Source organism: Capnocytophaga cynodegmi DSM 19736 (assembly GCF_000379185.1).
GTDB classification, from domain to species: Bacteria; Bacteroidota; Bacteroidia; order Flavobacteriales; family Flavobacteriaceae; genus Capnocytophaga; species Capnocytophaga cynodegmi.
Map to the genome: position 1 here is coordinate 1 of NZ_KB900714.1, position 46,802 is coordinate 46,802.

42 protein-coding genes are annotated in these 46,802 nt (G+C 32.0%); 14 read left to right on the forward strand and 28 right to left on the reverse strand.

Going from position 1 to position 46,802, the window contains the following annotated elements:
• Positions 1-88: 88 nt before the first annotated feature.
• From YW9_RS0105080 to YW9_RS0105090, 3 genes are all read right to left on the reverse strand, one after another.
• Positions 89-2,653 carry a phosphoenolpyruvate carboxylase gene (locus YW9_RS0105080; protein WP_018279110.1) on the reverse strand — a complete coding sequence of 855 codons (2,565 nt, stop codon included), beginning with the start codon at positions 2,651-2,653 and terminating at the stop codon, positions 89-91.
• Between the two features lie 84 nt (positions 2,654-2,737).
• On the reverse strand, positions 2,738-3,217 hold the full coding sequence (locus YW9_RS0105085; protein ID WP_018279111.1) for an Lrp/AsnC family transcriptional regulator: 480 nt from the start codon (positions 3,215-3,217) through the stop codon (positions 2,738-2,740).
• 88 nt (positions 3,218-3,305) lie between these two features.
• Positions 3,306-4,394 carry a M14 family zinc carboxypeptidase gene (locus YW9_RS0105090; RefSeq protein WP_026193831.1) on the reverse strand — a complete coding sequence of 363 codons (1,089 nt, stop codon included), beginning with the start codon at positions 4,392-4,394 and terminating at the stop codon, positions 3,306-3,308.
• Between the two features lie 123 nt (positions 4,395-4,517).
• On the opposite strand from YW9_RS0105090, the gene YW9_RS0105095 reads away from it, so the two are divergent.
• Entirely contained in the window at positions 4,518-4,940 is a 423-nt protein-coding gene (locus YW9_RS0105095; RefSeq protein WP_018279113.1) for a helix-turn-helix domain-containing protein, read from the forward strand.
• A 22-nt stretch (positions 4,941-4,962) separates the two neighbouring features.
• Here the strand turns inward: YW9_RS0105095 and corA are convergent, their stop codons facing one another.
• The 5 genes from corA to YW9_RS0105120 all read right to left on the reverse strand — a co-directional run bounded on the left by corA (position 4,963) and on the right by YW9_RS0105120 (position 9,932).
• A complete protein-coding gene (gene corA, locus YW9_RS0105100) occupies positions 4,963-6,048 on the reverse strand; it encodes a magnesium/cobalt transporter CorA (RefSeq protein ID WP_018279114.1) in 1,086 nt (361 codons plus the stop codon).
• A 486-nt stretch (positions 6,049-6,534) separates the two neighbouring features.
• On the reverse strand, positions 6,535-7,044 hold the full coding sequence (locus YW9_RS0105105) for a KdsC family phosphatase (RefSeq protein WP_018279115.1): 510 nt from the start codon (positions 7,042-7,044) through the stop codon (positions 6,535-6,537).
• A complete protein-coding gene (locus YW9_RS0105110; protein WP_018279116.1) occupies positions 7,025-7,804 on the reverse strand; it encodes a Rossmann-like and DUF2520 domain-containing protein in 780 nt (259 codons plus the stop codon). Before YW9_RS0105110 ends, YW9_RS0105105 begins: the two co-directional genes overlap by 20 nt.
• Positions 7,805-7,824: 20 nt before the next feature.
• Entirely contained in the window at positions 7,825-8,379 is a 555-nt protein-coding gene (locus YW9_RS0105115; RefSeq protein ID WP_026193832.1) for a hypothetical protein, read from the reverse strand.
• A gap of 29 nt (positions 8,380-8,408) precedes the next feature.
• Complete coding sequence (locus YW9_RS0105120) at positions 8,409-9,932, reverse strand: helicase HerA-like domain-containing protein (protein WP_018279118.1); 1,524 nt, start codon at positions 9,930-9,932, stop codon at positions 8,409-8,411.
• Between the two features lie 160 nt (positions 9,933-10,092).
• On the opposite strand from YW9_RS0105120, the gene YW9_RS0105125 reads away from it, so the two are divergent.
• From YW9_RS0105125 to YW9_RS0105135, 3 genes are read left to right on the forward strand one after another with little or no spacing between them, the layout of a single operon-like run.
• A complete protein-coding gene (locus YW9_RS0105125; RefSeq protein WP_018279119.1) occupies positions 10,093-10,323 on the forward strand; it encodes a hypothetical protein in 231 nt (76 codons plus the stop codon).
• A gap of 6 nt (positions 10,324-10,329) precedes the next feature.
• The gene (locus YW9_RS0105130) at positions 10,330-10,887 is read left to right on the forward strand and encodes a phosphatase PAP2 family protein (RefSeq protein ID WP_018279120.1); all 558 of its coding nucleotides are present in this window, start codon (positions 10,330-10,332) and stop codon (positions 10,885-10,887) included.
• A gap of 7 nt (positions 10,888-10,894) precedes the next feature.
• A complete protein-coding gene (locus tag YW9_RS0105135) occupies positions 10,895-11,572 on the forward strand; it encodes a TrmH family RNA methyltransferase (RefSeq protein ID WP_018279121.1) in 678 nt (225 codons plus the stop codon).
• A 57-nt stretch (positions 11,573-11,629) separates the two neighbouring features.
• Here YW9_RS0105135 and fbaA read toward each other — a convergent pair whose 3' ends face one another.
• Positions 11,630-12,697, reverse strand: coding sequence for a class II fructose-bisphosphate aldolase (fbaA, locus tag YW9_RS0105140; protein ID WP_018279122.1), 1,068 nt, complete (start codon positions 12,695-12,697; stop codon positions 11,630-11,632).
• 318 nt (positions 12,698-13,015) lie between these two features.
• Between fbaA and YW9_RS0105145 the strand changes: the two genes are divergently transcribed.
• A complete protein-coding gene (locus YW9_RS0105145) occupies positions 13,016-14,212 on the forward strand; it encodes a heparan-alpha-glucosaminide N-acetyltransferase domain-containing protein (protein ID WP_018279123.1) in 1,197 nt (398 codons plus the stop codon).
• Between the two features lie 31 nt (positions 14,213-14,243).
• Here the strand turns inward: YW9_RS0105145 and YW9_RS0105150 are convergent, their stop codons facing one another.
• Complete coding sequence (locus YW9_RS0105150; RefSeq protein ID WP_018279124.1) at positions 14,244-15,893, reverse strand: S41 family peptidase; 1,650 nt, start codon at positions 15,891-15,893, stop codon at positions 14,244-14,246.
• A 124-nt stretch (positions 15,894-16,017) separates the two neighbouring features.
• Positions 16,018-18,060 carry a protein-disulfide reductase DsbD family protein gene (locus YW9_RS0105155; protein ID WP_018279125.1) on the reverse strand — a complete coding sequence of 681 codons (2,043 nt, stop codon included), beginning with the start codon at positions 18,058-18,060 and terminating at the stop codon, positions 16,018-16,020.
• A gap of 159 nt (positions 18,061-18,219) precedes the next feature.
• On the opposite strand from YW9_RS0105155, the gene YW9_RS0105160 reads away from it, so the two are divergent.
• Genes YW9_RS0105160 through YW9_RS13845 form a run of 3 tightly spaced genes read left to right on the forward strand, consistent with a single transcriptional unit; the run spans position 18,220 to position 20,499 of the window.
• The gene (locus YW9_RS0105160; protein WP_018279126.1) at positions 18,220-19,092 is read left to right on the forward strand and encodes a PPK2 family polyphosphate kinase; all 873 of its coding nucleotides are present in this window, start codon (positions 18,220-18,222) and stop codon (positions 19,090-19,092) included.
• A 23-nt stretch (positions 19,093-19,115) separates the two neighbouring features.
• Positions 19,116-20,231, forward strand: coding sequence for a M20/M25/M40 family metallo-hydrolase (locus YW9_RS12570; protein WP_018279127.1), 1,116 nt, complete (start codon positions 19,116-19,118; stop codon positions 20,229-20,231).
• Positions 20,206-20,499 (forward strand): zinc-binding metallopeptidase family protein, encoded by a 294-nt coding sequence (locus YW9_RS13845; protein WP_018279128.1) that lies wholly within the window; start codon positions 20,206-20,208, stop codon positions 20,497-20,499. Before YW9_RS12570 ends, YW9_RS13845 begins: the two co-directional genes overlap by 26 nt.
• Position 20,500: 1 nt before the next feature.
• Here the strand turns inward: YW9_RS13845 and YW9_RS0105170 are convergent, their stop codons facing one another.
• From YW9_RS0105170 to YW9_RS0105195, 6 genes are all read right to left on the reverse strand, one after another.
• Positions 20,501-22,522 (reverse strand): ComEC/Rec2 family competence protein, encoded by a 2,022-nt coding sequence (locus YW9_RS0105170; protein ID WP_018279129.1) that lies wholly within the window; start codon positions 22,520-22,522, stop codon positions 20,501-20,503.
• A complete protein-coding gene (locus tag YW9_RS0105175) occupies positions 22,519-23,073 on the reverse strand; it encodes a C40 family peptidase (protein WP_231550854.1) in 555 nt (184 codons plus the stop codon). The genes YW9_RS0105170 and YW9_RS0105175 overlap by 4 nt, the downstream gene beginning before the upstream one ends.
• 180 nt (positions 23,074-23,253) lie before the next feature.
• Positions 23,254-25,776 carry an ATP-dependent Clp protease ATP-binding subunit gene (locus YW9_RS0105180; protein WP_018279131.1) on the reverse strand — a complete coding sequence of 841 codons (2,523 nt, stop codon included), beginning with the start codon at positions 25,774-25,776 and terminating at the stop codon, positions 23,254-23,256.
• A 240-nt stretch (positions 25,777-26,016) separates the two neighbouring features.
• On the reverse strand, positions 26,017-27,408 hold the full coding sequence (gene lpdA / locus YW9_RS0105185) for a dihydrolipoyl dehydrogenase (RefSeq protein WP_018279132.1): 1,392 nt from the start codon (positions 27,406-27,408) through the stop codon (positions 26,017-26,019).
• A 157-nt stretch (positions 27,409-27,565) separates the two neighbouring features.
• Positions 27,566-28,513, reverse strand: coding sequence for a glycosyltransferase family 2 protein (locus YW9_RS0105190; protein WP_018279133.1), 948 nt, complete (start codon positions 28,511-28,513; stop codon positions 27,566-27,568).
• 14 nt (positions 28,514-28,527) lie between these two features.
• Positions 28,528-28,809, reverse strand: a complete 282-nt coding sequence (locus tag YW9_RS0105195) for a GNAT family N-acetyltransferase (protein WP_026193833.1) — start codon at positions 28,807-28,809, stop codon at positions 28,528-28,530.
• 147 nt (positions 28,810-28,956) lie between these two features.
• Here YW9_RS0105195 and YW9_RS0105200 point away from each other — a divergent pair, with 147 nt between their 5' ends.
• From YW9_RS0105200 to YW9_RS0105210, 3 genes are all read left to right on the forward strand, one after another.
• Entirely contained in the window at positions 28,957-29,616 is a 660-nt protein-coding gene (locus YW9_RS0105200; protein WP_041997009.1) for an alpha/beta hydrolase, read from the forward strand.
• A 142-nt stretch (positions 29,617-29,758) separates the two neighbouring features.
• A complete protein-coding gene (locus tag YW9_RS0105205; RefSeq protein WP_018279136.1) occupies positions 29,759-30,472 on the forward strand; it encodes a DUF4369 domain-containing protein in 714 nt (237 codons plus the stop codon).
• Between the two features lie 13 nt (positions 30,473-30,485).
• Positions 30,486-31,169 (forward strand): SIR2 family NAD-dependent protein deacylase, encoded by a 684-nt coding sequence (locus tag YW9_RS0105210; protein ID WP_026193835.1) that lies wholly within the window; start codon positions 30,486-30,488, stop codon positions 31,167-31,169.
• Between the two features lie 7 nt (positions 31,170-31,176).
• Here YW9_RS0105210 and rlmH read toward each other — a convergent pair whose 3' ends face one another.
• From rlmH to ppk1, 5 genes are all read right to left on the reverse strand, one after another.
• Positions 31,177-31,650, reverse strand: a complete 474-nt coding sequence (gene rlmH, locus YW9_RS0105215) for a 23S rRNA (pseudouridine(1915)-N(3))-methyltransferase RlmH (protein ID WP_018279138.1) — start codon at positions 31,648-31,650, stop codon at positions 31,177-31,179.
• Positions 31,651-31,728: 78 nt separating this feature from the next.
• Complete coding sequence (locus tag YW9_RS0105220) at positions 31,729-33,141, reverse strand: S1C family serine protease (RefSeq protein WP_018279139.1); 1,413 nt, start codon at positions 33,139-33,141, stop codon at positions 31,729-31,731.
• 150 nt (positions 33,142-33,291) lie between these two features.
• Positions 33,292-33,993, reverse strand: coding sequence for an AAA family ATPase (locus YW9_RS0105225; RefSeq protein WP_018279140.1), 702 nt, complete (start codon positions 33,991-33,993; stop codon positions 33,292-33,294).
• A 32-nt stretch (positions 33,994-34,025) separates the two neighbouring features.
• Positions 34,026-34,844: a ZIP family metal transporter gene (locus tag YW9_RS0105230; protein ID WP_018279141.1), complete on the reverse strand. Its 819-nt coding sequence runs from the start codon at positions 34,842-34,844 to the stop codon at positions 34,026-34,028.
• A 108-nt stretch (positions 34,845-34,952) separates the two neighbouring features.
• Positions 34,953-37,043, reverse strand: coding sequence for a polyphosphate kinase 1 (ppk1, locus tag YW9_RS0105235; RefSeq protein WP_018279142.1), 2,091 nt, complete (start codon positions 37,041-37,043; stop codon positions 34,953-34,955).
• A gap of 395 nt (positions 37,044-37,438) precedes the next feature.
• On the opposite strand from ppk1, the gene rho reads away from it, so the two are divergent.
• Complete coding sequence (rho, locus tag YW9_RS0105240; RefSeq protein WP_018279143.1) at positions 37,439-39,169, forward strand: transcription termination factor Rho; 1,731 nt, start codon at positions 37,439-37,441, stop codon at positions 39,167-39,169.
• Between the two features lie 68 nt (positions 39,170-39,237).
• On the opposite strand, the gene YW9_RS0105245 is transcribed toward rho, so the two are convergent.
• The 6 genes from YW9_RS0105245 to YW9_RS0105275 form a co-directional block, all read right to left on the reverse strand.
• Positions 39,238-41,091: a DNA topoisomerase IV subunit B gene (locus YW9_RS0105245; protein WP_018279144.1), complete on the reverse strand. Its 1,854-nt coding sequence runs from the start codon at positions 41,089-41,091 to the stop codon at positions 39,238-39,240.
• A 48-nt stretch (positions 41,092-41,139) separates the two neighbouring features.
• A complete protein-coding gene (locus tag YW9_RS0105250; RefSeq protein WP_018279145.1) occupies positions 41,140-41,625 on the reverse strand; it encodes a DUF6495 family protein in 486 nt (161 codons plus the stop codon).
• A 98-nt stretch (positions 41,626-41,723) separates the two neighbouring features.
• Positions 41,724-41,948, reverse strand: coding sequence for a putative signal transducing protein (locus YW9_RS0105255; protein WP_018279146.1), 225 nt, complete (start codon positions 41,946-41,948; stop codon positions 41,724-41,726).
• Positions 41,949-41,969: 21 nt separating this feature from the next.
• Complete coding sequence (locus YW9_RS0105260) at positions 41,970-42,584, reverse strand: deoxynucleoside kinase (protein WP_018279147.1); 615 nt, start codon at positions 42,582-42,584, stop codon at positions 41,970-41,972.
• 29 nt (positions 42,585-42,613) lie between these two features.
• Complete coding sequence (locus YW9_RS0105265) at positions 42,614-43,132, reverse strand: Lrp/AsnC family transcriptional regulator (RefSeq protein WP_018279148.1); 519 nt, start codon at positions 43,130-43,132, stop codon at positions 42,614-42,616.
• Positions 43,133-43,266: 134 nt separating this feature from the next.
• Positions 43,267-44,346: a mannose-1-phosphate guanylyltransferase gene (locus tag YW9_RS0105275; protein ID WP_018279149.1), complete on the reverse strand. Its 1,080-nt coding sequence runs from the start codon at positions 44,344-44,346 to the stop codon at positions 43,267-43,269.
• 194 nt (positions 44,347-44,540) lie between these two features.
• Here YW9_RS0105275 and YW9_RS0105280 point away from each other — a divergent pair, with 194 nt between their 5' ends.
• Positions 44,541-45,374 (forward strand): SAM hydrolase/SAM-dependent halogenase family protein, encoded by an 834-nt coding sequence (locus tag YW9_RS0105280; RefSeq protein ID WP_026193837.1) that lies wholly within the window; start codon positions 44,541-44,543, stop codon positions 45,372-45,374.
• 33 nt (positions 45,375-45,407) lie between these two features.
• Positions 45,408-46,787, forward strand: a complete 1,380-nt coding sequence (gene glmM, locus YW9_RS0105285; protein ID WP_018279151.1) for a phosphoglucosamine mutase — start codon at positions 45,408-45,410, stop codon at positions 46,785-46,787.
• The last annotated feature ends 15 nt before the right edge of the window (positions 46,788-46,802 follow it).

Consider the following 46,802-nt stretch of genomic DNA (forward strand, 5'->3'; position numbering starts at 1 on the left):
AATATAAATTATGATACAAAAATAATATTTTATAAAAGAAAGATTTAACGGTTAAATTATTAAACCTTTCTTTATTTTTTTATTATTTTTATGCTGAATTTCGACTAGCATTAATGTTACCAAACATCGAACGCATTACCATTTTTTCATAAATATTTACTAATTCACTATCAAAAGTTTCGTTTTTAATTTTTTGTAATGCATATTGTTGAATTGTTAATAATGGTAAAACCATTTTTTCACGAATCTCTATAGATGCTTTTCCGCTTTGATGATTTTCCATTAATTCTGAATAACCTGTCAGTTTCAATAACATTTTTTTTGTCAGCTCAAATTCTTCATAAATTAACGTCCAAAATTCTCCAAATTCAGCATCATTTTGCATATATTGTGTTAATTTAAAATTTGATTTTGTCAAACTCATCATACTATTTTCAAGTAACGCTCTGAAAAATAATGAGTTCTTATACAAATAAATAGCTTTATCAAAATTTCCTTTTTCTTCAAGATATTTTAAAGCGGTTCCCACTCCGTAAAAACCTGGTACGTTTTGTTTTAACTGACTCCAACTTCCAACAAAAGGAATTGCTCTTAAATCACTGAAATTCAATCCTTCTGATTGTGAGCGCTTACTAGGACGACTTCCAATATTTGTTTTAGCATAATATTTTAACGTGCTAACTCGCTCTAAATAAGGAATAAACATTGGATGATTTTTGAAATTAGTATAACTTTCATAGCTAATTTGAGCTAGTTCGGAAATAACTTTTTTGTCTTCTTCAGTAAGTAATGTATTTTTATTATCATTAAAAACTTTATTGTTAATCCCCGCACTAAGTAACTGCTCCAAGTTATATTGAGAAGATTCCAAAGTTCCAAAATTAGAGCTAATCGTTTGACCCTGAATTGTTAACTGAATTTGTTCAGCCTCAATAGTATTGCCTAAAGATGCATAAAATTGATGTGCTTTTCCCCCACCACGTGCAGGAGGTCCTCCCCTTCCGTCAAAGAAAATAACCTTAACCCCGTTATTTCTAGAGACTTCTGTTAAACGCTCTTTAGCTTGATAGATACTCCAATTTGCCATTAAATATCCGCCATCTTTTGTTCCATCAGAAAAACCTAACATAATGATTTGTATATTATTACGATTCTTCAAATGATCTTTATAAGTTGGATTCGTATATAGTTCCTGCATAACACGTTCAGCAACAGACAAATCGTTAATAGTCTCAAAAAGAGGAATAATATCAATACTTGGATTTTTCCAATCGCATAAACGAATCATTGTCAGTACTTCAAGCACATTTAATGAACTTTGATTATTGCTAATAATGTAACGATTTGCTCCACGTTCGCCGTTAAACTTTTGAATTTCTTTTATAGCGTAAATGCTTTCAATCGTTTGTTTAGTAAGTTCATCAGAAAAATCACCTGAATTCAGAATTCCTTTTACATTTACTAAACACTCATATTGCTCTTTATCAGATAATTCTCCATAATTTTCAGGTAATATTTTCCCTTTCAGAGTTCTTGATATATCTTTTATTACGGAATGATGTACTCGTGAATCTTGTCGAATGTCAAGTGTTGCGAAATGAAATCCAAAGATTTGTATTTTATGTAATAAATCATCAACCTTTTCAACAAATAATGATTGATATCTCTCTATTAAAATCTGTTTAATGTTTATCAACTTTTCAATAAATTCATCTAACAGAATAGAATCATCTTTTTGCAGAAAACTCAAATTGTATAATTTAATTTCCAATTCGCTAACTAAAGATTCTACTTCTGGGAAAGTTAATCTCCTTTTGATATTGCGTAAATCTTTATAGTAATTCCGAATAACAGACCTTCTGAGGCGTTCTGCTACCTTACGCGTTATTTCTGCTGTAACAAACGGATTCCCATCTCGATCACCACCAGGCCAAAATCCAAGTTCAATGATTTCATTATCTATACGTTTGTCTTTAAATATGTTATGATATATATATTTGTAAATTGTTCCAACAGAGTGATAAAATACATTCTCTAAATACCATATCAAATTTACGGCTTCATCATACGGAGTTGGTTTTTCTTTCTTGAAGAAAGGGGTCTTTCCTAATTGTGCTAAAAGATTCTTAATGAGTAATATATCATCTTTTTTGATTGCTTCAGATAAATCATTAATAATTGCTAAAACCGCTCCTGGATAAAACTGAGTTGGGTGTGCTGTAAGTACAGGACGCACTTTTGCATAACTCAGATATGCTTTTAATTGTTCTGTTTTTTCCTGAGACTCAGCCTTTTCACGAACATTTCGGAGGGAACCAAGCCCATCTAAATTGTTTACAATAGCAAAACTGGCATCTTCTATCGCATCAAATAAAACTACCTGACGTTCAATATATTGAATGAAACGAAACAATAAATCATTTTTTTGTTTTTCAGTTGGATTTTCTAAATATTTATTAAAAAAATTATTAACTATTTCAACTGGAGAGGAATTCTCCTCATACCCTTTGTTACACATTTCACTAAAAAGAGGCAACAACGTTCCCGTTTCCAAAACCTCTTCATAAGGAAGCGTCATCAAAATACCATTATAAATTTGGTATTTGCTTAATACATTTTCGTTAAATCGTTCTAATTTTGTTTTTCTTGGCATACGAATTTGATTATTTTTAAAACATAAAAAATCCTCTCAAAAAATTTGGGAGGATTTTACTATTATCTATTTCATCTTAAAAAATTATAATTCTTTGAAAACAGTTCGCATCAAACGTTTTTTGTCATTGATGGTTTCCTCCAAAGAAATCATACTTTCTGTACGCGCAACTCCCTGAATATCATCAATCATATAAATAATTTCCTTTGCGTGTTTTGTATCTTTTGCTCGAATTTTACAAAAGATGTTATATTTACCTGTAGTTATGTGAGCAACAGTTACATAAGGAATATTTGCCAAACGTTCCAAAACAAATTGAGTCTGATGGTTTTTTTCAAGAAAAACTCCTACATAAGCTACAAATGTATATCCAAGTTTTTCATAATCAATGGTTAAAGTTGAGCCTTTTATAATTCCTGACTCCTCCATTTTACGAACACGAACGTGAACCGTACCAGCAGATATATCTAATTTCTTGGCAATATCAGTAAAAGGAGTACGTGTATTTTCTATTAGCATATCCAAAATTTGATGATCAATCTCATCTAACCTAAATCTTCCCATCGTATTATTCATTAATTACGAATGCAAAGTAAATCATTTTTTCAATATATTCAAAATAAATTCATTTTTTTTTTGTAAAAAATTATTTTTATACAAATTTAGGTTCAAATTTTTTTAAATCTAATTGTTTTTCTATATCTTTTTTATCTATCTTATTTATAAAAATTTCCGATAATCTATACTCTTTATGACCATAATAATTTTTCAAATTCCCAATTTGAGAAATATAAGGTTCAAAATAAATTGTATTATTTTTTAAAGTTTCTTTAAATAAAATGCCTATATCAATTGTATTTTGATAAAAGTCATCTCGCAATAATACATCAAAAAATAATTTATCATTTTCAGGAATTTCAAAATATGGTTCATATTCACTACCAGAAACATCATTGTCAGCAATATATTTAAGTCCTTCAATCATAGCAAAGCAAACATACTTTCTGGTTTCTTCTCGGAGATAATCTGACTGATAATGTCCTGCTTCAAACAAAATAGTCGATATGTTTACACTTGTAAAATAATCTCCAATACAATTTATATTAAAACTATCATCAAAACGTCCTATTTGATTAGGTATGTATTTTTGTAACATTTCATTCATAACAGAAATGACTTCCATACTTTTCCTGCGTACGATATTAATATCTCTATTTTCGTTATATGAAGGAGCCAAAAACGATATTGTTGCTGGATTTTTCGTCTTTCCTGCCGAGAAAATAGTTCTTTGATCGTGTAAATTAAAACAAAAATCAGGCTTAACAAGTTCAAATGCTTTTCTAAGACATTTACTTTCAGGTTGAGATAATTCAAATGCATCACGATTCAAATCTACTTTATTAGCATTTACACGTGTATATACTTCAGCTCCGTCAGAATTTAGAATTGGTATAAAAAATATAGATAACTTTTGTAAATAATCGTTATTTACTTTTGTAAAATAATTTAATGTGTCTAATAATGATTTTGTTGTTGTTGATTCATTTCCGTGCATTTGAGACCACATTAATATTTTCTTATCACCATTTCCAATCTGATACAAATAAATAGGTTTGTCATTAACTGATTTTCCTAATATTATTTTATTTTGAATATTATAATTTTGTAGAATAGGTAAAATCATTTTGAAATTAATATATCTACCTGATATTCTTTTCTCTTTAAATAGACTATATTCCATAAAAGTTTAGTTTTGTAATCTTATCTTTATAGTTTCATCATTAAATTTTCACATAAAATTTTTATTTTTATAATTTTATTTTTACATTTGTATTTTATTACTTCTGCTTAATTTCTATTTACAATGGTAAATTCATCTGATTTCACAAAAAGGCTTCAAAAAGTAATGGATTATTACGGATTAAGTGCTTCAGCTTTTGCTGATACTCTCGAAATTCAGCGTTCAAGTATTTCTCATTTACTTTCAGAGAGAAACAAACCTAGTTTGGATTTTATTCTTCGATTGGTTTCTAAATTTCCTGAAGTTGATATATACTGGATTACACAAGGAAAAGGAAAATTCCCTATATCTCAGGCTCATTTACCTAATTCAGAAAGGAATTCATCTCAGACAAATTTATTTGACGAAAATAGAAATGTTACAGAAAAAAAAGAACTAAATAATCCTATCGAAGTCATAAGTAGTATCCCAAAGCCTGATAAAAAAGTAAAAAAAATTATTTTTTTCTACGACGATAATAGTTTTCAAATATTTGAAAATAAATAATTTTATTTTTTACAATTGTAAACTAAAGCCATTTCTTTCTTTTAAAATATGATATCATCAAGAAAGATAGTAAAATCATTATTCCCCAAACGATAAAGTATGACCATTTATACCTAAGTTCAGGCATAAAATCAAAGTTCATACCATAAACTCCTACAATAAATGTTAAGGGAATAAATATTGTTGATATTAAAGTGAGTAATCGCATTATATTATTCATTTTGTTGCTCATAGCTCCCATATAAGTATCTGTTAATCCCCATAGGATATCACGATATGTACCTAGAGTTTCTACAATTTGAATAGTATGATCGTGTAAATCACGAAAATAATGCTTTGTGTCAGCTGTAATTAAATGATGATTAATTTTTTCTAGTTTGCTCGTTATTTCTCTAACTGGAACAATTGATTTTTGAAGAAAAATTGCATTTTTTTTCAAACTCTGTATTTCTAAAATTATTTTTTCATCAGGATTATTTATGATTTCATCTTCTATATCCTCAATTTTGCTTCCAATTTTATCCAAAACCAAAAAATAGTTATCAATTACTGCATCTAAAAGCCCAAAAAGAAGATAGTCTATATCTTTTTCTCGAATATTATTTACATTTGTTATCAATCTTTTTCTTAATGACCCAAACACATCTTGCCCCTCTACTTCTTGAAAACTTATAATATATCTTTCACCTAAAATTAGTGCCAGATGTTCTGAAATAATCTGTTTATCCTTTCCGAAATATATCATTTTGATAATAATCAATAAATTATTATCAAGGATTTCACTTTTAGGACGATGCTCTGTGTCAAGGATATCTTCCAAAAGTAAACTGTGTAAATTTGTAAACTCTCCTACTCGTTTTATCTCATCAATATTATTTAATCCATTGATATTTATCCAAGTACGATTTTGAGCAGAAATAAAAGATAAAGCTTCCGTAACAGAATTTACTTTTCCTGAATGAAAAAATGAATCTTTATATGAAACTACATCAATGTCAATTGCTTTTTCCTTTTCACCAAAATATAATAACGTTCCTGGAGGTAACTCCATCTTATTAATTCGATTCAATTTTTTCTTTTTACGCTTTTGAGAAATACTTCTGCTCATTCTTCAAATTACTTCAAAAATCTATTTCAAAAGTAAAAATTATTTTTCAAACTATGAAATTTTTTAATCTATGATTGTTTTCTAAATAACACTTCAACAAGATATATTAAATTAATGATGTAAAATATTGTTTATTAACTATTTGATTGTGTTTTTTTAAACTAAAAATTTAAAACTATTAACATTTTAATAATATATGTCATTCTGTCATTTAACTATGAAATATAAAACCTTTTTCATATTAAAAATCTCGTTTTCAATAATTTATATTAGTAAATATCGTTTATTTTGGATTCTAAATTTTAGGAGTAATCATTAATTAAAGTAATTATAGAAATAAGGTAAATTAAAATACTTATTACCAGTTTTTTATATTTTAAATAAGAACTTTATAAGATTAAAAAAACTCAAATCTTCTCTCCTATGAAAGAAAATTTGAGTCTACCTTTTAACAGAAAAACTATCTCTGCTATTTATATAATTTATTTAAAATTCCCAGTCACCACGCACTTTTAAGACTTGAGTAATAACATCACGAACACAACCTTCCCCACCCTTCAAATGAGAAATATAGTTTGCTACCGCCTTTACTTCTGGAGCTGCGTCCTGCGGACAAGTTGCCAATCCAGAATGTTTCATTGGTGGAATATCCAATATATCATCTCCCATATATAAAATTTCTTCTGTTTTTAGTCCTTTTGATTGTTGATATTCCAAAAAAGTATCTAATTTTTGATGTCTTTTCATAAAAATATCACTAATTCCTAAATCTTCAAGTCTTTTTTTAGCTCCTTGATTATTTCCTCCAGTGATAATGCACATATTATACCCTTTATCCAACGCAAATTTCATCACAAAACCATCCTTAACACTCATACTTCGTAGTAATTCCCCTTCGTTTGTTACTAAAACTTGAGCGTTTGTTAGTACTCCATCTATGTCAAATACAAAAGTTGTGATATTTTTTAGATACTCTTTATAGCTTTTTGTTTCCATAAGTTTCTAATATTGAATTTGTTATTGTTTTATAAATTTCTTTTCGATTTCCATTTAATAAAGCTAAATGATTTTCAATAGTTTGAAGATCATTACGCCTTGCTGGACCTGTTTGAGCATCAAAGGGTTCCATTTTCTGAATTTTCTCAAAAGTTTCCGTAAGTAAAGGAGCCAAGATTTCAAAAGGAATTTCATTTTCCTGACATATTTCCTTACTGATTCCTATTAAATGATTTGTAAAATTATTCATTATTACTGCAGAAATATGCAAAATTTTTCTTTGAAAACTATTTATTTTATAAACTTTACTTGAGATAGACCTGGCTAATGTTTGTAGTACATTCAAATCTGATAAATTATTAGCTTCTATACATATAGGAACTTGTTGGAAATCAATTGCTACATCTTTAGAAAAAGATTGTAATGGGTAAAAAACTCCTTTTCTATTTTTGTCGGTCAAAGCATTAATATCAGTATTTCCTGAGGTATGAACTACCAAACTTCCTAAAAGAGGTAAACTTTCAGATATCTCAAAAATAGCTGAATCTTTCACTGCAATTATACAAATGTCAACAGGTTTTAATAATGAAACATTTGTAATTTTTTCAACTTCAAATTGCTCAAAATGAGAAGTGAAGTAACTCCTATTACAAAGTTGCTTCACCTCAATTTTATCATTATTATAAAAAACTTTCATCAAATGGAAAGCCACATTCCCTCCTCCTATTATGCTCAATGACAATTTTTGTTTTCTTTCCATCAGATAATTTTACAATGTTTCTACAAATCCCAATTTATAGTAATTCGTGATAATTTTGCGGTATCCTCTATGTCATTTTTTGTAATTTCGGAAGAAAGCCCAAAATTATTGCTCTTCAAAGCTGACTTATCAAAAGTAAAATAGAAATTTTCGTCTGTAGGAGTTATCAATACACTTTTCAGCGTTTGTTCAATTTCAAAGTTAGGATATTTTTCTTTAACATCTTTATAAGTACTTGATAGTGAAATTCCTTTCTCTGTTGTAAAACGTGAATCTAAAATCAACACACTTTCTACAACCTTTTGATTATCAGAATTAACAGCAGGTGTAATTTCTATCAGTTCTTTCCCACCTTTTTCAAAAATGATAATGCGTTCCATACTGGCATAACGAAGTTCCCCCTCAAAAGTAGTGTTTACCAGAGAATCCTTTACATAGATAGAGTCTAATTTTTGAATAGGTGTATTTTTGTGTAAAATCCCAATATTATCTTTAGTTATCAGGAATTTATTATCTGTTTTATTACACGCAATGGCTACAAACAGAATTAGTATTAGTACAATGTATTTATTCATTTTTATAATTAATTTATTAAAAAAAATCATTATTTTTTCATTACTTTGTTCAAAACACCAAAAACCCCACGAATAAAAGTCGCACTCGTAACCATCTTTAATATAGGATTTTGAGCTGTACTTTGTTTTGTTGTTTTTTGCGATTTGGTTTGTTTTTGTTGCTTCTCCTCTTCCTTTTCTTTAACCTGCTGATTCTGAATTTCAGAAATTTTCTTATTGAGCAATTCGTAGGCACTCTCTCTGTCTATTACTTCGTTGTATTTTCTTGCTAACTCAGAACGATTTACAAGAGTATTTATTTCAGCATCAGAAAGGATATCCATTCGGCTCATTGGAGCTCTTAACATTGTAGCTACCAGCGGAGTAGGAATTCCTTTTTCATTCAAAACAGTCACAAAAGCCTCTCCTGTTCCCAAAGATGTCAATACTTCTGCTGTATCATAAAATTCTGAAACAGGGTAATTTTCGGCTGTGAGTTTGATGGCTTTTCTATCCTTCGCTGTAAAAGCTCTAAGGGCGTGTTGTACTTTCATTCCCAATTGTGAAAGGACAGCATCGGGGACATCCGTTGGATTTTGTGTGCAGAAAATAAGCCCAACACCTTTGGAACGAATGAGTTTTACAATATTTTCCAACTGATTTAGCAATGTTTTTGACGCTTCATTAAAAATTAAATGAGCCTCATCAATGAAAATAACTAATTTTGGTTTCTGTAAGTCCCCCTCTTCAGGAAATGTAGAATAAATTTCAGCTAACAGACTTAACATAAAGGTAGAAAACATCTTTGGGCGGTCTTGAATATCCGTTAAGCGAATGATGTTTACATATCCTTCCCCTTTACTATTTGTTCTCAGTAAATCAGAAGGTTCAAAACTTATTTCTCCAAAAAATAATTCTGCTCCTTGATGTTCCAATTCAACAATTTTTCTCAAAATTGCACTTGTCGAAGTTTTTGCTATTGCTCCGTATTCCTTTTCAAATTCTGCTTTGCCTTCTTCAGTAGCAAATTGTAATATTTTCTTCAAATCTTTCAAATCCAACAAAGGATAACCATTATCATCACAATATTTGAAGATTATCGCCAACACGCCTTCCTGTACATCGCTCAAATCCAGAATACGAGAAAGCAATACAGAACCAAATTCGGAAACTGTGGCTCTCATTCTCACTCCTTTTTGTTCTGAAATAGTAAGCAACTCCACTGGAAATCCTTGTGGAGCATAAGGAACACCTATTTTTTTATGACGTTCTGTAATGAATGATTTTTCTTCGCCCATTTCTGCCAAACCACTCAAATCACCTTTTAAATCCATTAAAAGTACTGGAACTCCGTTTTTGGATAAATTCTCTGCAATTACTTGCAGCGTCTTAGTCTTTCCTGTACCCGTAGCACCAGCTATAAGTCCGTGCCGATTTAGCGTTTTCAAAGGAAGATTAACTAAAACATTCTCAATAGGTTGCCCTTCATACATAGCTCCACCTAAAGTGATGTAATCTCCTTTGTAAATATATCCATTGGTTATGGTTTCTTTAAAAGATTCTATTTTACTCATATCTCCAAATTAGATGCTAATATTTCAGGGAAACAAAGATATAATAAAAAAATGAAAGCTTTTGCATTTATCTAATTTTCTTTGACAAAATTTGCTTACTAAGTTCTATTCATATAAATTTGCGTAAAATATTTGTTAAATCACGTAATTAAGAATACAGATGAGTAATTTTCCTAAATTTTTGCTGGGAGATAATACAGACTTCCCCGATGCTATTTTCGTAATCCATACGGAATATCCACGTTTTGTACTAAATTTAGAAACTGATGAGGTGGAATGGTTGGAAGAATTTGACGAAGAAGACACTAAAGAACTTGAAACAGAAGCAGAAAACCTCATTCAACAAGCCAATGAGTTTTACGAACGAGAAATAGATCGATACGAAGGGTAATTCGTTATGTTTGAATTCATCATTGAAAAAGACAAAGAACTTCTCCTTTATCTTAATGGCTTAGGTTCAGAGCGTTGGGACGGATTTTGGCTTTTCGTAAGTCATAAATTTTCTGCGTTGCCTCTATATATTTCGTTACTCTTTTTTTGTTTGAAATTTTTAAAATGGAGAAAAACGCTTGTGATTTTGCTCTGTGTGGCTTTAATGATTGTTGCAACTGACCAGTTAGCAAATCTTTTTAAATATGGTTTTGAAAGATTGCGTCCGTGCCACGACGAAACTCTGATTTCACAAATGCGTCACGTAATCTGTGGAGGAAAGTACGGCTATTTTTCGGCACACGCAGCAAGTTCAATGGCAGTGGCTACGTTTTTCAGTTTGCTTTTCCACCAAAGAATAAAATGGTTATCTTTTGTATTGCTATCTTGGTCATTTTTAGTAGGATATAGTCGAATTTATTTAGGAGTTCACTTCCCAGGAGATGTCATTACAGGATTTGTTTTGGGAGGAATATTGGGATATATTTTCTACGAAATAGCATTTAAAAAAGTATTAAAAAAATGAATTTATAATGAAAGATGAACATATTTTGCTACCATATTTAGAAAATTTCATCACAGAAGAGCGAAAAAAACGATTTTCAGAAATTCTCGAATATCGAACCAAGCATTTTACGGTAGCTGTAGAAGATGTTTTCCAGATGCATAATACGAGTGCTGTTATCCGAAGTTGTGATGTGTTCGGTGTGCAACAAGCTCACTTGATTGAGCAACGCTTTGGAAAACGTTTAGATGCCAAAATCGCAATGGGAGCTCAAAAATGGGTGGATACATTCCGATACGATAATACACAACATTGTATGGATACGCTTCGTGAAAAAGGTTATCAAATTGTGGCGACAACACCTCATAAAGATGCTTATTTCTTAGCCGATTTTGATATTTCAAAGAAAAGTGCTTTCTTTTTTGGTACAGAAAAAGACGGATTATCAGAATTAGTATTAAATCAAGCTGATACATTTTTGAAAATTCCGATGGTGGGCTTCACCGAAAGCCTAAACATCTCGGTTTGTGCTGCTATCATCTTGCAACAACTCACAGAAAAACTCAGAAAATCAGATGTTTCTTGGCAACTTACAGAAGAAGAAAAAATGGCAATCCGAATTGATTGGACAAAAAAATCTGTTCGGAGCATTGATGACGTTATGAAACGTTTTTATCAAATTAATTCCGAAAAAGAAAAAGAGTAAGAACTTTTTATTTCTTACTCTTTTTTCAAAATCTATTTTAATCCAAAAAATATCTTACTATAAAGTATTGACATTGTTCAAATCCTCGAAAGCTTTTTTAAGTCGAGCGATGAAAGTTTTTTCTCCTTCTCTCAACCAAACACGAGGGTCATAATATTTTTTGTTTGGAACATCAGCTCCTTCTGGATTTCCGATTTGTGATTGCAAATAAGCTGATTTTTCTTTCATATAGTCACGAATTCCTTCTGTGAACGCATACTGCAAATCGGTATCAATATTCATTTTGATAACACCATACGAAATTGCCTCACGAATTTCCTCAAGAGTAGAACCAGAACCTCCGTGGAAAACGAAATCTACTGTATTTTCAGGAACGTTATAATTTTTAGATATGTACTCCTGTGAATTTTTCAAAATTTTTGGAGTAAGTTTCACATTTCCAGGTTTATAAACTCCGTGAACATTACCGAAAGCAGCTGCGATAGTAAACTGAGGGCTTACTTTCAATAATTCCTCATACGCATAAGCAACTTCCTCTGGTTGAGTATAAAGTTTAGAAGAATCAACATCTGTATTGTCAACTCCATCTTCCTCTCCTCCAGTAATTCCCAATTCAATTTCAAGAGTCATACCCATTTTGCTCATTCTTTCCAAATATTTTTTGCAAATTTCGATATTCTCTTTTAGTGGTTCTTCTGAAAGGTCAATCATATGTGAGCTAAACAAAGGTTTTCCTGTTTCAGCAAAATGTTTTTCTGATGCATCTAGCAAACCATCAATCCAAGGAAGTAATTTTTTTGCACAATGGTCAGTATGAAGAATTACACTAACTCCGTAAAGTTCAGCTAATTGATGAACGTGTTTTGCTCCTGACACTGCCCCTGCAATAGCAGCACGTTGATTTTCATTTGAAAGTCCTTTTCCTGCCATAAAACAAGCCCCTCCATTCGAAAATTGAATGATAACAGGTGCATTCATTTCTTTGGCAGTTTCCATTACAGAATTAATTGTGTTTGAACTAACAACATTTACAGCTGGTAAAGCAAATCCTTTTTGTTTGGCGTATTGAAAAATCTCCTGTACTTGTTTTCCAACAGCTACGCCTGGTTTAATATTGTGTGCCATTTATACTATAAAAAATTTAAAATTATACTATCTAAAAAATCTAACAACAAATCTAAAAATAAGATTTTAAGCACCTTACATCTAAAGGGCTGAAGTTGGTAACAAAAGTACAATTTTTTGGTTAGATGACAAAAATAAAAGCCATTTTTTAAATAAAATTTCTCTTATGAAAACCAAAAATGACATTTTAAAAAGAATAATACAATTTTAAAAGTTTCTTTTACTACGATTTTATTATGTTAAAATTAAAATAATTTCCTCAGTATTATCTACCCAATGGATTAATTTTTCTACCTTTGCCCCTTAAAATAAAGATTTATGAAAAACCCTATTTTTAGGCTTTACTTTATTGATGTGATGAGAGCCTTTGCCATTTGTATGATGTTGCAGGGGCATTTTGTAGATGGATTATTAGCAAATGAATATAGAACTTCTGAATACCCAATATATTTTATATGGTTATTTTTCAGAGGTTTAACAGCTCCTATCTTTTTTACTGTTTCTGGTTTTATTTTTATGTATCTTCTGGCGAAAGAAAAAACCGCAGGAAAAACTGGTTGGAACCATTTACGAGTTATCAAGGGAATTCGACGAGGAATAACATTAATTATTACCGCTTACCTACTGAGGATACATTTTTGGAGTTTGTTCAAAGGGAAAATATATCCAAATTCCTATATGATTGATGTTCTTCACTGTATTGGGCTATCTTTGCTTCTTTTGATTGCGATATATTTATTTTCGTACAAGAAAAAGCCTTATGTGATGCCTTTAATTTTGATAGGTTTTGCTCTTTTGTCGTTTTTACTACTTCCTATTTATTCAGTTCAAAACTACGATTTTTTACCAGTTTTCTTGGCAAATTATTTTACACAAGCAAATGGTTCTGTATTTACTATTTTCCCTTGGTTTGGATACGCTGCTTTTGGAGCCTTTATTGGAGTTTTGTTTAGTATATTCAAGGACAATAAACACGTGTATAGTTATGCAATTACCTTTTCAATCATATTTGGATTGATTTTATCGTTTGGTTCTCAACCTTTTTTCTATTGGCTTTACAATATCACGAACTCACAATTAGCTTTTCTGATTTCAGAAAACACTATTTTTAATCGATTAGGAAATGTCCTATTGGTTTTTTCAGTATTTATGTTACTTCGTGATGTAATTATGTCTTCAACAATACGGACTATCGGGCAAAATACCTTGTCCATCTACATCATACATTACATTATTTTATACGGAAGTTTTACAGGATTTGGTTTATATCAATACTTTCACCATAGTTTAAATCCGTATGTTGTAGCAATTGGAGCTTTACTTTTTATTCTAGTAAACATTTGGTTATCTTTTAAATACAATCAGTGGAAACCTTTCGCTGTTGATAAATACAGAATAATAAAAGATGAATGTAAAAGTTTTTTGATAGAAGGATACTATCTAACAGTTTCTTTTCTCAATAAATTAAAAAACAAAATATTAGACTTTATATTTGTTTCCAAAAGAAATTCGTAAAATAAAAAAGGAATTCTCAAGAATTCCTTTTTTATTTTTGGGTGTTACGCTTCTTTATTTTTTTCTTTTTTACAGCCTTTTTAGCTGGTTCTGGAGGAGCTTCGCCACCTTTATAATAATACAAGCATTTTTCAATATAAAAATCTCCCTGATTCTGAATCATACCTGCAATATTATCATCATACCACATTTCAGCCAAACTTGCCTTCAAATATTTTGAAATTTCATCTTTATTCCTTCTGAAATCAATGAATATTTTTCGTGCCGAGAGAAACTTTGAAAAAGCATTCAACATTTCTTTCGAAATTTTATATTTTTTTACAAAATATTCTTTATCTGTCTTTTTATTTTCCTCAGGATGAGTATCAAAATACTCAAACAAGAAGAAATTTGTTAATCCAGAATTCAATATTTCGTGTACCATATACATATCTGGCTTCATATCCATCGGTATGTAAACATCTGGATAAATTCCTCCACCACCATAAACAATCTTACCTCTAGGAGTTATAAACTTCAAAGAATCAGCTACTTTTGTGTTATCTATCTGAGTACTTCTCTTATTTCTGAGGTTATAAGGTTTTTGAATTGAACGACCTGTAGGTGTATAATAACGAGCTGTAGTCAAACGTACAGCCGAACCATCAGGCAAGGGCATTTCACTCTGTACCAAACCTTTACCAAAAGTACGACGACCAACAATCACTCCCCTATCATTATCCTGCAACGCCCCTGCAACAATTTCACTTGCTGAAGCAGTTTGCTCATTTACCAATACAAAAACAGACTTATCATCAAATAAACCTCCCTCAGTTGAATAAATTTCTTCAATTTCTTTACGATTATTTTTCGTAAAAACAATCATTTTATCTTTCTGCAAAAATTCATCAGCAATCTGAATCCCTACATTAAAAAATCCGCCAGTATTATCTCTCAAATCTAAAATTAAGCTATTAATTTCTCCAAGCTCTTTTAAGGCTGATGTAAACTCCTGATGTGTAGTCTCGGCAAAACGATTCATTCGGATATATCCTAAGCTATCATTAATTTTATAATAGCGGTCAATGCTTTTTATTGGAATGTATTTTCGAGTTATGGGAATTGTAAAAAGACTATCTACAGCTTTCCTATAAACAGTCAAATTTGTTTGAGAATTTATTTCCCCTCTGAGGATAGTTCTAATTTTATCAGCTGAAAATCCTTTACCGAAAAGAGTGTCTTCGTCAGATTTTAAAATGCGATCACCTAACGAAATACCTTTTTCAAAAGCATCACTTCCATCAATGGACTTTATTACAGCAATTGAATCTTTATACATATAAAAAGAAACTCCCACACCAACAAACTTACCACTCATATTCTCAGTAATTTCCTGAATATTTGATTTTGATATGTACGTAGAATGTGGATCTAACTTGTGAAGAATTCCATTTACAGTTATATCTACAATACTATCCGTATCAATATCATCAACGTATTCATCTTCAATATAGTCTATAAGTTTACCCAATTTTGCCTTACTCGGGCTTTCCTCTGTAATAGTATCAATATTAGTAATTGGCAAAGGAACGAGAGGAGGTAATTTTTGTACGTAAAAATCTGAAAGAAATTTCCCCAAGAGAATCCCTAATGCCAAAACCCCTCCCAACACAAGTGGCACTATGTAAGTTTTTACTTTCATTCAAAAATGATGTTTAAATTAATTTTCTCTTGTTTTATAATAAATTCAGAATAATAGAAACAAAAACACGACAGCTCATCATTAAGGAAAAGCGGTCGCATTTTTGAATATTTTAAAAAAGATTTTACTTCTTAAAGGCTTCCAAGCCCGATTTTAACCAATTATAATATTCCTCAGTATCAGGTGTATAACCTACTGGTTCTACTAAATTAGTTTCATCGTGATTCATTAAAACGTAGAACGGCTGTGAATTAGCTTTATATCGAATTGTTTGGAATTCACTCCATTTTTGTCCAACATATTTCAATTTTTTACCTGGTTTAAGTTGAGAATCAACAACTTGATTCTCAGGAAGCAAACGCTTATCATCTACATAAAGAGAAACTAAGATAACCTCATTTTTCAAAATCTCAAGAACGTGAGGTTCTGTCCATACATTTTCTTCCATTTTTCGACAATTAACACAAGTTTTTCCAGTAAAATCTATCAAAACAGGTTTGTTTACTTGCTTAGCGTAAGCAAGTCCCTTATCATAGTCATCAAACGTTATAATGTCGTGAGGAGCAAAGAAATACGCTCCTTCAGGAAGGGTAGCTTCCTGAGTGCTTGTCACACCCTTTTTATAACCTACTCCATAAGGCGATTCGCTATAATGCTGAGGCGGAGGGAAAGCACTAATCAAATTTAAAGGAGCTCCCCAAAGTCCTGGAATCATATATACTGTAAATGTTAAAGATAGCAATCCTAAACTTAGTCTTCCTACTGAAATTTTGTCTATTGGCGAATCGTGTGGTAAACGAATCTTTCCAAACAAATACAAGGCCAAGGTTCCAAAAACAGCAATCCAAACAGCTATAAATAATTCTCTTTCAAACCAATGTCCTGTCACTGCTAAATCTGCATTTGAAAGGAATTTGAACGCTAAAGCCAACTCTAAAAATCCTAAAACTACTTTAACTGTATTGAGCCAACCTCCCGATTTTGGTAACGTGTTTAACCAACCTGGAAAAGCAGCAAAAAGAGCGAAAGGCAATGCGATAGCCAATGAAAAACCGAACATTCCTATAATTGGTGCAATACCTCCTTTTTGAGCGGCTTCAACAAGTAATGTCCCCACAATAGGACCTGTACAAGAAAAGGATACTACTGCCAAAGCTAAAGCCATAAAAAAGATACCAACAAACCCACTACGATCTGCTTGAGCATCTATCTTCGTACTCCAAGAACTTGGTAAAGTCAGTTCAAAAGCTCCTAAAAATGAAGCAGCAAAGAAAATTAAAATGATAAAGAAAATAATGTTAAACAAAACACTACTTGCCAAAGCATTCAATGCATCTGCTCCAAAAATTCCAGTTACAACAACTCCTAACAACACGTAAATTACGATAATCGAAATACCATAAATTACTGCGTTTTTGATACCTTTCGCTTTTGACTTACTTTGTTTTGTGAAATAACTCACCGTCATAGGTATCATTGGGAAAACACAAGGTGTCAGTAATGCTGCAAATCCTGACAGAAATGAAATAATGAAAATACTCCACAAACCTTTATTTCCAACTCCTTGATTTGTATCACTTTTACCAGATTTAGTTTCTACTTTTTTAGCAGATTCTGATTTTTCTATGCTTGTAGGAATTGCTGATTGTACCTGAGTATTTCCTTCAGAATTCATTAATCCAGCTTGTTGTCCTAAATTTTGTGAAGAAGTTACAGCAGTAGCGTTCGAGAAAACAAACTCTAAATCAACTGTATCAGGTGGAAGACAATTGGTGTCATCACAAACCATAAATTCAACACTTCCTGTGATGTTTGTTAGCTTTTTTGATGTTTTTATTCGTTGTTTAAAAACCGCTTTTTCATAGAAAAAACCTATTTCCATATCAAAAACAGCATCGTGCTTAACAACAGTTCCCTCTTCTTCTGTTTTTCCTACAAGCTGAAAATCAGAACCTGATTTGTACTCAAATGTAGTAGGAACAGGTCCATTAGGTGGAATGTTCTGCGAGTACAACTTCCACCCCTTCTGAATTGTAGCAGTTGAGACTAAGTAAAACTCATTATCACTTACTTTTTCAACTTTGGTTTCCCACTTCACAGGGTCATATATTTGAGCATTTAATGCTACAAATACAAATGAAAATAAAAGAGTTAAGATATTTCTCATACATTATTTTTTTATTTGTGAAGCGACAAAGATAATAAAAAAATGATTAATATCTCCACTTCTAATATTTATTTTTAGCCAACATTTCCAATGTCTCTAATAGTTTGTTTTTCCTGATAAAATCCTTTACTTTTGCAGAGTAACCAGAAAATTACTTCTATGGCAAAAATAAACCTTAAAAAATATAGAGTAAAAGAAAAAATTAACCTACCAGAACTACCTACCTATGAAGATTTTTCTCTCAATGAAGAAGAATTAAAATCTGAACTTAAAGAAGTTAGTAAAAAACTTGCAGATTTTCAGGACGTTCTCTATGCACATAACAAATACAGTGTTTTAATTTGCATACAAGGAATGGACACTTCTGGGAAAGACAGTTTAATCAAAAATGTTTTTAAAGGATTTAATAGCCAAGGAATTGAAGTTCATAGTTTTAAATCTCCTTCAAAAAAGGAATTAGAACACGATTATTTGTGGAGACACTATATAGCATTGCCTGAACGCGGAAAATTTGGAATTTTCAATCGCACACACTATGAAAATGTAATTGTAACTCGTGTACATCCAGAATATATTTTAAACGAAAACCTTCCAAAAATAACGAAAATTGAAGATATTGACGAGCATTTTTGGAAAAGACGATTTAAACAAATCAGAAAATTTGAAAAAAATCTCTCAGAAAATGGAACAATTATCTTCAAATTCTTTTTAAATATCTCAAAAGAAGAACAAAAACAAAGACTATTAGAACGCCTGAACAACTCTTCCAAAAACTGGAAATTTTCAAAAGAGGATTTGAATGAGCGGAAACTTTGGGACGAATATCAAAAATTCTACGAAGAAGCAATTAATGAGACATATTCAAAATCAGCTCCTTGGTACGTAATTCCTGCAGATAATAAAAAAATTGCACGACTATTGGTGGCAAAAATATTATGGAACAGGTTGAAAAATTATGATAATATAAAATATCCTGAGATAGGTAACGAGGCAAATATTGAAAAATATAAAGAAGAACTACTAAAAAGTTGATTTTATAAAATTACAATCATTTTATGAAAAATAAAATTATAATTATTATTTGTGTTTTTTTAAACACTTTCAATAAGATAGATGCTCAAAATGAAAAAGATTCAGTCTTTTTAAGAAACATTTACAACCAAGCTCTGACAGAAGGGAAAGCGTATGATTGGTTACATCAAATTTGTTACAATGTTGGTGCCAGACTTTCAGGCTCTTATGGCGAAAAGAAAATGATTCGATTTCTGGAAGCAGAAATTAATAATTTAAATATTAAAGCGAATCTTCAACCTGTGATGGTTCCTCATTGGGTAAGAGGAATTTCAGAATATGCTTATATTGAAACAAGTAAAGGAAAAATCACAACAGTTCCTATCTTAGCTCTGGGCGGTTCTGTTGCAACTCCTGCTTCTGGAATTAAAGCACAAGTTGTTGAATTTAAAAGCTTGGAGGAACTTGAAAAAGCTGATATTAACAAAGTAGTTGGAAAGATAGTTTTTATCAATGGCTCTTTACCTAACGAAATGATTGATGTCTCAGAATCTTACGGAGTTCGTGGAGCTCAACGTTACTCAGGAGCGAGAATTGCTGTAAATAAGGGAGCAGTAGCAGTTATTATTCGTTCTTTAACGCACAAATTAGATAATTCTCCACACACAGGAGTTATGTCATACGAGGATTTACCCAAAAGTAGACATATTCCAGCAGCTGCCATCAGTACAAATGGAGCAGATTTGCTTAGTAGTTTACTGAGTTTAAATCCTGAATTACAATTTTTCTTCAGGCAAAATTGTAAAATTTTCAATGATGTACAATCAAATAATGTAATTGCTGAAATTCGAGGTTCTGATTTTCCTGATGAAATTATCTCTTTAGGAGCTCATCTTGATTCTTGGGATATAGGACAAGGAGCTCACGATGATGGTGCTGGAGTGGCACAATGTCTGGAAGTTATTCGTATTTTTAAAGCCTTGAATTACAAACCAAAACGAACAATCCGTATTGTTTTTTTTGCTAACGAAGAAAATGGTGCACAGGGAGCTATCAAATATGCAGAAGAATCGAAAAAGAAAAAAGAAAACCAAATATTTGCTTTGGAATCAGATGCAGGAGGATTTACACCTTTTGGGATTCAGCTTACAAGGGAATGAAAAGAAAATACAGAAGATAAATTCGTGGAAAAGTTTGTTTGAGCCTTATCAAATATATTATTTCAAAAAAGGTTTTCCTGGACTTGACATCATTTTTTTACAAAGTGAAAATAATGTTTTAGCAGGTTTGTACACAAATTCACAACGTTATTTTGATTATCATCACTCTGAAAATGATATTTTTGAAGCAGTGAATAAACGAGAATTGGAGCTTGGAGCTGCAGCTATGGCGAGTCTGATTTATTTGGTGGATAAATATGGTTTGTAACTCATTCTACATAAGCTCCTTTTTCCAAAGTTACGTGAAATAAAACTCCAAGTTCATTACATTTTGTTTGTAATTGTTTGATTGTATTTGGAAAATTGCTTCCGTCAGCAATCACTATTTTAGGTTTGATTTCCAACAACATACGTTCAAAATTTATTTTAGGAGATTGTGTCACAATTATTTTATCTACTTTTATTTTTTTAGATTTTGGATAGACCGCTAAACTATCCAAACATAAAATTACATTTCCCTGATATTGAATTATATGAGGGATTTTTTGTATACTGACATTTAAAACTCCTGAAGACGTTATATAATTATCAATAATCCGATTTGATTTTACGCTATCATTCTGAAAAACAAAAAGTTGTTTTCCATTTCTAACAGAAAATAAACTTTTTCTATGTAAATGAAAGATAGTTAAATTCTCTGTATTTCCAATTTTATACTTATTGTAAAATAATACACCTTGAAAAAGCAAAATAGAAGATAATAAAGCTATTATTGATTTAAAATTACGTTTATTTATCCAAAAAATTAAAGTAAAAACTATTAATAATGAAACAATCAGCAATTTATTATCAAAATATATATTTCGAACAATGAATTCTTCCTGTGAAGCAATGATTTTTGTAAAGAAATTCATTAAATAGATAATTTTTTCAAGAATAAAACTTAAAAAAGAAGGCAAAACATTAAAAGAACCAAGTATTAAAGCCAGAAAACCTAAAACAAGAATTGGCGATAAAAGTGGTACAAGTAGTAAATTAGAAATAAAAAACAAAAAAGGAAACTGATGAAAATAATACAAACTTATTGGAAGTATGACAATTTGAGCCGAAATACCAACCAAAAACAAAGACCAAATACCTTTTAAAATTCGTATTTTAGGTTGCCACAATTTTTCCAAATGGGGATAAAACATCAGTATCGAAAAAACAGCTAAATAACTTAACTGAAAACCAACTTCATACAAATAATTTGGATTAATTAATAGCAATAATAGCATTGAGAACATTAAGGCATCAAAGCGTCCTTGTTGGCGATTCAACATAAGAGCTACTCCAATGAAACTGAACATTGTAACGGCTCGTAATACTGAAGGTGACAACCCTGCTAAGAAGGCAAAGCTCCAAAGAAAAAATAACAATAAAACAAAACGTAGCTTTTTCCAAATTCCAAAATTTGGTAACTTTTGTAATAAAAATAGCAACATTGCAGTGATAATCCCAACGTGAAGACCTGAAATAGCCAAAATATGTACAGCCCCTGCATCAATGTAGTTTTTGTATGTATTTTCGTCTAATTCTTTACGTTCTCCTAAAAGCAATGTTTTTAGTAAAGAAGCTGTTTCCTTTGAAAAATTTGAATCAAGCACTGAAAACATCTTCATTCGTGTTTTTTCAGCAAATCCTCGTATCGAATTCCCTTTCAACTCATTATAAACCTTATACGAGAATACATTTGCTCTATAAAAAACATCTTGTCGTTGCATATAGCTTTTATAGTCAAATTGATAAGGGTTTTTAGGAGCAGAAATTGAAGTTAATTTTGCAGACAATGTAAGAAAATCATCTCTCTGAAAATCAATTATTTCTGATGAATTCCTTGGAAAGAAAACAAGTAACTTCCCTCCTACTTGTTCATTGTCAGCTGAAACTAATTTTGCTTTATACGTAAATCCAAAGTCAGATTCTGAAACTTTTTCTAAAATTCTGACCTGTAATAAATAGAACTCATTCTCTTTCAGCAAATTTACGTAATGATTTGATTTTAAGGTGGGATTATGTAGTGATGCGACTAAGATTCCTATAAAAAAAGACGCTAAAAAAGTATGAAATGTAAAAAGTCTTTTTAGTTTTATATTCTTTAAAGAAAGAAAATAGTGTACTGATAATGTTGTTATTAGAAATAAACAAGAAACTAAAATAGTTTGTAAACCTACACGAAAGAGACCTGAAACTGCAATTCCAATTACAATTCCCGAGAGTATAGTTAATATTGCCGTATTTACAAATTTCACATAAGAATTCTTTTAGCTTTTCGGTATGCTTTAGACCAATAACCCTCACTTAATGAGGATATAATTACTCCCCTTGATGTTGAAGAATGTATGAATTTTATTTCATTTCCTGTTTCTACCACAATGCCAACGTGAGAAATTCTTTTATTCTTTCCTGTCACAAAAAACAGCAAATCACCAATTTGAACGTTTTTCAAATCGACATTTTTTCCTTGGTTTGCCATTTCGTGAGAAGAACGATGTAGAGAAACTTCTAAAGGTTTGAAAGAAGCGGATACAAATCCTGAACAATCAAACCCGCTTCGCGTAGTTCCTCCGTATTTGTAAGGACTTCCTAAATAGGACAATGCCGTATCAAGCACTAATTGTTGTTGCTCATTTGTTGTATAAGCAGAAGGATTTTCTTTTTTTACACTAGCAGAATTCGTTTTTTCTGTAATATGTTTCTCAGTTTTTTCCTGATGATTTCTATTTACTTTCTTATCTTTTTTATGTGACACTTCTGCAACCTGATTTCTCTTATTTTTAGAAACCTCCTGTTTTTCCTCCATCTTCACAGTACGTTTTCGTGTGCTATAACGCTCTGCACAAGATGTGAAAAGTATGACAAAAATAAGAAATATTATTTTTAAAAATCTCATTACCAAAACTAAAAATTAGATGTGAATATAAAAGCCGAAAGAGCAAAGTAAATAACTAATCTCCTGCTCTTTCAGCTTAATGTATTAAAACTAAATAATTGATTTTATTGATACTACCAAATTATCTCCTTCAGCATTTACATCAAAATAGATATTATCCCCCTCTTTGATATGTGATGAAACTATTTCTTCAGCTAAAAGGTCTTCAACATATCTCTGAATTGCTCGTTTTAAAGGTCTTGCTCCATACTGCTTATCATAACCTTTTTCTGCGACAAAGTCTCTTGCTTTTTCACTTAATTCAATTGAATATCCTAAATCTTTAATTCTGGAATATAACTTATTAAGCTCAATATCAATTATTTTAATTATATCCTCTTTGCTTAGCGGATTAAATGTAATTACGTCATCAATACGGTTCAAAAATTCGGGAGCAAATACTTTTTTGAGTGCGTTTTCAATCACTGACTTTTCGTGAGCATCAGATTGTGCCATTTTGGCAGATGTACCAAAGCCAATTCCTTGTCCAAAGTCTTTTATTTGTCTTGCTCCAACATTAGAAGTCATAATAATGATGCTATTCCTGAAATCTACTTTACGTCCTAAACTATCAGTTAAAAAGCCATCATCAAGCACTTGTAACAACATATTAAACACATCGGGATGAGCCTTTTCTATCTCATCGAGCAAAATTACAGAATATGGCTTACGACGTACTTTTTCAGTAAGTTGCCCGCCTTCTTCATATCCCACATAACCTGGAGGAGCTCCAATAAGTCGCGTAGTTGAAAATTTCTCCATATATTCGCTCATATCAATACGAATCATAGCTTCCTCTGAATCAAATAGTTCTCGAGCTAAAACTTTTGCTAATTGAGTTTTTCCAACTCCTGTTTGTCCCAAGAAAATAAACGAGCCTATTGGCTTGTTAGGGTCTTTTAATCCAGTACGATTACGTTTAATCGCTTTTATAACTTTCTCAACTGCAATATCTTGACCAATAATTTTTCCTCTTATGGTATCAGAAAGTGTTGATAGTTTATTCATTTCAGTTTGAGCAATTCGGTTCACAGGAATACCACTCATCATTGAAACTACATCTGCAATATGCTCTTCTGTTACCACATCTCTGTGTAGTTTTGCATCTTCTTCCCATTTTCTGTGAAGTTCAGCCAAATTTTGTTCTATTTTCTTTTCATCATCACGCAAACGGGCTGCCTCCTCAAACTGCTGACGTGAAACAGCATCTCCCTTTGATTTTATAACACGCTCTAATTCAGATTCTAATTCCAAAATCTCCTTCGGAACTTTCATCTGTGTTATATGTATGCGTGACCCCGCCTCATCTAATGCATCTAATGCCTTATCTGGTAAAAAACGATCTGTTAAATAACGACTTGTTAATTTAACACAAGCCTCAATAGCTTCATCAGTATAGGTCACACTATGGTGGTCTTCATACTTTTTCTTTATATTATGAAGAATCTCAATAGTTTCTTCAATTGATGTTGGTTCTACAATAACTTTTTGAAAACGCCTTTCCAAAGCTCCATCTTTTTCGATAGATTGGCGATATTCATCTAAAGTAGTCGCACCAATACATTGTATTTCACCTCTTGCCAAGGCTGGTTTAAACATATTTGACGCATCTAAACTACCTGTAGCTCCACCAGCCCCAACAATTGTATGAATTTCATCAATGAATAGAATAATATCATCATTTTTCTCTAATTCATTCATTATCGCTTTCATACGTTCCTCAAACTGACCACGATACTTGGTTCCAGCAACAAGCGAAGCCAAATCAAGTGTAACTACACGTTTGTTGTACAATACGCGTGATACTTTTTTCTGAATAATTCGAAGAGCAAGTCCTTCTGCAATTGCACTTTTACCAACTCCTGGCTCTCCTATCAGCAACGGATTATTTTTCTTTCTACGACTCAAAATTTGAGAAACTCGTTCGATTTCCTTTTCCCTTCCTACAACAGGATCCAATTTTCCTTGTTCCGCCAACAAAGTTAAATCTCGCCCAAAGTTATCAAGTACAGTTAACTTACGCGTTCCTTTTTGAGTGCTACTACTTGATTCAGAAGTTTGACCTTTTCCACGTTCATAAGCACTTTTTTCTTCTCTTTCTTCATCATCAAAATCATTAGTTGCGTTGAAGAATTTGTCGTCACTAATAGGTTGAAACTTAGATTTAACCAATTCATAATCAACCCCAAGTTTATTAAATACTTTCGTAGTTGGGTCGTTTTCATTACGCAAAATGCTCAATAAAAGATGTCCTGTGTTAATTACATCATTTTGAGCCCGTTTAGCCTCCAAATAAGTCGCCTGCATAGCTCTTTCTGCCTGAACGGTAAAATGAATAGCATTATGATTTGGTGGATTAAGCCCCCGAGCAGAAGTTAGTGCGTGGATATTTTGCCTTAGCCTGTCCATATCTGTTTTCAAACTAAGTAAAACCTCGAACGCCCTACCCTCACCTTCGTGAAGCATAGCCAATACAAAGTGTTCTGTTCCTACTGTTGACTGCCCCAAACGGATAGCCTCATCTTTACTATATGTAAAAATTCTTTTAACTCTTGGAGAAAAATTGTCACTCATAAAATATGTTCTAAAAATGTACTATATTGTAACAAAAATCATTCCTTTTGGAACAACCTGAAATTTTGTCATTTAAAAAGACACTTCTTTTCTTGGGTAAAGGTAAACAAAATATCTGAAAATCAAAAATTAGAATACTTTTTCCTCTCGAAAATAGCTTTAAAAGTAGTTTTTAAAGCCAAAAAGGCAGAAAATCTTAAAAAATTCTCTGCCCTTTAAAAAATTAATATTTTTTACTTTTTATATGTGAATTACTTCGCCATATGCAGCAGCAACAGCTTCCATAACAGCCTCACTCATAGTTGGGTGCGGATGTACTGCTTTTAATACTTCGTGACCAGTAGTTTCAAGTTTACGAGCAACAACTGCCTCAGCAATCATATCTGTAACTCCTGCCCCAATCATATGACAACCAAGCCATTCGCCATACTTGGCATCAAAAATTACTTTTACAAATCCGTCAGCATTTCCACCCGCTTTCGCTTTCCCTGAAGCCGAGAACGGAAACTTACCAACTTTTATTTCATAACCTTTCTCCTTAGCTTGTTTTTCAGTAAGTCCTACAGATGCAATTTCAGGGGTACAATACGTACAACCCGGGATATTTCCGTAGTCAAGAGGTTCAACGTGTAGTCCTTTTATTTTCTCAACACACAAAATTCCTTCCGCAGAAGCTACGTGAGCCAATGCTTGACCAGGAACCACATCACCGATAGCATAATATCCAGGAACGTTTGTTTGATAGAATTTATCTACTAAAATTTTATCGCGGTCGGTCGCAATACCAACTTCTTCTAAACCAATATTTTCTATATTTGTTTTAATTCCTACTGCAGATAAAATAACGTCTGCCTCCAATACTTCTTCACCTTTTGAAGTTTTGACAAAGGCTTTTACTCCTTTACCTGAAGTATCAACTTTTGTAACTTCGGCAGAAGTCATAATTTTTATTCCCAATTTCTTGAAGCTACGTTCTAATTGTTTTGAAACTTCCTCATCTTCAACAGGAACAATGTTTGGCATAAATTCCACTATGGTAACTTCTGTCCCCATTGAATTGTAAAAGTAAGCAAATTCAATTCCAATAGCACCACTTCCTACTACAATCATTTTTTTAGGTTGCTCTGGCAAGGTAAGTGCTTGACGATATCCAATTACCTTTTTACCATCTTGTGGAAGAGCTGGTAACTCACGTGAACGGGCTCCAGTAGCAATGATAATGTGGTCAGCAGAATATTCAGTTACTTTACCATCTTTGTCTGTAACTTCCACTTTTTTACCAGGTTTTACTTTCCCAAAGCCGTCAATCACGTCAATTTTATTTTTTTTCATTAAAAATTGAACGCCTTTGCTCATTCCGTCCGCAACATCACGACTTCTTTTTACCACTGCAGAAAAATCCTTATCAAATTCTTTTACAGAAAGTCCGTAATCTGAAGCGTGTTTCAAATATTCAAACACTTGAGCCGATTTTAAAAGTGCTTTCGTTGGGATACACCCCCAATTCAAACACACACCTCCCAAGTTTTCTTTTTCAATTACTGCTGTTTTAAAGCCCAATTGAGAAGCACGAATCGCAGTTACATAACCACCTGGTCCGCTTCCCAATACAATAATGTCGTATTTACTCATCTTATATAATTTTATTTGTCAATTTAATTTAGCGTACGAAAGTACGTAATTTTACTTACAATGATTAATATTTTTCCTTTTTTTAAATTTGGATATTCTGTAAAAAATTAAAAATCAATTCTTTTCAGATTTTGTACTTATCAATAATTTTAGAATTTTAGATTCCAATTCTATCACTTATTTTATATCTTTCTTCTTTATTCTTGGTTCTCAAAATGATTTCTCCTAAAAATCCTGCGATAAAAAACTGCGTACCAATTACCATCGTTGTTAATGCAATATAAAACTCAGGGCGGTTAGCTATCAATCGGTTATGCGGATTAATAAACAATTTATCAATACCCAAATAAATTGAGAAAGCAAAACCTATAAAAAACATCAAAACTCCTAAAGCTCCAAAAAAATGCATTGGCCTTTTTCCGAATTGAGATATGAAACTAATGGTTATCAAATCTAAAAAACCATTAATAAATCGATTCATTCCAAATTTGGTCTGCCCATACTTTCTGGCTTGATGTTGAACAACCTTTTCAGTAATCTTCTCATAACCAGCATTTTTAGCTAAAACAGGAATATAACGATGCATTTCTCCCGAAACATCAATATTCTTGACTACTTCTTTTTTATAAGCTTTCAAGCCACAATTAAAGTCGTGAAGGTGTAATCCTGATGTTTTACGAGCAGCCCAATTGAACAATTTTGAGGGTAAGTTTTTAGTCAACTTTGAATCGTAACGTTTTTTCTTCCAGCCTGATACCAAATCATATCCTTCTGTGGTTATCATTCTGTAAAGTGCTGGAATCTCGTCAGGGCTATCCTGTAAATCAGCATCCATTGTTATGACAACATCTCCCTCTGACTTAGCAAAACCAACGTGTAGAGCTTGTGATTTTCCATAATTTCTGAAAAAACGTATACCTGAAACACAACTATCCTTCTCCGATAAATTCTTTATTATCTTCCAAGAATCATCATTACTTCCATCATCTACAAAAATTATCTCGTAGGTGAATTTATGCTCTTCCATTACTCGGACTATCCAACTATGAAGCTCCGTCAACGATTCTTCCTCATTTAAAAGAGGGATTACTATTGATATTTGCATTGAGATACGTAAATCTAAATTCTAATTCCCGCAGGAATTAACTCCTTGTATTCCTTATTTCTTCTGAAAAAAGCAATTGCCTCTGAACAAGTTGGTACAACTCTAAGTTTTTTTGAAGAAACTTTTTGAAGGACAGCTTTCATAAATTCGTCTGTAAATTCTTCATCAGCCTCTCCGGGAATATGTACCTTTGTGAAAAAGATTTTTCTTTCTTGTATGGAATACTCTACAAATGCAATTTGTCCATTTACCTTTGCCTGAAATTGGCGTAAAAATTCACTATCTGTTATTTCAATCATATTGGTATAAAGCATTAACAATAGAAAATAAGGTTTTTCGACACCACTTTTATATTTAACAAAAAGGTTGTACCTTTACCCTAATTTTATATTTATAACTTCGGTGCAAAATTACGAAATAATTCATTAATTTTCAATTTTTAAATGATAAATACTAAAACTCATATTTACCTGATGCCGGGAATGGCTGCGAGTCCTAAAATTTTTGAATTTTTACAATTTTCTGACAATTACGAAATTCATCTCTTGGATTGGATTCTTCCCTTTAAAGAGGAATCTTTATCGGAATATGCTTTACGTTTATCAAAAAATATTAAACACGACAAACCCGTATTATTGGGAGTTTCTTTCGGTGGAATCATTGTACAAGAAATTGCAAAACATATTGATTATAAAAAAATTATAGTAATATCGAGTGTAAAAAGCAAACACGAATTACCTAAGAAAATGCTTTTGGCTCGATACACAAATTTGTACAAATTACTTCCAGTGAGTTTAATCAATTCCCTTGAATATTGGAAACAATTTTCCTTCATTGATTCTGTTACTAAACGTATTAAACTTTATGAAAAATACATCGGTATGCGTTCGCCTTTTTATTTAGAGTGGTCTATTGATAAAATTATAAATTGGGAACAGGAAACTCCTTTACCTAATACTATTCATATACAGGGAAGTAACGATAAAATTTTCCCAGCAAAGTACATTTCTGACGCAATTATTGTTGAAAAAGGTACACATATTATGATTATCAATAGGTACAAATGGTTTAATGAAAATTTACCTTCAATAATTGAAAGTTAAAAACTGATTTCCAGCAATTTAAAAATTAAAAATTCCTTAAAGTTTTGCTAAAATAAAAATTTATGCTACCTTCGCACGGAATATGTAAAATTCTTTACGTGTAGAGAATGTATTGCTTTTTGATTTTTTAGATTTATTTTCAATGAAAAAAATATTATTTTTAGTTTCGGCTTTAACGATTTTAAGTTGCTCAGAGACAGCTGATGAGAATACGATGATTATTGAAGGAAATATTGAAGGGCTGAAGAAAGGAAAAATCTATCTTCAGCGATATGACGATGAAAAATTAATCAATTTGGATTCTGTTGAAGCAAAGGGCGATGGTAAATTTACTTTCAAAAGGAAACTTGAAACTCCCGAAGTTTTTTACATTTATCTTGATTTAGATAAAAAAGAGGGAACAGATTTTGGAAATAGACTTCGTTTTTTTGGTGAACCTACAACAATCAAAATCAATAGTAAACACGAAATGTTTGACATTCACGCAAAAATTGAAGGCTCCGAATCACAAAAAATTCTTGAGGAATATAACAAAAACATACGAAAATTCAGCAATCGAAATTTAGAACTTTTAGAACTACAACTCAATGCTTTAAAAGAACAAAATCAGAAAAAAGCTGATTCAATTAACCAACTTTCGGAAAAAAATACGCTTCGACGTTATCTATACACACTGAATTTTGCCATCACACACCCCGACTCGTATGTGTCTCCTTACATTGCTTTGGCTGATGCACCTGATGCTAATGTTAAATTTTTAGATTCAATACACGGCATACTTTCTCCTGAAGTGGCTTCATCTAAATATGGTAAGGAATTAAAAAAACATATTGAAGAAATCAAAAAAACAAACTAAAAACCAGCTTCTTATGAAAAAGAAGATTGTAGCACTCACAGGAGCAGGAATTAGTGCCGAAAGTGGTATAAAAACATTTCGCGATTCTGATGGACTCTGGGAAGGACACAACGTAATGGAAGTTGCTTCCCCTGAAGGGTTTGCTAAAAATCCCAATCTTGTTTTGGAGTTTTACAATCAACGCAGACGGCAGCTAAAGGAGGTGAAACCAAACTTGGCTCACAATATTTTATCAGAATTACAATCTGATTACGAAGTAGTTATAATAACCCAAAATGTAGATGATTTACACGAAAGAGCTGGAAGTAAAAATATAATTCATCTTCACGGGGAATTGTTAAAGTCAAGAGGCGTTGATAATGACAAACTAATTTTTGATTGCTTTGGGGATATTCATTTAGGAGATTTATCACCCTCTGGAGCTCAACTACGCCCACACATTGTTTGGTTTGGAGAAGATGTACCAATGATTCCTAAAGCCATACAAGAAGTTGAAAGTTGTGATATTCTTTTGGTTATAGGAACTTCTTTACAAGTATATCCCGCAGCAGGGCTTATGAATTATGCCAAATATAACACTCCCATATACTATGTAGATTTAAAACCTCAAATTCAAAGTAATGAAAATTTGATTGTAATCAAAGAAAAGGCTTCTATTGGTATGCAGCAAATAGCTGATTTATTAAGAAAAAATTAGTAATAATTTACCGATGGTGATAAGGTTCGTTTTTTAATATTGTAAAAGCTCTGTATATTTGTTCAACAAAAAACAAGCGTATCATTTGATGAGAAAATGTTAATTTTGAGAGAGATAATTTGCCATTAGCCCTTTGGTAAACTTCTTCTGAAAAACCATAAGGTCCTCCTATTACAAATACAAGTTGCTTTGTGCCTGTATTCATTTGCTTTTGTAAAAATTCAGAAAAACCAACCGAAGTATACTCTTTACCTCGTTCATCTAATAAAATTAAATGATGAGAATTTTCTATGTTTTTCAAAATTAACTCTCCCTCTTTCGCCTTTTGTTGCTCTTCACTAAGTGATTTGCTATTTTTTATATCCAGAATGATTTGCATCTGAAAGTTTACATAATGCGAGAGTCTTTTTTCGTAATCTGCTATAAGTTGTTGTAATGCAGAATTATCCGTTTTACCTATGGCTATTAGCTTGATATTCATCTAAAAACAATAAAATTTAGGGACTGATATTCTCTCTTACAAAAACATCAATCCCTAAAAAAATTTAACTATTTATAACTAAAAGAAAAATCTTTCTTTTTCCCCTTTTTCATTTAACAATTCTAATGAATTTCGCGTATTTGATGATAAGTTCGACATTATTTCCTTCAATTCATCAACATCTTTTATTGATTTTCCATTTACAGAAAGTAATACTTTCCCTACTACCCCAATATTGTTGTGCTCATAAAACTGAGAAGCTCCTGTAATTCTCACTCCTGATTTAGTTTTGAATTTTTTGTAATCATTTTCCGATAAGTTTTTCACTTCCAGACCAAGAGCGTTAATTACATACGTAGTGTTTTTCTTAAGGGTAATATTTGTCGTTTTTTCCTTTCCTTCACGTACATACAAGACTTTCAACGCATCTCCAGGTCGTTTAGAAGCAATGTATCCACTAAGGTCAGAATACTTTTGAATACGCACATTATCAATCTTTTTGATAACATCTCCTTTTTTAATTCCTGCAGAAGCAGCACCTGAATCTTCATCAACAGCATCTACATAAAAGCCCTCTGTTTCTTTTATTTTAAGTTTCTCCGCATAGGTTGAATTTAATTCTGTACCTCTAACACCCAAAATTCCTTTTTGAACATTTCCAAACTCTATCAAATCCTCAACTACTTTTTTAGCTATGTTACTCGGAACTGCGAAAGAGTACCCAACATAAGTACCTGTTGTTGAAGTTATTGCAGTATTAATTCCTATCAAATCTCCTTTCAAATTCACCAAAGCTCCACCACTATTTCCTCTGTTTACAGCTGCATCTGTTTGAATAAAGGACTCCACTTTATCACTTGAACGTTCGCTAATATTACGAGCTTTTGCACTTATAATCCCCGCTGTAACGGTTGAATTCAAATTAAAAGGGTTTCCTACTGCAAGTACCCATTCACCTATTTGCGTATTATCTGAATCAGCGAAGGTTAAGAAAGGTAACTGCTCCCCCGCATCAATTTTAAGCAAGGCTATATCTGATGAAACATCCGTTCCTACAAGTTTGGCTGTATACGTTTTATTGTTATTCAAAGTAACTTCCAAACTCGTTGCATCTGCAATTACGTGATTGTTTGTAACTATATAACCATCAGGTGTTATGATAACTCCAGAGCCAGTTCCAATTTGTGTTTGATTACCTCCTCCATTTCCGTAAAGTAAATCAAAAATAGACATTGCCCCACCTTGTACTTTTGCTACATTTTTGATGTGAACAACGCTATTTACCGTTTTATTTGCTGCTTCAACAAAACTATTTTCATTGAATTGAAACTTTGTCTCTGTTGTATAATTCGCCTGAACAAAGTTAGGTTTTCCTGCTTCAGCAATAATCGCCTGATTTGTCTCTTTTTTGTCAAAAAAAAACTTGTATCCACCTAAGGTCAGCATTCCACCTAAGAAAGCCGCCGAAATAGCACTTACATAATTTTTCATACTGTTTTTCTTAAAATAGTTATACTTAATATATTTTTTAACATACTATTTTTACAATCATCAATAATTATGCCAAAAAAGAAAGAAAATATCTACAAAATAATATTTTAATAAAATATTATTATATCTGATTTTGTATCCTTTCAAAATTTATTGCTCTAAAGAATTGATTATTGCCTTTTTCATCTGTGTATGAACATAATCCTTTACTTCTGCGTATGAAATATTATACTTTCTGTCAATATTTTTCATTTTGTCAGGAAAAGGTGCTAATATTTTATCATAATAGCTATCCAATCGCTCTTTTGTTGGGAGTTGAAACTCCAATTTGAGCTGAAAACGACGAAGTAAGGCAAAGTCTATAAAATCAATATGATTTGTAGCACAAATAAGCACTCCATCTTTAGGAAAATAATCAAATAACTGAATGATTGTATTTACCAAACGTCGCATTTCCCCTACATCACGTTCGTCATCAGTTCGAGTTTTTCCTATTTGGTCAAATTCATCTAAAAACAAAACTGCTTTTTCTCTTTGGGCTTTATCAAAAACAGCTTTCAAGTTTTTGGAAGTTTCTCCTATTCTTGAATTTACTAAATTACTTAAATTCAACACAAAAGAAGGTTTATTCAATACTTTGGCAATTGCCTTCGCTGTTGTGGTCTTTCCACAACCTGAAGCTCCATAAAACAAGATTTTATTATCAGGATATAATCCATATTTTGAAAGTTCTGCAAAATACTTATGCTCTTTAATTACCTGACTTAAAGCACTTTTATTCTCTTCATATAAAAAAATATCTTCAAAAGAAATGGATTCTTTATCTTGAATTACAAAATCTGTCGTAATCATAAATCTCTCTGTATTATTTTATTTTTTTGTAATCATCCTAATATCACATCTAATGACATCATTATAACAAAGCCTATAAGAAACCCTATTGTGGAGACATCTGTATTCTTATTTTGCTGTGACTCAGGAATTACTTCCTCAACAACCACATAAATCATCGCTCCCGCCGCAAAGGACAATGCATAAGGCAAAATTGGCGTGAAAAACAACACAGCAACCGCTCCTAAAACTCCCGCAATAGGTTCTACTACAGCAGACAATTGCCCGTAAAAGAAACTTTTCCTTCGGCTTAATCCCATTGCTCGTAATGGCACAGAAACCGCGATACCCTCAGGGAAGTTTTGTAAACCAATCCCTATTGCCAAAACTACCGCACCTGCAATAGAGGCTTCAGGAACTCCAGCCGCAACACCTCCAAAAAGCACACCCACTGCTAACCCTTCGGGAATATTATGCAAAGTTATTGCTAAAATCAATAAGGTGGTTTTTCTAAATCTTGATTTTATGCCCTCTGTTTGCTTAAAGTTTGCGTGAAAGTGAGGCAACAACTTATCCAAGACGAAAAGAAAAAACGCTCCTAATAAGAACCCCAAAACAGCTGGTATCACTTTGTAAATCCCTTCTCCTGAAGTCATTTCCATAGAAGGAATTAATAAACTCCAAATACTTGCCGCTACCATCACTCCTCCCGTAAATCCGAGCATTCCATCCATAAAAGTTTTATTCATCTCCTTGAAGAAAAAAACTACAGAGGCCCCTAAAGCTGTCACAAACCAAGTAAACAACGTTGCATAAAGTGCTGCATTCACAGGGTCAATACTCTCTAAATAAGCAATTATCGATTCAACCATAAATTAAAATCTAAAATTATGAAATGCAAAAATAATCATTTATTTTAGATTAATCTAAAAATATTTTTAATCCATCAATAATATTATTTAGATTTATTTTACAAACCTTTATTTTTTCAAGTAATAATCATACATTGCTTCTTGTGACCTTATTATTTGATTATTATTAGTTCGGTAGGCGTTATCTTGTTTTTCTGAAATAATCCTTGCTTTCACGTTATCCGCCCAACCAATTTCGAACGTATCAATCAGTTCTTTTTTGATATCAGGGTCGTAAATTGGGCAACCTACTTCTACTCGGTACGATATATTTCTTGTCATAAAATCTGCTGAAGAAATGTAAACTTTCGGATCTCCATCATTTCCGAAGATAAACAAACGAGGATGCTCCAAAAATTTATCCACAATACTGATAACTTCAATGTTCTCACTCATTCCTTTAACGCCAGGTATCAGACAGCAAATTCCACGCACAATCATTTGAATCTTAACTCCTGCCCTACTAGCTTCGTACAATTTATCAATCATTTTGTAGCTCGTCAAGCTATTCATTTTCAATTTTATACAAGCCTCTTTACCAGCTTTTGCATTTTGTATCTCTTTATCAATGAGCTTAGTAAGCACTTTCTTTGTATAATGAGGTGAAACTATCAAATGTTTGTAACGCTGAATTACATAACTTGTTTCCAGAAAGTTAAATACTTTATTAACTTCTTTTAGAATGTCCTGATTTGCTGTGAATAAGGTATAGTCAGTATAGATTCTAGCAGTTGATTCATTAAAATTTCCTGTACTAATGAAACCATAACGTTTGATTTCCTTTCCTTCTTCTCGTTCAATCACACATATTTTACTATGCACTTTTAGCCCACGAACACCAAAAATAAGTTTTACTCCTTCTGCCTTTAATAGCTCTGCATATTTTATGTTTGACTCTTCATCAAAACGTGCTTGAAGCTCTATCTGAACTGTAACTTTTTTACCATTTTTGACTGCATTTATCAGTGAATTAACCACTTGTGAATTTTTTGCTAAACGATAAATTGTGATTTTAACAGATTTCACTTTGGGGTCTAATGCAGCTTCACGCAGAAACCAAACAATGTTAGAAAATGTATGATATGGAGTGAATTGCAAGTAGTCTTTTTCAGCTATTTTTTTAAGGAGACTACCTCCAGTGGCAAGTCCTTTAACAGGAAGTGGTTGAATGGGTTGATAGGTTAAATCGTGACGTCCCATACTTGGAAAACTCATATAATCACGACGATTATGATATTTTCCTCCAGGTATAATACTGTCTGTTTCAACTATTTCCATTTTATCAAACAGAAATTGCAATGTATCTTTCCCTATTTCTTTATCATATACCAAACGTACGGGTTCTCCACTACGTCTTCCTTCCACACTCGAAGATATTTTCTCCACAAAACTCTTGCTTAAATCGTCATCAATATCAAGCTCTGCATCACGAGTGATTTTTATCATATGAGCAGTAAGAGACTCATAATCAAATATATTAAAAATTTGATGCATACAAAACCTAATAATGTCATCTATCATTATTATGTAATGTTTGTTGCCAATTTGCGGAAGCTCAACAAAACGATTTAAAGTTGTAGGAAGCTCAATAAGAGCATATTGTATTTTCTCTTTGTAGGCTTTTGATGAAAAAAACTTTTGAACTCCTTTTGTCTTTGTCTCATTTTTGAGTGTCATTTTTATTGCTAAATACGCAACATCATCTTTCAGTTGAGGAAAAGCCTCTAAATCATTCAAAATAATTGTAAACAAAGCTGGACGTACCTTCGACAAAAAGTATGAATTCACAAACTGCTCGTGCTCAGCAAGTAATGTTTTTTCATTTACAATGAAAATATTTTCTTTTTCAAGTTGTTTGGTTACAGAATTAATTATCTGAAGGCTTTTTTCCTGTAAATGAATAACTTCTTTTGTAATTTCTTCAAGTAATTCTTTAGCGTGTACACCAAGTTCATCGTGTGCGTGGTCGTTCATTGCCACACGCTTTACTGTCGCATAACGAACTTTAAAAAATTCATCTAAATTGTTTGAAAAAATTCCAGCAAAACGGAGTCTTTCCAATAAGGGGACATTTTCATCAGCAGCTTCCTGAAGAACTCGAGCATTGAATTTCAACCAACTAAGCTCTCTGTTTATATATTTATTTTTATATTTTGTCATTTTTGAATATTCTTTAAGAAATTTCGTGTAAAGGTATTATTTTTTTCTGATAGAAACAAGAACAGAATAAAGAATATAACATTATATAGTTCTTTGAAAATGTGATAATAAGGTTTCATAATAACTATCAAATTGAGGAATATTATTTTTATTGAAAAATGAAAACTTTTTACAAATAAATTCCATTTTTATTAATTTAAAGAATTTGAATTTCTTTTTTTCTTAAAAATATTTGCTTATTACCAGTATATATTGTAATATTGCAGCAGCTTTTCAGTTCCTTCTATTAAAAACATTCTCTAAACAATTCTTAATGAAGGAAATACCTATCTCAACAACATTCTAAAAACTGAAAAAAATCATCATTTTTTTATTTTAATAACAAAAAATTACCAATGTTTGACATTACTGATTTAAAATCTATGAAGCTTCCTGAGTTACAGGAAATAGCTCAGGAGATGAAGGTGCCTAAATTTCGCAGCTTTAACAAAAGTGATTTAATTTATCAAATACTTGACCTTCAGGCATCAAATCCTCCATTACCACAAAAACAAGAAAAAGAGAAAGAAACTTCTGAAAAAAAAGCAAATTCTGTAAAAACTAAAAATAAGAAAAAGGAAACTGTTCAAAAAGTACCTTCTGAAACTAAAGCTCAACAAGCTGATAAAGAGAATACTAATTCAAAAGAGAAAAAACAGGAGCCTACACAAAAACAAGTTGTAAAAAAAGAAAATCCTGTTACAAATAAAGAAAACAAAAAAACAGAAGTTAAAGAAACCTCACCTCAAGATTCTGATGAAGTAAGCAGAGAACCAAAACAATTTAAAAAACAGCAAAACTTCCAGAAGAAAAACAACCAACAAAACACACAAAATCAACAAAATACACAGAACGGAAAGTCCAACTTCAATAAGAATGGTAATGGGAATAATCAAAACCATTCAAATAACAACCATTCCGAAAATTTTGACAAGGAAAAGAAAAATCGTTATCGATCACCCGAATTTGAATTTGACGGAATTGTAGAATGTGAAGGTGTTTTAGATATAATGCAAGACGGATATGGTTTTCTTCGTTCTTCCGATTACAATTATTTAGCCTCACCTGATGATATTTATGTGTCACAATCTCAAATTAGACTTTTTGGATTACAAACAGGCGATACAGTATTGGGAGCAGTACGTCCTCCAAAAGAAGGAGAAAAATATTTCCCTCTTCTTAAAGTACTGAAAATAAACGGACTTGACCCTCAAATTGTACGTGATCGTGTTTCTTTCGAACATTTAACACCTCTTTTCCCAGATGAAAAATTTAAATTAGCAGAAAAAGGAAGTACCATTTCTACCCGAATAATTGACTTGTTCTCACCTATCGGCAAAGGACAAAGAGGAATGATTGTTGCTCAGCCTAAAACTGGTAAAACAATGTTACTCAAAGATATAGCAAATGCTATTTCTAAAAATCATCCTGAAGTATACTTAATGGTATTACTCATTGATGAGCGTCCTGAGGAAGTGACTGATATGCAACGAAGTGTGAAAGGTGAAATTATTGCTTCCACTTTTGACAAAGAGGCTTCAGAGCACGTTCGAATTGCAAATATTGTGTTGGAAAAAGCCAAACGACTCGTAGAATGCGGACACGATGTGGTAATTCTGTTAGATTCAATTACACGATTAGCCAGAGCCTATAATACGGTTCAACCTGCTTCAGGTAAAGTACTTACAGGAGGAGTTGATGCGAATGCACTTCACAAGCCAAAACGTTTTTTTGGTGCAGCTCGAAATATTGAAAACGGAGGTTCTCTCTCAATCATTGCAACCGCCCTTACTGAAACTGGCTCAAAAATGGATGAAGTTATCTTCGAGGAATTCAAAGGAACAGGAAATATGGAATTACAATTAGATAGACGTATTTCGAACCGCCGTATCTTCCCTGCCATTGACCTTATTTCATCTTCAACACGTCGTGATGATTTGCTACTCGATGAAAAAACACTTCAACGTACTTGGATATTGCGTAAATATTTGGCAGATATGAATCCTGTGGAAGCCATGGAATTTATGGAAACACAAATGAAACAAACTCGCAATAATGAAGAATTTCTTATCACGATGAATAATTAGATTTTAACAATACGAAAAAAGCTATTTCTTTTGGGAAATAGCTTTTTTATTTTAAAAATAGATAAAAATTAATTTTCTTCAATCATATCTAACTCCACACGGAGGTTATTTATGATAAATTCCTGACGATCTGGCGTATTTTTTCCCATATAAAATTCCAAAAGTTGCTCTGTATGAATAGTTTTATCCATCATCACGGGGTCCAAACGCATGTCTTCACCAATAAAATATTTAAATTCATCAGGCGAAATTTCTCCCAATCCTTTAAATCTGGTAATTTCAGGTTTTCCCTTAAGTTTCTTAATTGCATTTTGTTTTTCCTCTTCACTGTAACAATAAATAGTTTCCTGTTTATCTCTCACTCGAAAAAGAGGTGTTTGTAAAATGTATACGTGACCTTCCTTTATCAATTCAGGGAAAAATTGTAAAAAGAAAGTAATCAAAAGTAAACGAATGTGCATTCCGTCCACATCGGCATCTGTTGCAATGACAATATTGTTGTATCGCAAGTCAGAAATAGAATCTTCTATGTTTAATGCGGCTTGTAATAGGTTAAATTCTTCGTTTTCATAAACGATTTTTTTAGTCATTCCGAATGTATTGAGTGGCTTTCCCTTAAGGCTGAAAACTGCCTGTGTTTCCACATCACGTGACTTGGTAATAGAACCTGAAGCCGAATCTCCCTCAGTGATAAAAAGCGTGGTCTCTAAATTTCGTTCTTTTTTAGTATCTGTTAAATGAATACGACAATCACGAAGCTTTTTGTTATGCAGACTTACTTTTTTTGCTGCTTCTCTGGCTGATTTTCTGATACCTGCGAGTTCCTTACGTTCACGTTCCGCTTGTTCTATTTTCTTTTTTATTTCATCGGCAACAGCCAAATTTTTATGGAGAAAATCGTCTAAATGTTTACCAATGAACTCATTAATATGAGAACGTACCGAAGGCATTCCCTCTCCCATTTCAGTAGAACCCAACTTAGTTTTTGTCTGACTTTCAAAAACAGGTTCCATCACTTTAATGGATATTCCACCAATAATTGACTTACGGATATCGGAAGCATCATACGATTTGTTAAAAAAATCTCGAATAGTTTTCACATAAGCCTCTCTGAAGGCCAACAGATGCGTCCCTCCCTGAGTTGTATTTTGCCCATTGACAAAGGAATAATATTCCTCACTATACTGAGTTCGGCTGTGTGTTACCGCTACCTCAATATCCGTTCCTTTCAGATGAACGATAGGATAGAGAAAATCCTCTTCATTGTTATTCTCTGTTAATAAATCTTTCAGTCCATTTTCGGAATAATATTTCTCTCCGTTGTAGTGTATCGTAAGCCCAGGGTTCAAGTACACGTAGTTTTTCAACATCCGCTCAATGTACTCATTCCTAAACTTATAATTTTTAAAAATGCTCTCATCAGGAATAAAAACCACGTTTGTTCCTCTTCGTTTGGAAGATTCCTCAATAGGAGATTCCTCCAACAAAATACCTTTTTCAAATACAGCAGACTTCGACTGATTATCTCTAACAGATTCTACCTTAAAATACACAGATAACGCATTGACGGCTTTTGTACCTACACCGTTGAGTCCCACCGATTTTTTAAATGCTCGTGAATCATACTTTCCCCCCGTATTCATTTTTGAAACCACATCTACCACCTTTCCCAAAGGAATTCCTCGCCCGTAATCCCTTACATCTACTCGGTTTTCCGTGATTTTAACTTCAATGGTTTTTCCTGCACCCATAACAAACTCATCAATGCAGTTATCCAAAACCTCTTTCAGAAGAATATAAATTCCATCATCAGGGGAAGAACCATCACCCAACTTACCAATGTACATTCCTGGCCGCATACGAATATGCTCCCGCCAATCTAATGACTTAATATTATCTTCTGTATATTGTGTATTTTCCATCACTTAAAACATTTTCAAAACTCTGCGAAGATACTAATTTTTTAAAATTTATTTATTTTCGATTTGCTTTTTTATTTCTATCAGACTCTTAAATAACTTTCCGTCAGATACTTGAAGTCCTTGACAGATTAGATTGAATATTTCTAATTTACGATCTTCTACTAATTTCTTTTTCCCTGTGTAAAACTGAACTTTATCGGAATGTATATTTTTCTCAAGCCATTGAAATCCATTTGGAGTTGTCAAATCAACAATTTTATCTGAAACCAACACAGAAATCATCTGAGCATCATTTTCTTGGAAAGAGAAGCAATTAATCGAATCACTATCAATTCTTTCCAAAAACTCAACTTTTTCTAAACTTTTCTCCCAAACCAAATCGCTGAAAATATCAATTTCCTCTTCCGCTATATGAGGTTTTTCCCTTTTTATGGTTTCCCATCCATCAAAAGTAATTTGTTGCGAGGCTAAAAAACGAGCAAAATCATAGTGGAGTTCTTCCAGTTGTTCCTTAGTTAAACGTATGTATTTCATTTATTTACAAAAACTAAAAGTTGAGAGTTAAATTGTTTTCACGCTTTAATTCTCAACTGATAAACATATTTTTAATAATGATAATAAAGACAGAAGAATTAACCTTCTAACGACAAGTTTTTCAAAACTTCAATAGCATCATCATACTGACTTTCAAAAACATACATTTCCACCTGCATCGGAATTTCACTTGCAAATCCTGCTAATCTTCCTGATTCTGTACGGTCTTTTATAATAGGTTCAATTCCAATCTGTTCCAAAGCTAACCTTATAAGATTTGCTTGAATTGAAGAACCTTCAAATATTTTTTTTAATTCTGGCATATTGATTTGTTTTTGATTATTCTAAAAGAGACCATAGAGTAAACCATCAACCTTATTTATTATTTCACCCAAATCCTCTGGATTATCCACAAAATTGATATTATCCACATCAACAATCAATAACTTTCCTTTGTTGTAATTTTTAATCCATTGTTCGTAGTGTTCATTCAAACGATTGAGATAATCTATTGAAATAGAGCTTTCATACTCTCTACCTCGCTTGTGAATTTGTTTCACCAAATTTGAAATTGTACTTCGTAAATAAATTAACAAATCGGGCGGTTGCACCAACTTTTCCATCAAAAAGAAAAGTGATTTATAATTCTGAAAATCTCTCCCACTCATAAGTCCCATTTCGTGCAAATTAGGGGCAAAAATATGAGCGTCTTCATAAATTGTTCGGTCTTGGATTATATTATTCCCCTTCTCACGAAAATCCAAAACTTGACGAAAACGGCTATTCAAGAAATAGATTTGTAAATTGAAGCTCCAACGTTCCATCTGATGATAAAAATCATCTAAATACGGGTTATCTACAACATCTTCATAATGAGCTTCCCAACCATAATGCTTTGCTAACAAAGCTGTTAATGTTGTTTTCCCTGCTCCAATATTTCCTGCAACGGCTATATGCATTGGTCTTAACTATTTTAGTACTATGTATTTTATATTTCGTTATTGTTTTTTAGTGTGTTGTTGTATTCAAACTCTGCTTCATCACGCAAACATTTTATCATAGATGTATTTTTTATTTCCTTAATTACAAACGAGCTTTGAATATTTGCAATTATTTCCAATTTTGAAATTTTATGTACTACAAATCTTTGGTATTCCTCCATATCGTTCAACACCAACTTGAGCAGAAAATCATAGCCTCCCGCCATATACGAAGCTTCAAGAACCTCATCTAACGTGCTGATATATCTTTCAAACTCTTCAAAAAGTTCTCCCTGATGGCGAAGTAATTTTACTTGACAATATGCTACGAGCTTTTTCCCTAACTGCTTTGGATTCACAACTGCGACATAATTCTCTATCACTCCGCTAGTTTCCATTTTTTTTATCCGCTCGTGAACAGGTGTGATGGAAAGCCCCACTTTTTCTGCTAACTTCTTGATAGATTGCTTACCATCTTGTTGCAATTCATCAAGTAACATAAAGTCTATATGATCTAACATTTGCATAATTATTCAATTATTTTAAGATTATGTGGGTAAAAATATTTTATTTTTTTGAAAAACACAAAAAAACAGAAAAAAATTCTGTTTTTTTCTTGAATCAAAATCTTTAAAAAACATTTTGTATCACGTATTTATATTTATCCTAAATGTTTTCCAAATTTATTTTTAACCTCATTTGCTATTTTCTTAATGTCTTGCTCGTTTTGGCGTGGGCAAATCAATAATACTTCTTCTTTATCTACAACGATATAATCGTTAAGTTCCTCAATTACTACTATTTTCCCTTTTTTAGAACGTATGATATTATTATTTGAATTTCTCAAAAGAGTTTGAGCGTTTATTACCACATTTTGCTTTTCATCTTTTGGAAGTTTTTCATACAAAGAGCCCCATGTTCCTAAATCGTTCCAATCAAAACTAGCTGGAAGTACATATATATTGGAAGAAGGCTCTAAAATAGCATAATCAACCGAAATATTATCTGCTTGAGGGTAATTCTTTTTAATAAAATCGGATTCTTGTCCTGTATTATAGAATTCACTTCCTTTATTAAACAACTCATACATAGCAGGTTGAAATATCTTAAAAGCTTTCAGCACACTATGCACACTCCAAACAAAAATCCCTGCATTCCACAGAAAATTCCCTGATTGTAGAAATTTTTTAGCAGTTTCATAATCAGGCTTTTCACGAAACTGACTTACTTTTTTTATCTCTTCAGAAGCATTTTTATCATACTGAATATATCCATATCCTGTATTAGGAAATGTAGGAACAATTCCTAAAGTCATCAGAATATCAGCATTTTGAGAAGTACCAAAACATTTCTTCACATTTTCAGAAAAAGCATTTTCATCTTCAATCCAATGGTCACTTGGAGCAACTATCATCAGTGCATCAGGATTTCTTTGTTTTATTTTCATTGATGCATATAATATACACGGAGCTGTATTTCTCATACAAGGCTCTAAAACAATATTTTGATAATCTATTTCAGGAATTTGCTCTTTAACCAACTCACCATATACTTCATTAGTCAGAACCAAAATATTCTCTTTCTTAATGAATTTATTAAGTCGAGAAAATGTCCTTTGGAGTAACGTTTGTCCCGTTCCTAACATATCGTGAAATTGTTTTGGATAGTTTTCCGTACTAATAGGCCAAAAACGAGAACCAATCCCTCCAGCCATAATTACTGCATAATAGTTATGATTCATAAAATGAAATATGATAGTTTTTCGCAAAGATAGAAAATATTTGAATCAAAATCAATCTGAAATAACTGAAAACCTCCATTAAACCAAATATTGATAAATAATGCCTCAAAATAATCTGTAATATATTTTTTTTTAGTATGTTTGTGGGCATTTTTAATCGCATCAAATGTAAAATATTTTTTATAGTACTTAATTTGAGAATCATTACATTAACTACGGATTTTGGAGAGAAAGATTACTCCGTTGGAGCTGTGAAAGGAGCTATTTATAGTAATTTTCCACAGGCTCACGTTGTTGATATTTCACATTTGATTACACCTTTTGATATCTTACAAACAGCTTATATTCTCAAAAATTCTTATGTACATTTTCCAAAAGGCACTATTCACATTATTGGGGTAGATTCGGAACGGACACCCGAGAAAAAACATTTGATGATGTATCTAAACGGGCATTATTTTATTGGTGCCGATAACGGAATTTTTCATTTATTATCTGAAAATGAGAAAGATGTTGAAGTTTATGAAATTGGAGAAAATGAACCTGTTACATTGTTTCCTGTACTCGACTTTTTCCCAAAAATAGTATCCAAGATTGGAAATAATATTCCTCTTGACAAAATCGGCAAAAAAACATATAATTACCTAAAAATAAGTTACTTAAAACCAGAAATTTCAAAAGATAAGTCTTTCATTTATGGAAGTATCATCTACATTGATCACTACGGAAATGCTGTAAGCAACATTAATCGTTCATTGTTTGATGAAATTAGACAAAATCGCACTTTTGAAGTAATTTTCAAAATGTATTCATCTCACAAAATACACAACTTATATACAGACATTATTGACTTTAAAGTTCCAAAAGAAAACAGAGCTCCAGAGGGAAGAAATTTACTTTTATTTAATAGTATTGATTTACTGCAAATTAGCATCTACAAAAGTGACTTAAGTTCTTCAGGAGGAGCTTCAACTCTTTTGGGGATAGAATGTTCTGACAACGTCACTATACATTTCTTACAAGAATAGAACAAACATATTTAATCAGAAAAACATAAGAATATGACATTAATTAAATCTATTTCAGGAATTCGGGGTACTATTGGAGGAAAACCCGAAGACAATTTAACTCCAATTGATGCTGTAAAATTTGCAGCTGCTTACGGAACTTGGTTAAAAACCAATCTTAGAAAAGAAAATATCCGTGTGGTTGTGGGGCGTGATGCTCGAATTTCAGGCGAGATGATACAAAATTTAGTAGCTTATACACTCGTAGGCTTGGGCATTGAAGTGATTGATACTGGTTTAAGTACCACCCCTACTGTGGAAGTTGCCGTACCGATAGAAAAAGCTGACGGAGGTATCATTCTGACTGCCAGTCATAACCCAAAACAATGGAACGCATTAAAACTTCTGAACAATAAAGGAGAATTTTTGAGCGGAAAAGATGGTGAAGAAATTCTGAAAATTGCCGAAAAAAATGATTTTGTTTTTTCTTCAGTTGATGATTTGGGAAAAATAATAAAAAATGATACTTATATTGATAAACACATTGACGCTGTCCTAAATTTAAAAGTGTTGGATATTGAGGCAATCAAAAAGAAAAAATTTAAAGTTGTAGTTGATGCCGTAAATTCTACAGGCGGAATAGCCATTCCTAAACTTTTGAAAAAATTAGGTGTTGAAGTTGTAGAACTTTATTGTGAGCCTACAGGGCATTTCCCTCACAATCCAGAACCTTTAAAAGAACATTTGGGAGATATTTCTGCAAAAGTTATCGCTGAAAAAGCCGATTTTGGAATCGTAGTTGACCCCGATGTAGACAGATTGGCACTCGTTTGTGAAGATGGAGAAATGTTCGGGGAAGAATACACTCTGGTTGCTTGTGCTGATTATATTTTAGGAAAAACGCCTGGAAACACAGCTTCTAATCTTTCCTCATCAAGGGCCTTACGTGATGTTACCGAAAAACACGGAGGGAAATACTTTGCCTCTGCCGTAGGAGAAGTAAATGTGGTTGAGATGATGAAAAAACATAATGTTGTTATTGGTGGTGAAGGAAATGGTGGAGTAATCTATCCTGAATTACACTACGGACGTGATGCTTTAGTAGGCGTTGCAGTATTTTTATCTCTCTTAGCTACAAAAGATTACTCTGTAAAACAACTTCGTGAAAGTTATCCTGCTTATTTTATGAGTAAAAATAAAATTGAGCTTACTCCAGATGTAAATGTAGATAATATTTTGAAAAAAATGGCTGAAAAATACAGCAATGAAAATGTAAATACTATTGATGGAGTAAAAATTGATTTTGCTGAGAGTTGGGCTCACTTAAGAAAATCAAATACAGAACCCATAATTCGTATTTATACAGAGGCTAAAACTCAAAAAGACGCTGACGATTTGGCTTTAAAAATTATTGATGATATTAAAAATATATAAATCATAATATAAAAA

Bases quoted from the DNA above. Each gene is read 5' to 3' on its own strand.
- YW9_RS0105080 (WP_018279110.1), bottom strand. From the start codon at position 2,653: ATGCCAAGAAAAACAAAATTAGAACGATTTAACGAAAATGTATTAAGC.
- YW9_RS0105085 (WP_018279111.1), bottom strand. From the start codon at position 3,217: ATGGGAAGATTTAGGTTAGATGAGATTGATCATCAAATTTTGGATATG.
- YW9_RS0105090 (WP_026193831.1), bottom strand. From the start codon at position 4,394: ATGGAATATAGTCTATTTAAAGAGAAAAGAATATCAGGTAGATATATT.
- YW9_RS0105095 (WP_018279113.1), top strand. From the start codon at position 4,518: ATGGTAAATTCATCTGATTTCACAAAAAGGCTTCAAAAAGTAATGGAT.
- corA (WP_018279114.1), bottom strand. From the start codon at position 6,048: ATGAGCAGAAGTATTTCTCAAAAGCGTAAAAAGAAAAAATTGAATCGA.
- YW9_RS0105105 (WP_018279115.1), bottom strand. From the start codon at position 7,044: ATGGAAACAAAAAGCTATAAAGAGTATCTAAAAAATATCACAACTTTT.
- YW9_RS0105110 (WP_018279116.1), bottom strand. From the start codon at position 7,804: ATGGAAAGAAAACAAAAATTGTCATTGAGCATAATAGGAGGAGGGAAT.
- YW9_RS0105115 (WP_026193832.1), bottom strand. From the start codon at position 8,379: ATGAATAAATACATTGTACTAATACTAATTCTGTTTGTAGCCATTGCG.
- YW9_RS0105120 (WP_018279118.1), bottom strand. From the start codon at position 9,932: ATGAGTAAAATAGAATCTTTTAAAGAAACCATAACCAATGGATATATT.
- YW9_RS0105125 (WP_018279119.1), top strand. From the start codon at position 10,093: ATGAGTAATTTTCCTAAATTTTTGCTGGGAGATAATACAGACTTCCCC.
- YW9_RS0105130 (WP_018279120.1), top strand. From the start codon at position 10,330: ATGTTTGAATTCATCATTGAAAAAGACAAAGAACTTCTCCTTTATCTT.
- YW9_RS0105135 (WP_018279121.1), top strand. From the start codon at position 10,895: ATGAAAGATGAACATATTTTGCTACCATATTTAGAAAATTTCATCACA.
- fbaA (WP_018279122.1), bottom strand. From the start codon at position 12,697: ATGGCACACAATATTAAACCAGGCGTAGCTGTTGGAAAACAAGTACAG.
- YW9_RS0105145 (WP_018279123.1), top strand. From the start codon at position 13,016: ATGAAAAACCCTATTTTTAGGCTTTACTTTATTGATGTGATGAGAGCC.
- YW9_RS0105150 (WP_018279124.1), bottom strand. From the start codon at position 15,893: ATGAAAGTAAAAACTTACATAGTGCCACTTGTGTTGGGAGGGGTTTTG.
- YW9_RS0105155 (WP_018279125.1), bottom strand. From the start codon at position 18,060: ATGAGAAATATCTTAACTCTTTTATTTTCATTTGTATTTGTAGCATTA.
- YW9_RS0105160 (WP_018279126.1), top strand. From the start codon at position 18,220: ATGGCAAAAATAAACCTTAAAAAATATAGAGTAAAAGAAAAAATTAAC.
- YW9_RS12570 (WP_018279127.1), top strand. From the start codon at position 19,116: ATGAAAAATAAAATTATAATTATTATTTGTGTTTTTTTAAACACTTTC.
- YW9_RS0105175 (WP_231550854.1), bottom strand. From the start codon at position 23,073: ATGGAGGAAAAACAGGAGGTTTCTAAAAATAAGAGAAATCAGGTTGCA.
- YW9_RS0105180 (WP_018279131.1), bottom strand. From the start codon at position 25,776: ATGAGTGACAATTTTTCTCCAAGAGTTAAAAGAATTTTTACATATAGT.
- lpdA (WP_018279132.1), bottom strand. From the start codon at position 27,408: ATGAGTAAATACGACATTATTGTATTGGGAAGCGGACCAGGTGGTTAT.
- YW9_RS0105190 (WP_018279133.1), bottom strand. From the start codon at position 28,513: ATGCAAATATCAATAGTAATCCCTCTTTTAAATGAGGAAGAATCGTTG.
- YW9_RS0105200 (WP_041997009.1), top strand. From the start codon at position 28,957: ATGATAAATACTAAAACTCATATTTACCTGATGCCGGGAATGGCTGCG.
- YW9_RS0105205 (WP_018279136.1), top strand. From the start codon at position 29,759: ATGAAAAAAATATTATTTTTAGTTTCGGCTTTAACGATTTTAAGTTGC.
- YW9_RS0105210 (WP_026193835.1), top strand. From the start codon at position 30,486: ATGAAAAAGAAGATTGTAGCACTCACAGGAGCAGGAATTAGTGCCGAA.
- rlmH (WP_018279138.1), bottom strand. From the start codon at position 31,650: ATGAATATCAAGCTAATAGCCATAGGTAAAACGGATAATTCTGCATTA.
- YW9_RS0105220 (WP_018279139.1), bottom strand. From the start codon at position 33,141: ATGAAAAATTATGTAAGTGCTATTTCGGCGGCTTTCTTAGGTGGAATG.
- YW9_RS0105225 (WP_018279140.1), bottom strand. From the start codon at position 33,993: ATGATTACGACAGATTTTGTAATTCAAGATAAAGAATCCATTTCTTTT.
- YW9_RS0105230 (WP_018279141.1), bottom strand. From the start codon at position 34,844: ATGGTTGAATCGATAATTGCTTATTTAGAGAGTATTGACCCTGTGAAT.
- ppk1 (WP_018279142.1), bottom strand. From the start codon at position 37,043: ATGACAAAATATAAAAATAAATATATAAACAGAGAGCTTAGTTGGTTG.
- rho (WP_018279143.1), top strand. From the start codon at position 37,439: ATGTTTGACATTACTGATTTAAAATCTATGAAGCTTCCTGAGTTACAG.
- YW9_RS0105245 (WP_018279144.1), bottom strand. From the start codon at position 41,091: ATGGAAAATACACAATATACAGAAGATAATATTAAGTCATTAGATTGG.
- YW9_RS0105250 (WP_018279145.1), bottom strand. From the start codon at position 41,625: ATGAAATACATACGTTTAACTAAGGAACAACTGGAAGAACTCCACTAT.
- YW9_RS0105255 (WP_018279146.1), bottom strand. From the start codon at position 41,948: ATGCCAGAATTAAAAAAAATATTTGAAGGTTCTTCAATTCAAGCAAAT.
- YW9_RS0105260 (WP_018279147.1), bottom strand. From the start codon at position 42,584: ATGCATATAGCCGTTGCAGGAAATATTGGAGCAGGGAAAACAACATTA.
- YW9_RS0105265 (WP_018279148.1), bottom strand. From the start codon at position 43,132: ATGCAAATGTTAGATCATATAGACTTTATGTTACTTGATGAATTGCAA.
- YW9_RS0105275 (WP_018279149.1), bottom strand. From the start codon at position 44,346: ATGAATCATAACTATTATGCAGTAATTATGGCTGGAGGGATTGGTTCT.
- glmM (WP_018279151.1), top strand. From the start codon at position 45,408: ATGACATTAATTAAATCTATTTCAGGAATTCGGGGTACTATTGGAGGA.